Origin of the sequence: Clostridium yunnanense (assembly GCF_016595795.1) — a bacterium.
Classification (GTDB): domain Bacteria; phylum Bacillota; class Clostridia; order Clostridiales; family Clostridiaceae; genus Clostridium_AR; species Clostridium_AR yunnanense.
This window is the reverse complement of the sequence record NZ_JAENHN010000040.1, coordinates 1-52,969: the sequence shown is the minus strand read 5'-3', so window position 1 is coordinate 52,969 and position 52,969 is coordinate 1. Positions and strand designations below refer to the sequence as shown.

Sequence of the window (52,969 nt, the reverse complement as noted above, 5' to 3'; positions counted from 1 at the left end):
CTCAATTTAAAGTTTAATCATAGCTTACTTACTTAGTAAGTCTTTTTTCAAAAGAATTGCTGGTTTAGTTTAAGTCTATATTTAGACTTTGTTTATCTTCTCTGTTTAATTTTCAAAGACCAAGTTTTTTTGTTACCGCTCATCAGCGACTTTTACATCTTAACATTTTCAAGATGTTATTGTCAACACTTTTTTAAAACTTTTTTGTATTTATAAGTTTTAGCTTTCGTGTTTTCTGCTGCGTGTTTCAGCGACGAGATTTATAATACCATGCTCATATACTTAATAAGTTTGCTAAATGTTGGGTAAATAACCTTTAATCACTATTACATAACTTTTCCTCAATAATCCTCTTTTTTTCTTATACTGATACACTTGGTGATGTTTATGTATCAAAAATCAACTTATCCTTGTTTATTATGGATTACGCTGCAATATTATATACATCAAATCAATAAATTAATTGGATTTTTTAAAAATACAGGTCATACTAATATAAGAAACTTTAGCCTTATATGAAAACTTAACATATTTTATTGAGGATATTATAATAAAAACTTATCCTAATCACCTGTAATTATTGAATTTAGCCAATATTAAAGATTTTATACTTTCTTTTACCGCAAATGTGTAACTTTTGCATGTATTCTTTTAGCTTATCAAGATACTCCTCAATAATTTCAATAGATATCTACAATGGTGTTTTTTTTCTTGATCTATGTACAAATTGAACATTTTCTTCATATTTCAGAGCATACAATCTGTCGTGGCTTAGCTTGATTTTCCCTAAGTCGGTAATAAGCCTAATATAAATTTGTTAAATCCATCACTCTTGTGAATGCTGGATTTATTTTTTTACGCAAGAGGAAGCTGTACACTAACTAGTTAGTGTACAGCTCCCTTATTATTGTTTATGAACTTATATCACAGTATAAATAGAATCTTAGGTGCTTTATATTTATTTTCGTATAAGTTTATTCTTTCTCTTATAGATAATCCAGTTCTAGCTAATAAAACAAAGCTATGTTTCTATTAGCTATTAATTGTAATAGGATTATCAAATATAGATTCTACTTGGAACTGGTTTATCTATAGATGTACCACTTCGAACCTCAATCTATTTTTAAAACTCTCACGGATTCTGGTGAGAGAATTTAAAAATAATAAGTTTTATTACGAAGTGGTTCATCTATATAGTTAACTACTCCATAGTAGCAGATACTATATTACTATATAAAGTGTACACATTTCCTTGGTTATCCTTATATATTAGATATGCCCTTGCATACCAAGTATCACCTAAAGCTACATTGGTTTTATTCATCATATACTGTCCACCAGTATTTTGATAGCTTGATTTTGCTCTTACAACTCCTAAAGTATTAAAATCTAAACTCGATGGTGCTGTCTGAGATTTTAGCAACACAAGTCCACATTCTACCATAGTATATCCTGTAGGGATATTAACCTGGCTTATAAAGGATATCTTTTTTGTGTCTTTGTTTACAATAGCTTTATCTTCAGTTAATGTAGGTAACATCTTAATAGGTGTTTCTGAGTATACTGCAGTAATCGTTGTATTTCCTGTTACTGCAAATGAATAAGTAGGTTCATAACTCACTATTAAACCATTTACCATCCAATATGAGAAGCTCTTTCCTTCAGGTGCTTGGTTAGCATTTACTGTTACCTTAGAATCAAAACTATAGTCCAAGATACCACTAGATATAGTTCCATTTTCCACATTAATTCTATATTTTACATTTCTTAATTTGTATAATGGTTTTATAGTTAAATCAGACTTAACATTTGTATAGCTAGTATCCCAGCCTATAAAATCATTATCTGGTTTAGATGGACTTAGTGGCGGAACCGCACTATCTCCTTCTGTTACTTGTTGAACTGAAAGTATTTGTCCACTTTCGTTCGTAAACTTAACTGTGTATACATTAGGCATTTTCTGCTTAAAGTTTGCTATTATATCTCTATTTGAAGTTATATTGAAACTATAAACATTATTCGTACTTATAATAGTGCCAGTATACTTTTCTTCCCAACTTACAAATTCATATCCGTTATTTGGTATAGCAGAAAGCTTAACAGAATCTCCATAAGTATAACTATCCATATTTCCATCTACATTGCCATTTACTGAAGAAATATTAACCTTATATCCTGTTTTTTTGCTCCACTTGCCATAAAGAGTCATATCCTTAACTATTGGTGAATTGATATCAAACTTATCTGCATATCCTTCATCCAAGTACCAACCTTCAAAATTACATCCCTCTTTATCGATGTTAGTTATCTCTTCTAGCTTATCGCCTTGTGGAACTTTCTGTGTTGATATTTCCGTATCTCTGCTTGACATAAACTTAACATTAAAGGTTGGGAGTTCCGTAAAATATGCATATAAGGTATTATTCTTAGTTACCTTGAAACTGTATGTAGGGTTTGTAACAACTTTCATCTCATTTATATCAAACCAACTATCAAAAGCATATCCTCTATTAGGAACAGCTGTTAACTGTGCAGTATCACCATAACTATATACCTCATTATTCCCAGTTATAGTGCCAAACATTGCATAAGCTTCAACTTTAAAACCTGTTTTCTTATTCCACTTACCATAAAGAGTTATATCTTGTGTTATCGGAGTATTAAAGTCAAATGGAGTAGTCAAAGCTTCATCTGAGTACCAATTATCAAAATCATATCCTTCTTTGTATACACCAAATGGTTTATTTGCCCTTTGATCTACTTCTATATTTTGAACTGGTACATCTGTATCTCCGTTAGACACAAAGGTTACTTTATGCTTAGGCAAAGAAATTACCTGAAATAATATTTTATACTCTCTTACAGTACCATCAGGTGCAGTTATATTTATATTAACAGTCTCTGACTGTCCACTAAAGAATACCCCTTGCTTTGAATTATAACCATAGGTTTCATAACCGTTTATCTTCATAACTGAATGAAAATCTTCTAAATATGGTGTATACTCTAAATAATAAATTGAACTAGGTACATTAACTGTATATTCACTTATCTCTCTATTAAAGTTCGGAGATAAATTATAGTTATCTACCACTATGTTTCTTAAATAAGCATTATCAGATTCCTTCCTTGTTATTTCGATAGTATAATTTTTCTTAGTTCCATTTTCTGAAGTAACTTCAATATTTACATTATTTGTCCCTACCTTTAAATCAGCATAGTAATCTACATACTCATTTTTATCCTTACCATCTATCTTTATATTGCTCTTGTCGTCTGATACTGTAGGATAAACAGCAATACCTACGATATTATAGGGCACAGTTGCTTTATAACTTGTGTTTTCTGGTGTGAATTCTGGCGACAAACTAATATTATTACCTAAAGCAAGACTTTTAAGATCTGCATTAGTTGATCTTGTATCTGTTAATTCTACAACATAATATTTATTACCTATTGCAAAGGTATCGATCCCGCCAGGACCTGAAGCATAATAACCTAGTGTATCACCACTATATATACCACCATCTCGCTGTATTCTCTCTTCCAATGGCCAGTAGGATTCATATTGAAATGAATTTTTATAACCTATGCCACCTTTATTTTGATCATTATTCATATACTTATCTATCTTATCAACTTTATCACCGGTATATTTAAAATCAATACGCTGCCTTGATGTAGCATGCATCACTTCTGGCTGAACACCTGTAATAGTAAAGGTGTTATCTATATAATTTTGAGCTTTATCACTAGCACGAACGGTTACCGTAGCTGTTTGTCCAACACTTAGTGTCTTTCCTTCTTTAAACTTTAGATTTCCTAACCCTTTACTTCCATCAACTGTAGTAGCCTCAAATAAATCTGATGAATCTTCAACAATACTAAAAGATTCTGTATCATATGGATCATCAGCTGACAGATTCGCTATTCTAACTCCTTCATAACCTGCTGGCGCGTTAGTATTGGAAATTCTAAGATTTGTAGGTGCTTTATTTATTACTTCTATTGTAACCTTTACTGGTTCTGTATAAGGTATAAAATTTCTATAATAATAATCTATAATTCCCCATCTTACATTAAAACTGTAGGTACCTGTCTTAAGTCCTTTAAACCTCACTTCCCCATTATGTATTCGGTTCTCCGTAAAATAATCACCTGCTCTAATATCAATACTACTGTTGGTTAAAGCTAATTCGCCTCCACTCTCAGGTAAAGATTCAAAACAGACTGCATCAAATCTTTCATATCCTAAATCAGCTGATGTTAGCATTATCTCCTGATCCTGAAGAACTGTTTTTGAAGTAACAGTAGCTGCATGCACCACTTTTTCTGGAATTGATATAACTATAGTATTAAAAATAAATAAAAAACATATTAATCTTGAAATTAACCTAATTTTATTGTCTTTCAAATCTTCCCCTCCTAGTTTCCCATTAAACCGTTATCATTAAGTATAAATTAGTTATCTACTATAACTTGTAAAAGACTAAAATATAATATCTAATTTTTCAAATCGACTCCTTTCAATAAGTAATCTGAAGTGTATCATATCTAGTAAATATTATGATAATTTTTCCAATATAACCTATATTACGACATTTTATTACATGTTACAAACTTTATATTCATTGCACTTTGCCATCTATAACAAAATCCACTATAAAATCTTATTTTATCGACCCAATTTAAACTAGTATTAATATCCGAAAAACAATATCTCAAGTTATTTTTTATCTCCATCTAATATGGTGTCAATTAAATCTAACTCCTCCATAAAAAACTAGTCTACACCACAATATCTTATATTAATAGGAATTAATTTTTATAATGAGCTTTACACTTATAAATCCAGTAAGAATTATGCAAAAAGAGCTGTGCACTAATTATTTAGTGCAACAGCCCCATTTAAACAATACCGATATATTCTAATGTCCTAATCTTGCAATATATCCTCTTAAAGATTCATTAGCTTTCTTAAATTTCAACTTTTCTTGCTCTGTCATATTTATTTGTACTATATCTTTTACACCTTCAGCATTAATAATGGCTGGTACTCCAGATGCAACATTGTATTCACCATATTCACCATCTAATATTGCTGATACCGGTATTATACTGTGTTCATCAAATAATATTGATTTTATTATCCCTACCGCAGCAGAAGATATACCATAATAGGTACTTCCACCTTTTCTATTAAAAACTGCCCAACCTTCTTGGGAAACTCTATATTCAATTTCATCTAAATTTAATTTGCCATAAGTATCCGGATGATCTTCCATTATTTTTAGGAATGGTTTACCGCCAACATAAACATGTGACCATGGTATCATTTGAGCATCTCCGTGCTCTCCCATAGCATATCCTTGCACTGATCTTGGATCTACATCCAAGTATTCAGAAATCATCGTCTTAAGTCTAGCACTATCTACAGAAGTACCTGTTCCCATAACTTTGTTTCTTGGTAATCCTGATATCTTCCAAACATGATAAGTTATAATATCTACAGGATTAGATACTATTATGAAAAACCCATCAAATCCAGACTTCATTATTGGTTCAACAATGCTATTACATATCTTAGCACTAATCTCTAGGGTATCTATTCTACTTTGTCCTATCTTAGGTGGCGCCCCTGCTGTTATTATTACTACATCTGCATCCCCACATTGATCATATCCTCCTTGATATATTTTTGTTCTTTTAGGAAGATATTCAACTGCATGAGTTAAATCCATCGCTTCACCTAGCGCTTTTTCTTCATTTAGGTCTATCATTAGTACTTCTTCGCATACACCTTGGTTTACTAAACTAAATGCACAACTTGAACCTACAAGACCTGTTCCTACAATAGCTACTTTCCTTGGTTTGATTGCCATTTTAAAGCCCCCTTAACAATTTTTACATTTCAATATAAATTATATCTTTTCCGTAAAATACACTTCAACTATTTTATTTTTACCAACTAGTAAATATAATATGAGATTATCACAATCAAACATCCTTTTTTTCATATTCTTTATTAATACTGCCCTTAAGTTATATGTAAGATATTATTTTTATTTATTTTATGAAAATTTGATATAATAATATAAATATACTTATTTAATAAGTTCATATTTCAACCTATTTTAAAATTTGTATTTATTAAAAATCATTAGTATATTTAGACTCATAATAATTTTATATAAAATGAGGTGAAAACTTAATGTCTGTTAATTTTAAAAATGAATGGGATAGTTTATTAAAGAACGAATTCGAAAAGGAATACTACCTTAAATTGAGAAAATTTTTAGTTTCCGAATATGAAAAGAAAACAATCTTTCCAGATAAATATGATATCTTTAATGCTTTGCATTATACTTCCTATAGTGATGTTAAGGTAGTTATACTTGGCCAAGACCCTTATCACGGACCTAATCAAGCTCATGGATTAAGCTTTTCTGTGAAACCTGGAGTAAAAATCCCTCCATCACTTCTAAATATGTACAAAGAATTAAAAGATGATCTAGGTTGCTACATACCTAATAATGGATACTTAAAAAAATGGGCGGATCAAGGAGTTTTGCTCTTAAATACATCTCTTACTGTAGTGGCTAGTGAAGCAAACTCTCATAAGAGTATTGGTTGGGAGATTTTCACTGATAAAATAATATCTTTATTAAATGAAAGAAAGGATCCTATAGTATTTATACTTTGGGGAAACAATGCTATATCAAAGGAAAAGCTAATAACAAATGGTTGGCACTACATAATCAAGTCAGTACATCCAAGTCCATTATCTGCTTCAAGAGGCTTTTTTGGCAGTAAACCTTTTTCTAAGACAAATAAGTTTCTTGAGTCTACAGGTAAAACTCCTATCGATTGGCAGATAGAGAACATATAAACTACATTGAAATATCTAGATTAAATCAATATAAAAACTTTATACTTTCCTTTACAGAAATAAAAGGACTGAATTATATCAAACAATTCAGTCCTTCTTAACTTAAAACTAAGTTTATTCTCATATTATACATTTCTAATTTACTATTCATTCTCTTTTCATAACATCCCACGTCTTTATCCTATAGAGTTCCTTATTAAACTATTAAGTATGCACGTCGTTAAATTATCTTTTGATAGATGTCTGTTTACCTTCTATAAAAGCTTTTTTTCTCACTCGTAAATAAAACGAGTAAGTCAATGAAACTAATATTCCGACAACACCGCCGGCTGCAAATCCTAAAGTTACATAATTTAATAGTGCACCCGCTACTATACCAACACCTGCACCAATAGCTATCCCTTTTGCAAGCAAATCATTTTCTTTATCAGTTAAACTTAGTTTATCTAACATAACAGCAACTCCTTAATAAATTATAGGTTATAATGAAAAGTTTTATATCTTACTTCTAATTATAATACCAATTTATTAAGAAATTCTTTCAAAAAACTTAAAGTAATATTAAGATTTAGTTAAAATAATGTATTTGTAGAAAAATAGACAGGTGAATAAGTTTTATTTCTTACTATATAATCATAAAAAGCTTCTAATCATATTGAAATACCTAGGTTTAATGGACATAAAAATTTTATATCTTTCTATACAAAAAAACCTTTAATAACTTTAGTTATTAAAGGTTTGGTGGCTCGAGCAGGAATCGAACCAGCGACACGAGGATTTTCAGTCCTCTGCTCTACCGACTGAGCTATCGAGCCATAACTCACATTTATAAATTATACACATCTGCTCATATTTTGTCAATAACATAAAAAATATAATAAAAACTAAATATTGATCTATATAATAAACCAGCCATCATAGAAGTTGTTTCTATGATGGCCATTAGTTTATTACTCTTACCATTTCTATTGTTTGAATTATTACATATAATCTATTTTTTAAATCTTTTATTTTTTAACAGTTGCGAGGTATTTAAAGTTGAAGATTTGTTCTCATCTATCTTCTCTTTATTATCTTCTAGAACTTTCTTGACCTCACTAGCTTTTGGAGGATTTAAGTCAATGAATTCATTATTATAAGTTTCAGGTTTGTTTGCTCCATCAATATTACTCCTATTATTCTTATGAGTGCTTTTATTTACACTCATCTCCTTTAGATCAGTATCTTTATCACTACCAGCAACTACTGAACCTAAGTTTTTTAACTTGTTAGTTTTGTTAAACTTAATCCTATTTGAAGTTAAAGCTTTAAATAACTTATCTATAAACAACTTAATCTTAGATAAATTCAAATTCAACCTTCTTAAAGCAATATCAAACATCAAAATTATTAGTGCTAGTGCTAGTAAAAATACACTTAAATCTCTTTGGCCTTTTTTCTTTATAATTTCAGTACTAAAAACTTCTTCGGAGGTTTTTATTATCTTCCCTCCATTTTCAGTAATGATTTTATCAGTTTTATTGCCCTCTTCTCTTATCTTATATTCTGGAGAATACTGCCTAGCGTATCCTGAGTTTACCGAACTTAAGGTTTCTCCACTTTTGCTTTGCTTTGCGCTTATCATATATACTCCATCTTCTTTTGTCTGAAAGTTTCCGGTGTATTCTCCTGGAGCTGTAGGATATAACTTTATATCTTTACTTTCACCTTGAGGATTAACAATAGTTGCAGTGGTATCAACTTCGCCTTGATTCTTCTTATCTTTTAAGACAACCTTTGCTCCATTGCCATCATTACTCACTTCCATAGATACATCTTCATCATTATAATTCTCTATAGAAAAATTAATTATGTTCTGCCATAACTTTAAGTTTTTTCCCCATCCTATATAGTTTGCACTCCACTTACCTGATATATCTGAATTCCAAGCTACCGCTTTTCCAAGTCCATACTGCCAAACTGTCAAAATCGGATCATCTTCATCACTCTTCAATATCATTCTCGCAGTTTCTTTTTGAGATGAACCTATGTACCCTAAAAGAGATGGTAGCCCTCCATCAGCTACTCCACTTATGATACTGTGCTCAGTACTTATCTTAGGTGTAAATTCTCTATTATTTAGGTACATTCTTGCAGCCATAAAGGTTTCTTTTGAAAATATTCTAGGTATATTAGTGTACTCATCAGTAACATAGGATCTACCTCCACAAAAGTCTGCAATACCTTTAAGAAGATTCTTATCTGCATCTCTTCCTACTGCTACTGTTGAAACAGTTATATTATCCTTATTTATATCCTTTAACAAATTGTCATATCCTGTTCTTTCTGCTTGCCCATCTGTCAAAAGAATTATATGTTTTATTTTTGCATCGCTTTCTTTTAATGATTTATAACCAGCCTCAAGTGCTGGAAGTATACTAGTGCCTCCTCCAGCACGTATACTTCCTATATCATCCTCTATCTTTTTAGAATCATTTATAACTCCTCTTTTTACCGCCCAACTATATTCTCCATCGAAGGTAAGAACTCCAATCTCATCTTTTCCTGTTCTTAAGGAATCAAGACTTCTAATAGCAGCTTCCTTTGCCATGTCAACCTTGCTTACTCCAGCCAGTCCTTCTGTCATACTTCCTGATTTATCAATTATCAGCATCATGGCCATTTTAGGAATTTCTTTTTTCCCTCTCATGTCCATATACACTGGCAATACCTTTTCAAGAGAGGTCTTAGAATATCCCCCTAAAGCAAAAGAGTTATCTCCACCAGTAGCTATAAAGCCCCCTCCAAAGTCTTTTACATAACTTTCTAAGGAATTCATAAACCCTTCATTGAGATCATCAGCTGATACATTACAGGTTATTATACTCTTGTAAGTTGTCATCTCCTGAAGACTTCTTGGAGCTGACTTTGCATTTACTACAGTGAAATCTAGTGAAGATGCTGTAAGCATCTTAGTAAGTTCACCAGCCTCATTTTCACCACCATCTATTATAAGAATCTTAGGTTTTGAAGTAATCATGGTAAAGGCTGATGCTTCGTTATTTTTTAGCTCCTTGTCTTTATCTGCTTCTACCGTTACTTTATATCCCTTGAAGCCTCCAGTAGTGGCTTTATCCCTAAATACATATTTATTTATACCCTTAGTTAAATGAACGCTTTGCTCTCCAACCTTTTCTCTACCATTAAATAACGATAATTTTGCATTAGTATCTGTAGTGCTTTGTATATTAACTGACAGATTAAATTCTTCATCTAATACTAGTTTTTCAGGCACAGAGATACTTTGAACAGCTATTTCTTCTGATTTATCTTTCTCTTTTTTGTAGTATTCAAGTTCTATCCCCTGCTGCTTTATAGATGGCATTATTTTATTTAAATCACCTTGATTTTCATCTCCATCTGAAAGTAATACAATTCTTTTATTCGAATTACTTGGAAATAAGGCGATGGCTGATGCTAAAGCACTTTCAATATCTGTATAATTTTTATCCACATTACCATCAATTCTTGAAAAATTCGATTCCTTAGAAATAAAACTTTCTACTTGAGTATTTCCTCCAAAAGAAAGCACTCCAATCTGGTCCTTAGATGATTTTTCTTTTACGGCATCTTTCACAAATGTTTCAAAAGAAACTTTATCTGCATTTACCGAGTCAGAATTATCAATTAAAAATATAGTTGTATTATTATTTAATTTCCAGTAAAAGCTAGTGCCACATATAGATAACATTATTAAAGTAATAACAATACTTCTTAAAATCACAGCCCATTTTCTTTTTGATTTATTTATTCTAACTGCATACTTTGATAAAAATATTATAATTCCTATTAGAATTGGAATAAATAGTAGAAGATATGGTCTTATAAAACTAAACCCCATAACTGTCCTCCTCTTCCTTTATATTGATCAAAACACTATCTTCCGTGGATTCGTACATAAGCAAACCATTCTATAAGTAACACTAAAAGCGCAAGTGCTAGCAGAATATTAGTCAAATTAATGCCACTTTTGGAAAGTTCACCTCCACCCTTCTGTGGGTTTTTAGAAGCAATATTTTTAGAAGTATCACTTTCAGAGGTTGGAAAATTCACGGCTATGAGCTTAGTCTGCTCATTCTTATCTATCTTCTGATGAATCTCATATATACCAGTTTTATACGCTTCATCAAAAGGCTTCAGAGGATATTTCGTTCCAAGATCAATATTGTCACTATATGGAGGCTTCATCCATATCTTATTTGCTTCTGGTTGTGGTATTACTTCTATATTTTCACCAGTATAATACTGGGTTCCAGATACAGTATCCCTGTTTAGCATGTAAGACATTAAGTTATTTATAAATATAGGGAATTCTGGAGTTAACGGCATATCACTGTTATGCAGATCAAATGCTATTGCACCAACCTTTTGCCCTTTAACTTCCCCGCAAAACGCTGCATTGTTATTTCCAACCTTTATTATAGTGGATCCCCAAGAAGGAACTTCTATATTCTTCACCTTGGAAACTACAAAGCTACTCTTATCCATATACTTGGTCACTACATGGGATACTACATTTCCTTTTCCTCCGTCTCTTTCCGATGAGACATTGAAATAATCATTGTTTTTCTCTGGATTAATTATCAATATATTTCCCTTTTTAGGTAAGGACTCTGGAAGTTTACCATCAAAAATATATAAATCATAATCCCCCTCTATAGACTCTCCAGGATTAGTTTTAAATAATTCTATATCTTTTATTGTTGATATAGCCTTTTCAAGAAACACATTCTGGTTAGAAGACATTAGAACCTTGGAGCCATCTTTTTGTTTCACTATAGAATAAATAACATTGTCCTCATCTAGTGCATCCTTTTGTGATAGCTCACACTTTAGGAATCTGTCTTTAGTCTGAACCTTATCAAAGTAAATAGTCTTTGTTTCCCCACTTTTTATATCAACATTCTTTATATCTAAAAGCTTCTCTTCACCATATAACAAGATTTCAGAATTAGTTTCATTACCATGATTAGTAACCCTCACCATAACCTTTAAATAATCATTATCTTTACTTTGAGATATATAATCCAAACTTACATTTTCTTTCGGTATTGATAGACTGACAACTTCACCATTTATCTCTTTTAAATTAACATCAGAATCGGTATAATACACTACCTTGTAGCTATTATAGCTATTGCATATTGACTTTATAAGTGAGTATGTATCATTTATATCACCTGCACTATTAGTAGGTTTAATAGTTTTAATCTTATTTATAACTTCTTTTCTATCAGTAGAAGCACTAAGCTCAACCTTGCTGTTCTTTGACGCAGAAACCAATGTAATTCTGCTATCTGAAGATAATCCTTTAACCATATCTTCTGCTTTTTTTTCAGCTTCCTCAAGTCTAGTATTTTTTTCACCTAAAGCACTCATACTTCCACTATTGTCGATAACTATAATCACATTCTCAAAATTCTTACTTCCTATATTTACAAAAGGACTTGCAAGTGCAAAAATAGCTAACAGTAAAGTTAAAAGCTGAAGAAAAAATAATAGATTATTCCTAAACTTCTCAAAGGGTGTAGAAGCTTCTGTTTCAGCTAAGACTTGTTGCCATAAAAAAAGACTTGATATCTCTTTTTCTTCATATTTTTGCTTTAATATATACATTAAAATTAATATAGGTATAAGAAGAAGAAACCATAAAGACATTTGTGAATAAAGCTTCATATGATTCCCTCCTTACTAAGTTTTTCAAACACTACCTTTTGTAGATCTTCCTCAGAAGATACTTGAACAAGGCTTCCCCCATATCTTTTTAACTGTTCTTTTATTCCATTAGTCAATGATTTTAGTTTCAACTCATATGCCTTCATGAGTTTTGGAGTAATAGTTATATTTATCTCCTCCATGGTTTCACTATCAACAAGTCTCACTTGTCCATCAATCTTAGGATTAAGTTCTTCCTCTGTGAGGATTTGAATAAATATTATTTGCTGTTTATTAAAAGCAAAATACTTTACTAAACTCTCAATTGAGCCTTTAGTAAAGAAATCAGATATCACCACAGCTACTGCTCTAGGTTTAAGTGGTTTCTTTTTTATAGCTTCCCAAAGATTCGTACTCCCACTAAAATCAGCATTTTCTATAAAACTCAGTGCTTGCTGAAAAGATCCTTTTCCCATAAAAGAAGTAGATGGTATTAAGCTATTACCAGATATCTTGTTAATACATACTCTATCTAAATTATTTATAGCTAAGTATGTAAATACAGCAGAGAGTCTTTGAGCCATTTTGGCCTTGCTCTCTTCTCCAAAATCCATAGACTTACTGCAATCAATAAAAATATTTATATACGCTTCTCTCTCTTCCATAAACAACTTTAAAAAAAGCTTTTCAAATCTTCCATAAGCATTCCAGTCTACTCTTCTAAAATCATCTCCTGGAGTATACTCTCTGAAATCAGAAAATTCTACAGAACTTCCCTTTGCTTTAGATCGTCTTCCTCCAGCTGCTCCATTATTTATGGTCATTCTAGCTTTAAGAGATATATTTTCAAGGTTTTTAAAGAAATCACCATTAAATACCTTATCACTCATCTAAACACGCCCTTATTTTAATTGACTTTCTAATATTTCTGAAATTATATTTTCAGCTGTAATACCATCAGCTACTGCATCAAAATTCATGAAAAAACGATGTCTAAGTGCTGGATAAGCAACGTATTTTATATCTTCAAAGGATATATTAAATCGACCTTCCATAATAGCTCTTACTCTAGATGTTGAGATTATCGCTTGTGCAGCTCTAGGGCTGGCACCATATCTTATATACTTTTTTGATATTTCAGGAGAGTTTTCATAGTCTGGATGGGTGGAAAGAACTATCTTTAAAGCATATTCTTCTACTGCTTTAGAAATTGGCACTTCTTTTAAAAGTTTTCTCACTTCTAATATTTCTTCACCAGCCATCATCTTTCCTAGCTCCTCAGCCTCATTATTTATAGTAACTCCTATTATGCTTTTAAGTTCTTCTAAATTTGGGAAAGGAACATTTAACTTAAACAAAAATCTATCTAATTGTGCTTCTGGAAGAGGATAAGTTCCTTCATTTTCTATAGGATTTTGAGTTGCTAAAACCATAAAAGGTTCAGAAAGAGTATAGGTGGAGCTTCCTACTGTAACTGTATGCTCCTGCATTGCCTCAAGAAGTGCAGACTGAGTTTTTGGTGTTGCTCTATTTATTTCATCCGCCAACACTAAGTTAGAGAAAATTGGCCCTTTTTGAAATTGAAAAGCACTATTTCCTTTGCTATCTTTAATAATAATATTTGTACCAACCACATCAGCAGGCATTAGGTCAGGTGTAAATTGTATTCTTGAAAATGGTAAATCTAAAACCTTTGATAGAGTTTTTACTAGCTGAGTTTTTCCAAGACCAGGCGATCCTTCAAGAAGCACGTTTCCACCAGTAAATATAGCTATTAAAACTTGTCTAACTATATCTTTTTGCCCTATTATAGCTTTGCCAATTTCATTTTCCACTTTCTCTATCTTTTGTATTATACTTTTTACGCTTTCTTCATTTATACTCATGTTATTCTCCTTATTATTTTATCTCTACAAATGCCTTAATTTACTTTAACGGTTTTAAAGATGAAAAGATATCTACTGTTGTAATGATGAAAAATACCCCTTTATTATCTCTGTCATACCGTCAGGGACCTCATAGTTTTCCATATTTTCCATAGCTTCTTTACTGTATTCACCTACAACTTGATCATAAGGTTTTAGTTCTCCTAGAGTAGCATTAGATTTATCTGTTATTTCGCTCTCACTATTTCCACTGGTTCCAGACTTACCACTTAAAGAAGATGTTTTCCCATCTCCTCCAAGTCTGCTTGGAGTAAATACTTTTTCATATTCCTTCTCTTTCGAAGTACCTGGAGGCTTATTTCCTACTCCTCCACCAGAATAAGGATTTACATCATTAGATCCGTTAGAAGTTCCACTTCCAGCTCCACTTCCTCCGCCACCTGTTCCATTTCCTCCTGATCCTGATCCACTTCCAGAACCACTTCCATCTCCGCTACCGTTTCCACTACCACTGCCGTTTCCAGAGCCACTTCCTTGACCTTGAGAATTTTGATCCTTAGCTTCAGCTAGCTGTTGATCTTCATTTCCTAAATCTTTCTGAAGTGAAGCTAGTGCTTGATTTTTATTTCTTTGCGATGAAGCCTTAGCTAGGGAGTTACTAACCGAACTTACAGCTTTATTTATTGCGGCTTCATCACCTGATGATAGTGAATCTGAAAGTTCACCTAAGCTACTTTTAAGATCGCTACTGCTTAAAGATGCTGATGTACTTGAAAGACTATTTTTAAGTGCCTCTTTTTGCTTACTATCCATGTTCTTCATATCATTTTTAAGCTTATCTAATTGGCTTTGAAGTTTTTTATCATCATTATTCTTTATGGCATCTGCTAGATCTTTTGTAGCATCATTCTTTTTAAGTCCTTCTGCTAGTTTATTTAAATCCTTGTCTAACGCTTTGTTCTTATCTATATCTAGTTTTTTTGCCAGCTTTTCTTTAGCTTTATCTATTTCCTTATCATTTTTTGCTAGTTTTATATCCTTCTTTAATTCCTCTGTCTTCGCTATAAGTTCCTTCTTCTCTTGCTCCGTCAGCTTCTTATTTTCACTTATCTCCTTCTTAGCATTTTCTATCTTTTTCACTTCTTCTTTCTTTTCTACATTAAGTGCATGAAGTCTATTTGCCTCATCCTTTAATGTATCTGGTATAAAAAATGTAAGAGAAAATATCACCATAGCTCCTATAAGCGTTCTAAGTATCCCTTTTGAAGGTATTAGTCTTATATGTTTAGCGTAATCTAAGTTATTAAATTTCACTAAAGCATCTTCAGCTTGAACCCTTTTGTATATATTTTCTTCATCCATAAGTTCAAGAGCTGTTGATACCCTCTGATTTAGTCCAAAGGAATCAACTATCTCACTAACCTTTTTCAACTTTGGCATGAATACAATAGTGGAAACTACAGAAGCTACTAATGCTACGGAATATATGGAAGGAAGCCATATGAAATAAACTCCATATATAGGTATAAGCCTTGAAACTAATGCTACCACAATTATTAGTATAGTAGAGATAGCAAGAGCACTAGAAAAGTTCCTTAGAAACTTTTGCACATAAATTCTTTTTTTCACCTTTTTTAGTCTAGCTATTATCTCTTTATATGGACTATCCAACATGGCACCTCCTATAATTTTTATTAAAGTACTTATTTATCCTTATCTTCACTAATATCATCCTTATGAAGCTCATCATACTTTTTATCTATAGAAAACTTTCTTCTTGCTGGATTTAGTTTATATGAGCATGCTGTAAGTAATAATACTGATAGCACTAAATCTATAACTATATTGATAACCCACATATTATTGCTGCCTCCCGATATATAGAATCCAGGAAAGATCGATTGTCCGCTTACTCCAAACTGATTTATTAAAAGTGCAATAAACGATGCTGCTGGGTTCAAGTACATAAGCCAAAAGGTTTCATTATATGCTTTATTTAACATAGAGGGATGAATCACTATCTGAACGTAGAACACAGTTATGAGTAATGTTCCTATGAACAAGAATACAATAAATGCATAGGATAATACGTTTGCTGCGGTGCTCTTCTTTATAAAGGTTGAAAAGAAAAGCCCTATACTTCCTAAAGTTATTGCTAGTACAATATAAAATAAGAAGGTCTGTAGTAATTCAGTTATACCAATTCCTCCAAACAGAAAAATTATTGAGAATATTGGTATTGAACTTAATATAAGAAGTATTATATGACTTAAGGATGCAAATAGTTTTCCTAAGATTATAGATCTATGTTTTAAAGTAGTAGATAGAAGTATATCTAAGGTTTGCCTCTCTCTCTCTCCAGATATTGCGCCTGCAGTCAATGCTGGAGCAATTAAGCTTATAAGTCCAAACTGAGCAGCTGCCATAAACCCGTATGTTATAAATATTTGCTCTGCATTCATAACTCCTTGCCCCATAATCATTTTGAGAAACAGTATTGTTAATAGTGTTAATACCAGATTGTATACACCTATTAATATAGGTGCTCTCCATCCTCTCATTTTGACCTTTAATTCTTTAAGTAATACTGGATTTATTCTAAAACTGCTTTTATTAATATTCATCTTCATCATTACTCCTCCAAAGTAGCAGTTACTTTCATAAAAATATCCTCAAGGTTTCCATCAAGCTGATTGAAAGATACAACAGGAATCTTACTATTTATTAATCTCACTAGTAATTCATTCATATACCTTTCATCGCCTTTAAAAGAAGCTTCTATTATATTATCTCCAACAGGGTTTATATTATCTAAATCTGGATACTCCTTAAGTATTCTTAAAGTCTCTTCAGCTTTTTCTAAAACCTTAATTTTTATGGTTTGAGTATGGTATATCTTTTTCATTATTTCATCAACAGTACCACTTACAACCACTTGTCCTCTTTCAATTATGCCAATAGAGGTACAAAGTTCAGCCAACTCCGGAAGTATATGAGAACTCACTAATATTGTTTTTCCCATTCCCTTTAAGGTTCTAAGTATCTCCTTCATCTCTATTCTCGCTCTAGGATCCATACCCGAAGCTGGTTCATCTAATACTAAAAGTTCTGGGTTATGCACTAAACTTCTAGCTAAGCAAAGTCTTTGCTTCATACCTCTGGATAAATTGTCTACATAAAAATCTTTCTTATCTACAAGATCTACTAGTTCCAATAAGTCCATACAGATCTTCTTGCTCTCAGTCCCAGTTATGTTGTATATGGATGCATAAAATTCCAGGTACTCTGTAACCTTAAGATCATCATATACACCAAAGAAGTCAGGCATATATCCTATTTTACTCTTTAAAAGTCTTGTATCCTTTAGTGCATTTATTCCATCTACCATAACTTTTCCTGAAGTTGCATCTAATAGACCACATATTATCCTCATAGTAGTTGTTTTTCCAGCACCATTAGGTCCTACAAACCCAAATATCTCTCCTTTGGAAATCTCAAGATTTAGACCTCTTACAGCTTGAAACTTTCCATATGTTTTGTAAAGATCTTTTATCTCTAGCATTATTTCACCTTCCCTTTTACAGATATCTCTGGTACTTGAACTGGTTCTCCATTATTGCCTATAGTTAATTTAATCTTCAGCTCGTTATCTCCATTCAAATATTTCTTTATTTCATCACTATTAAAACTGTCTCCAGTTTTGCTCACATACTTATCTTGCTTATAATCATATATCTCTAAAGTTGCATTATAACTTCCTACCTTACCATTGATTGACTCTAGATATAATTTTAATTCTGACACAATTATATTTTTATCTATATTATATATAATCTCTGGAGTTCCCGTATTATAGAACACATCCCCATATGGGTCATAGTTTACATTAGAAGCATTTAATATTCTGTGCTCTACAAATCCTTGCGGATACTGCATTGTATCTCCACTCCTAAAGTTAAGCACTATCGGCATTCTTATTATTGTTCTATCTTTAACTACAGAGTCTTTGCCGTTTACTATAAGAGGCTTTGATATCGTATCTTTAGTTATAGCTACAACTGATATGTCTTTAACTCTAGTTGGTTGCATTGATTGAGAATATGACATTCTAAGTAAATCAGCATTAAACCTATCTTCTTCACTAGCATTAGCAGTGTTTAAATTATAAATTTTTTTGTCATAAGTTAGCTGATTTACATCCCCAACATAATCACCAGATTTCTTATCTACATTTACACTTTGTCCCTTTTTAACAGGACCAAGTATATAATAAGTTTTAGGTGTTATCACATAGCAATATTCAAAGTCATATAAAGTTGAATTCTTAATACTTCCTTTTATGTTATCTCCATCTAGGGATATATTGCTTTCTATCTTTCCTAGATTAATAGTAGTAGAAGGTATACTCAAAGTTCTACTTGCAAGTACACTTTTATTCTTAAATTCTAGGCTACCTTTATCCTCTCTTATTACTGTATCAACTTCATTTCTTTTAGCGTTCTCAGCATCACCATTATAATTTGGATTATCAAGCGATTCTAGTCTTTTACCTTCTTTACTTGATACTTCAACATTCATTTTCTTCGGTGTGAATATCCCGACATAAGTGTTCTTAGTAGCGACTCCTTTGGAATCTAAACTTATTATGTTAGCATTATTTGTTACTACTTCACTTAATCTTGTTCCGCTTCCTAAAAAGTAGATTACAACACCAAAAACTATAGCCATACATGGCACCGTTATCCACATAAGTTCTCTTTTATCTAATTTTTTAAGTATAAAATAAGTTATAGGTGCTACTAAAACTATATAAATTATAAGTACCGCTAGATATATATTTATATTTGCCTTTTTATCCATCAAGCTACTTACTAATCCACTTACAGAGAAATATCCGTTCCTGTAGCTGTTATCAAACTTATCACTAACAACAAAATTAGGATTTATCATACCAAAAATCTTCTCTCCGAAAGCGCTATTATTAGCCCAACCCACAAAAGGTTTAAGTCCAAAATCAAAGCCTGCAATAGCTACGTATCCAGAACCTATCTTGAGGGTTTGAAGTAATTTTGTATTTCCTTCTTGTATATTTGTGCTACTTCCATCTATCTGTATATTTAAATTCTCTACTGAAACTGAGTTATTATTATCACCATTAGTTGCTACATTATATATCTTTGAGGTATTCACATTTATAATTTCACCAGGTTTACCTTTTATGAAATCATCTTTAAATATACTTAGGGTCTTATTATAATTAGTACCAGTACCAACTAACAGTGTTCCACCTAACTTCACCCAACTTTTTAGACTTTCATAAGCTTCTTTGGATAGTTTAGAACTATCAAAGTTATTGATTATTATTACATCAAAAGATTGGAGCACTCGAAGATAGTCCGGAAACTCCTTTTCATCAAGTTTTATTAATTCCGTTGATACAGTAACGCCTTTAGGTGCAGGAAACTTATTGAGATATGTTAAACTATCAAAATCATCACTTAAAATTCCTACAAACTTTACGGTTTGATTATTAGCGCTACCAACCTTTATCTCCTCACTATATACTTCCTCACTACCATCTTTTATTGATATCTCATATTTTAAGAATGCTTGTTTTACAGGAACATTTATTGTAACAACCTTTTCTGTTCCTTTTTGAATACTCAGATTCTTCATATAACTATCATACTTATTCTCTGATGTAGGAACTTTCACTTCAACAGTTCCTTGTATATCTTTATAATCATTTTTTATTGATATAGTTACAGGTGTGAAATAACCAACCTTATACTTATCATTAAAGCCTACTTTAGTTTTTACAGATATATCTTTCTTAGTATCTGCCTTAACAACTTCACCTTTGAAAAGAATCAAAGGCATCATTAACGCAATCGCTAGGATAAGAATAGATATCTTACTTACTCTTTTTTTCATAATCCCCCTACTTTCTTATAATATATAAATATTATTGCAATATAAGTTAAAATTTACCACCATTATATCATAGTATTACATTACCTTTTATTACAACTTCCTTACAAATTTCTTAAGATTCATATATTATTTATTAAGAGTTAACTACTAAACAATAAAAATTTCTAAAACTATTCAAGTAACTAGGTTTGGTTAACTCAAATATTTTTTACTTCATATACAGTAAAAAAGTCTATTACTAGCTTTTATAAATGCTGTAATAGACTTCTTAAAATATCTTTTAAATTATGTAGCTATTTTATATATAATTTTTCAATATTACACTAATTAACATAAACTGTAGTGCCACCAGGTATATTATTAAATATCCATTTAGAATTTTCCAAGCTTAACCTTACACATCCATGTGATACAGGTTTACCTAAAGTATAGTCTGTAATATTTTCATTCTTGTCCATGGGCCAAGAGTGGAAAAGGTAATTGCCAAAGAATTGAACCCAGTTTTTTGCTCCTTCATTTATGCTTGCATTATAGAACCAGTCACCTCTTGCAGAAACCTTAAATATTCCCTTTGGAGTTTCACTTCCTTCTGCACCAGTAGAACAATCTAGTTCTTTTATAATCTTCCAATCACCCTTACTACCTACAAATACATTTGTTTTCTGGTTTTGAAGATCCACCCAAACTAAAAACTTAGATCTACTTGAATAGTTCTTCACAACATTTTCTTTATCAGGATTAGGTTTATATCCATTAAGATATGCAGCAATAGCAGGACTAACAGTTTTCTTTGCTTTTTCTTCTGCTTCCTTTCTATTCGCTTCTAACTGCTTCTTTTCTTCTTGTTCCTTTAACTGTGCAGCTTCAATAAGCTTTTTATTGCTATCTAAAAAATCCTTAGGCAAGTATTCTTTATTTTCTTCTAAAAGCTTCAATCCCTCATCATATTTAGAATCAGTTATATATTGATTTAAATCATCTGAAACCGAATCTTCTACGGCACCTTTAAGCTCCAATAGCTTATTTTTAAGTATCTTATCCTCAATTTGCTTTTCTAAACTTGCTATTGACGGTAAAACATAGTTATAATTCTTTTTTGCAAACTGTTCCTCTATATTCTTAAATTCGCTTCTTTGCTTTTCAATTGTTTCTAAACTTTTAATTTCACTATTATCTGCTTTATAGGAGCCTGTCTTTTCTAAATCATTAATTTTAGTACTAAGCAATTTATAGTCGATACGTTGATTTAAATAATCATCTTTTAAAGCACTAAACGCTTCCTTTGATTTTTGAGCTTGTACATTTTTATTATAATAAAAAAGCGATCCTGTTATTACACATACAGCCAAAGCAGCAGTTGTTAAAATTCTGTTCAAATGCAAGGCTTCTTCCCCCTGAAATATATTTTATCTTTCAATATATAATGAAACTCAGCTAAACTGAATCATATTTTTATTTTTTATAGATTAAACTCCAATAACACCCTTACGATTCCTAAATAAATATAATTTGAATCTCACCAAAGTATCCCTTCGGTAAACATATCCAATATACAAAAGGTAATTTTCACAAACATTATGTAACCCATACACTCTAATTAATAATAACAGATAAATTAATAATACTTCAATACTTGTGATATAATTTTAAGGAGGTGATTTTCATGAATTTAGATAAGCTAAAAGAAATCATAGATAATTCTAATAACATTGTATTTTTTGGTGGTGCTGGCATGAGTACTGAATCCGGTATACCTGATTTCAGAAGTTCTAATGGACTTTTCAACGAGAAATTAAACATGACTTTCACGCCTGAACAACTAGTATCCCATACCTTTTTTATAAGATATCCTGAAGACTTTTACAGTTTCTATAAGGATAAATTAATATACCCTAATGCGAAACCTAATGCTGGACACTTAGCCTTAGCAAAGCTAGAAGAGATGGGCAAACTTAAGGCGATTGTCACTCAAAATATAGATGGGCTTCATCAAGCCGCTGGTTCTAAAAATGTTTTCGAGCTTCATGGATCAGTATTAAGAAATTATTGTACTAAATGCCATGCTTTTTATGATGAAAAGTTTATCTTACAATCAGAAGGTATTCCAACCTGCACTAAATGTGGAGGAAAAGTTAAACCAGATGTAGTTTTATACGAAGAAGGTCTAGATGAGGATATCATCAATGGAGCAGTTAAAGCTATAGCAGCGGCAGATACTCTAATAATAGGCGGAACTTCTCTTGTTGTTTATCCAGCTGCTGGACTTATAAACTATTTTAGTGGTAAAAACTTAGTATTAATAAATAAGAGTACTACTTCCGCAGATAGCAAAGCTAATTTAGTCATTCATGACTCAATAGGAAAAGTTTTAAGTTTAGTTGTATAGAGCTTCAATACGAAAACTTAACCTATTCATAGTGAAGGATAATATATCTATGTCTTTTATACATGCATAGCGTAAAAATTTACTTAAGATCTTAAGTAATTTAATTAATATTTTGTAACTGTATTAATAGTATTATAGATTTTCCACATTTTTCAGAAAAAATATTAATATACTCTAATGATATTTCTTTTGTGGGAGTGGAATCTTTGAAACTGATAATAATATTCTTATTAATTTTAGTTATTGCCTGCATGTATTTATATTTCGATAGAAAACTTGGTTTTTCTAGGCAACAGTATTTACTACTTTCCAATCAACATAAGTCACTAAGGGAAAAGTATAATTCTCTAAACTCCAGTCTTACTAATATTTCAATAAGATACTTAAGTACTACAACCTCTAACGGTGTTACTCTTGAAGGAGTTTTTTTGATGCTTTCGCCTTTAGAAAAAGGTCCTATTATAAATAAGATAACGCAAAAACTTCAAGTTAGAATTCTTGAGGAAGCTGAAGTAAATAATCAAATATGGTATTTCGTATCTTTACCATTAAATACTGACTTCAACTCTAAGGGCTGGCTTCGAAAATCTGATTTTTCACTAATTTTCAGCAGTTCGCAAGATGTGATGAATAGATAAAATAGGCTTAATTATTAGAACTTTTTTTATAAAACAGTTACTTATAAAGAAAACACCTACCGCTAAGTAGGTGTTTTCTTTCCCGTTATGCAACTGCATGGGTAATAAAGTGCTTTAATATAATAACATATATTAAAACTTTTGAACAGTATTATAAAGAATTTGTTAAAGAATAAAAAAAGTTTAATGGCCTTTATGCTTATCGAGCTTTTTCCTCTGCCTTATATTAAACTTTCTTTCCTCTTCTTGAAGCTTTTGCTCTTTGGTTTTCTCTTTACGTTCTTGCTTTAATTGGTCATGCTGCAATTTCATTGCTATTTGAGCTTTTGTTCCAATTTCTTTTGCACTAATCTCTTTTTTTATACTTCTTTGAAGCCTTTTAGGATTTTTTTTCTTTAGTGCAAGCTCTGTTTTCTCTAATCTTACTGAACCACTGAAATTTAATCTGTAAAAATTCATCAATATAAATTCATGAACTTCTTCATCTCTTGGTTCAGCACCAAAGGTAACCTTGCACACCTTAAGCTCATAACCATCCATGGCTTCAAAAATACCAACCCAGAATGGCTCGTTAAAAAGAATTGTCAATTTAATTATAGAGTCCATAATTAAATCCTCCTGTAATTTATTATTAAAGAGAACGGACAACCCCAGGAGGGCAGGTTACTGCTACGCATAAATATCTAATAACAATATACGTAGGCTCTGACTACCAACAGAAACTGTGTTTTTATCTCTCAATTATTATTATATACAAATATCCATAGTCTATCTATTCTTTAAAAAGCTTATCATAAACTATATTTAAGAACTTATCATCATCCATATCCTTGAAGTTATTTCTAGTATCAATCATCTTATTCTTTGATACTAATATAAAACACTTTGACTCATTGTACTCATAAACCTTTACATCATTAGGTAGCTTTGATTTGTATTCTCTTACATTAAACTTAATTTTATTAAGCATTTTCACTAGTCTGTCAGCATTAAAATCAACTATCATAGGGTATTTACTTTCAAAAATTGTATAGCTTAAATTGTGCTCTTTATCTTCACTAAAATACACTGATTTCTTAGCTAAAATGCTCTCATTAAAACTAGTATATGGATTCGCATTAGCAGCCTCTTTATATCCAAAGTCACTCAATGACAACTCAGTAATATTGTCTGACTTATTAATATGCCTATTTATGATTGTTCTACCAATCGCCCCACCTATGACTGTCATAACAAAAAAAGTTGAAATCAAAAGTCCCAAAACAGTTATAGCTATATTGACCTTCTTTGAATATCTTTTTTTATTTATAAAAAGTCTAATTATAAGCGCTACTATTATTGGTATAGAAATCATTATTAACATAGTAATAACGGATATTTCACTGGTATCATAAATCATACCTACAAACATTATTAAGACACATGCAAGAGGCAATGACCTTTTTATGCGTATTTGCCTATAGTTATTATACTTCATAGACTTGCTTATTTTTAAATTATGATTAGTTTTAACTGCCCAGATTACAAAACTTACTACTTCTATACTAAATATTATTATTAGAGATATAAATGTAACTATAGTCAAAACGTTCAAATTACTGGAAAGAGTATAATCAGTACTACTTGCAAACAATTGCATATATATAAAGAAAAGCCACATTCCAATTAAAGCTACTTGCCCTAATGCATTATACAGTGATGCTTTAAATACTGATTTAAATTTCTCTTTTTCATCAGTGTGTATCTCCAAAGTATTTTGAGAATCTTCCGTATAAAATATCTGAACCGTCCCTTTCTGCCCTACAAACTTCCAGCCCGCTGCCTCACAGTAATCTCTATACTCTAAAACCTCATTACTATCTTTGCAATCATATTCAGAGACTTTGTGGAGTACATCAACTGTATACCTAACAGTGTTTGATTTATATCTTTTAAAAATCAATATCGGACCTTTCATAGACTTTAGTATCCATCCGTTTCTTGCCATATCATTGAGATATTCTTCTGCAGCTTCACACTCGTAAGGAAAAAAGTTAAAAACCTTTATCTTTGTATTTATTTCCATTATACCTTATCCCCCATATAAATTTCTCCGTCACTCACCATAGTAATTAATCTCCTATATTCCTCCAACAATATTTCTTTTCCTTTGTCAGTTATTATATAACTTCTCTTTCTTCCCTGTACTTCCGTTTCTCTAATCATATTCTCTTTTTCAAATTTACCCAAAAGAGTATATAAGGTTCCTGGTCCAACTCTCACTCTTTCCTTTGATATTTCCTCTACAGCCTGCATTATATCTACACCACATCTTTCTTCTAGAAGTGATATCAATATATAATACATTGGTTCCGTTAAATTTTGAAATTGTTCTCTTGCCATTTTAATCACCTACCTAATATCGTGTATCGATATTTATACTTTAATTATATTATCGTGTATCGATATTGTCAATATTATAATTACAATTTATTGTTAATAACTCTATTTAAAATTAAAGTTGTGTTTAACTTGAACACTTCCGAAAAAAAGAAGAGACAGTATACTTACACTATCTCTTCCAATTCTTAATCCTCCAAGTTTTTTAAAATCAATGAATCCTCATTTATATTATCAAGTCCACCAGGTATTCTTCCAGTGTTAAGATCCTTAGTAGTTCCGCCCATACTTTTTATTAAGTTTCTTGCATTCTCTTCGTTGTTGCCATCTACTTCAACTACTACCTTACAGTTTATATTTGCTATTTCATGAAACCCTCCCATACCACTGACCATTGGACTTGCTGCTGCTAAAGGTGAATTACCACCATCTTCACCTAAAACTGCTGATGATAAAGTCGGCAATTCATCTGACCCTACCATTCCTCTCTGTGAGTATGCATCATTATTATGCTCATTTATATCAACAAAAGCTCCCTTAAATCCTTCTCCTCTAAGCTTTTCAACAGTTTCTTTTGCTGTTTTTATGCTATCAAAATATGCCTCTATCTTCATCTAACCACTTCCTTCTAAAATTTTCAAAACATAAACATTCTGCAATTATAGATGTAGTCTTTCCCACGGAATTGGTACATCTTTCGTATCAGTTTTATTATGTCAAAGTGGTGAAAATTTATCCTTTTTATATTTCTGTATAAATTAAAAAACAATTTACTGCTTGATTGCTTATATTACCAGCAATGTTTTTTACACTTTTAATCATGTCAGATATATTTAATATAATCATTAAAATCACAATGGCCTTAACACGTTCCTATATAAATATATATTTAAAACCCAATATTTTTCTAACGACTTTTTTGATTATATATAACCCGTTTATTAGCACTTTACATAATCATACACCTCGTACTTATTTTTGTTGCTATTCTATTCTGTATATGAAAGTATTATATTGCCAGTACAAGTTTATGAGGACTACTAAAAAAGCACTAAGATCTGCAGATACTATTGCTACTTTTATACTGTTACTTACAAAGCTTCAATTACATCAACAGCCTTTTTTACTCCCCCTAAATTTAATAATTCTATCCCTGACTTTTTAGCATTATTTGCATACGTAGGATTATGAATAAAATCATTAACTATATTTTTAATTATTACATCATTAAATTCATCTACCTCCAGCGATGCCCCTGCCTTCAAATTTACTACTGAGCTTGCATTATATTTACGTTCAAACACATTGCCTGGATAAATAATTTGTGGAACTCCATATATCAAACCTGTCATGATGCTATTTTGCCCACCATGATTTATATAAGCTATAGCTTCAGGCATCAGCTTACTAAAATCAAATCTTTCATCAACAATTATATTATTCTTTTTGTATGGTTTTACTTGTCGAGTTGCAATATATACTTCAAAGTTTGTATTTTCAAAAGCTTTAGTTAGGTTATCTATCATTGTTGCAATATTAATTGTTCCAAAACCCATATATGCTATAATTTTGTTCTTTGGAGCTTCCGTAAATTTTATATTTGGTTTAAAAAATGGACCTGTGAAAACTATATTATTACCTTCAATAGGTTCTAACTCATATGAACTTAACACTACTTTTAAGTCAGCCCAATCGAATATATCAAGGACCGAATCAATCGGTTGTAAATCATTTTCCTTCAAGAAGTTCTTAACGCTTGCACTGTATTCAGTATTTGAGGCAAATGACTTTTGAACAGGATAGCTATACCCTGTAACCACCTTAATTCCCTCCAATTTTGCAGCAACTATTGCAGAAATCCTAAATTCCGCATATACAACATCAGGCTGAAAGTCTTGAATAGCCTTTCTTATACAAGATACATCTTCATAAAAGTACTTCTTACTGATTGCTCCAATAAAATGCAGTACATGTTCGAAGCTATTTACTTTTTTATCTTCTTGAATCCTAAATAATTGTCCTAGTTTAAGCATTTTCTCTCCAATAAACCTAGGTGTACCAAATGGTGATGGAATAGGAGCATAATAATTTTTTATGTTTTCTATCTTTCTATAATTAACATCTTCCGGCGAACAAAATGCAACGCTATGGTTTCTCCTAACTAATTCATTGCATAGAGCTACAGCTCTTGAAAATGGTCCACTTGTTTCCGACATTACAGACATAGGCGCAATTAAAACTTTCATAATCCACTCAATCCTTTACATATTATTTATATCTAAGTTGTTATTAATCCTGTATAGATATGTAAATAGCTGCTTTACTTCTTCATTCCTAAATCCTCGTAAGGCTTTCTCGTTGCATTTAACTGCTTCAATACAAATTCTTTCAGCTAATTCCCGCCCATGATCTGATATCCTAACTCTATTAGCTCTTCTGTCATTTTCACATTGATTTCTATAAATTAAACCTTTTTTAATTAATCTATCAATTACCGCTCCAGCCGTTGCCCTATCCCCTGATAATTTTTTTGCCACCTCTGCTTGCGTTAAATTATCTTCTTCCTCTAATACCTTTAGTACAATCCATTGTGATGTAGTTATACCATACTTTTTTATTTCTTCTTCTAACACCTTCTTCATATTTCTAGCTGTTAAATTAATTAAATATCCAAAAGATTCATTTATCCTCATATAGACCTCACTCTTTTCATCATAATAATATGTGTACATATAATATGTACGCTTATCATTTCCCTTTTATTACGCATTTTCACAAATGCAGTTACTTAATTTAATATTAATCAGCTAAACTTTCATTTTTACGTTAAATAAGAAACAGCAGTACTACCTACTGGTATTACCGCTGTTTCAAGATTATTTCCTATAAAAAACAAAAACTTCATAACTTACTTTATGTGATAGGCTAACCATCTAAAAAATCTTCCGATATTTTTAAAGGAAATCATATTACACAATAATTCTGTTAGCTTTCCGAACTTTCTATAGAAGAAATTAAAAGCTAGAAATGGAATCCATTGCTCTTTAGCTTTTGGTAGTCTTTTCATTATATTTTTAAAAGTATACACTTCTTTATATATCCATAGATAGCCATTATATAATTCTTCTGCTGTCATATTCTTTGGTTTATATACTACGTGTGCAGTATTGTAATTTGATAAATTAAAATCTACAATTCTATTTTGCTCTATTAATGATGAGTATAACCTTGTGCCAGGATATGGGGTAAGGATATGTGACGTTACTGTTTCTATCTTATTTTTAACGATCCATTCTAATGTATTCTTAAATACAGAGGAATCATCTTCATCTAATCCAAAAACAAAACTTGCATTTATCATTATTCCTCTTTTATGAATTTCATCTACAAGTTTCTCATATGTGCTTACACTATTTTGAACCTTATGAACACTATCTATTGACTTACTATTTATACTTTCAAAACCTATAAATAGACTTTGGCAACCTGACTCTTTCATTTTATCTAATAAATCAGGCATGTCCACTATATTAGAGGTAACCGCTGCATTCCATTTTAGTTTAAGAGGCTTTATTTCCTTTAATAATTTTTCTGTCCATTTGGGGCTTCCAATAAAATTGTCATCAATAAACATTATATGTTTTGTTTTTAATGCATTTATATCTTTAATTACATCCTCTATAGGCCTATTAATATAGGTCTTAAGCATATCTTTACAGCTATTATAACAAAAATCACATTTAAAAGGACAACCTCTACTTGTACTAACTATATTAGTATATAAGTACTTTTTATTATCTATAATGCTATAGTCAGGTGAAACTATTTCATCTCCAGAAATACCTTCCATATCATAATATATCTTTTTAAGTGAATTATTTTCTTTATCCTTAAGGATCTTACCCCAAATCCTCTCAGCCATTCCCACGCTTATTGCATCAAAACTATTAAGAGCCCCCTCTGGGTCTGCTGTGATATGTATACCTCCTGCAATTACTGTTACTCCACGATCTTGGAACTCCTTTGATATTTCCACAGCTCTGTTCATAACATCTACAGTGACAGTTATTGCTACCAAATCTACAGGTTCATCAAAATCTATATCTTCAACATTTTCATTTTCAATAATAACTTCATGCTCTTTTGGTGTCAGATTTGCTATTGTTAATAAAGCTAATGAAGGAGACATTCTTGTTTTTAGCTTTGTATCCATAGGTCTTGGCAGCATTGCAGGTTGAATTAATTTAATTTTCATACTATATAACACCTCAAATAAACTTACTCGTCATTTAACTAATTTATCTTCAGTATTTAACTTCTCATTTTCATGTATCAGCTCTGTATTCTACAATATCTCCTGGTTGACAGTTCAAACCTTTGCATATAGCTTCTAAAGTTGAAAATCTAATAGCCTTTCCTTTTCCATTCTTTAATATAGATAAGTTTGCCATGGTTATTCCAACCTTCTCTGTAAGTTCTGTCACACTCATTTTCCTTCTAGCAAGCATCACATCAATGTTAATTATAATAGCCATTTCATTCACCTTATACCGTCAAATCATTTTCTGATTTTATGTCTATGGCTTCTTTTAAAAGCTTTTGAAGAACAGCAGCAAAGACTGCAATAGTACAAGAAGCAAAGATAATAATCAGTGGAAATGCTAACAACCCAGGGGCATCATCTGCATCTGCTATTGGGTATAAAGGGAGTAAGAGTCCCGCATATATGATGCTGATTGTTATTCCACTATATTTTATATTCTTTAAAGCATTTACAGATAACTCCGAGAAAGCTTTGTTTTTGTCAATATAACTTAAAAGTTTTAAAGCTTGATACAAAGCAAAGAAAAAGCATATCGCGGTTACATACACACTGATTATAATAGGAAATGGTAAGTAGTTTATAAATCCAGGTAACCAAAATATGCACAGAGCAAGAACTGGCATCGCAATAAAAATAACAGCTATCCTTAAGATAATCGTTGACCATTGTTTCATAAAAAGCACCTCGTTTTTAGTTTATATGTATACAATAACATATATTTTATCGTTTATCAATAATATTTTATTCTTTATCATTGAATATTATAGAGTCCTCTCTTCAGAAATTAATGTTAAATATATTTTCTTTTAAATGGGTAGATTAATTATATATTTTTAAATTACACTTATCTTATACAGATATGCACTCAATTATAAAATTTAATTGATGCATCTTTAATAGAAAAGTTAATTTGATTAGTCTTAGAAGAGGTGCCCTATGTTTTTAGAAAAGAAGTTAGCGAAAAAGAGATTAACTGAAGCTTACAATAATGCTAAAATTGAGTACTTTGATAATAATTCTAAGTATATATTTTTTAGCGACTGTCATAGAGGAGATTGTACTCCATCAGATGAATTTGCAAAAAATCAGAACATCTTTCTATTCGCATTAGAATTCTATTTCAATAATGGATATACTTATGTAGAAGTTGGAGATGGAGATGAGCTTTGGGAACACTCTAATTTTAAACACATAAGATTAGCCCATGATGAGGTATACACTCTATTTAAAAAATTCTTTGATTTAAATAGGTTGATCATGTTATATGGCAATCATAATATACAATTAAAATATAAAGATTTTGTAGAAAAAAACTATTATAAGTTTTACGATGATTATAACGAAGAAGAAATAGAATTGTTTCCCGGACTTACTCCACACGAGGCAGTAGTGTTTAAACATAAAACTACAGGACAAGAAATACTAACTGTACATGGTCATCAAGGAGACAGAATGAATGATACTTTATGGCGCTTTAATATGCTTACAGTAAGATACTTTTGGAAATTTCTCCACTCAGTAGGCTTTATAAATCCTGCGAGTCCTGTAAAAAATGCGGAAAAGATTCACAAAATTGAACGTATTTACAGTAGTTGGATTAAATCAAATAAAATTATGCTAATTTGTGGGCATACTCATAGACCACACTTTCCTAAAATCAACGAATTGCCTTACTTTAATGATGGCTCCTGCGTTAGAGCAAGTGGAATACAAGGTATTGAGATAGAAAATGGAGAAATAGCATTGATTGAATGGAAGATAAGAACTGATTCATCTGGTGATCTCCATATAAGAAGAAAAGTATTAAGAGGACCTGAACCTATAGAAACTTTTGATTTAAGAAATAACGAGACAAATTAAGCAAGTGATATTCAAAAACAGCAATAATATACTCTGATATTATTGCTGTCCCTATGTTATTATCTATATTATTTTGTGGATTCGTTATATTATACGATTTTTGTTGTCCACTCCTCACAGTTCCATACATGGGTAACTACATCTCTATAGAATTCTGGCTCATGGCATACTATTAATATACTGCCTTTATATGCTTTAAGTGCTCTCTTAAGTTCATCTTTAGCCTCTACATCTAAGTGGTTAGTAGGCTCATCTAGGATTAATAGATTTGTTTCTTTATTTATAAGCTTACATAATCTTACCTTAGCTTGCTCTCCTCCACTAAGTACAACAATCTTACTTTCAATATGCTTTGTTGTAAGACCACACTTAGCAAGAGCTGCTCTTACTTCATATTGAGTAAAGGCAGGGAAATCCCCCCATACTTCATCTATACAACTGTTATAGTTTGCATCTTTTATCTCTTGTTCAAAGTATCCCATTTGTAGATAGTCACCTAGTTCAACTTCTCCGCCTAAGGATTTAAGTTCTCCCATAAGACTCTTTAAAAGTGTAGACTTACCAAGCCCATTTGCTCCTACTAAAGCTATTTTCTGACCTCTTTCCATTCTCAAGTTAAGAGGTATTGACAATGGTTCATCATATCCAATAACTAAATCTCTAGTCTCAAATATAAGCTTCCCTGAAGTTCTTCCGCTTCTAAAGTTAAACTCTGGCTTTGGCTTTTCAGCAGTAAGTTCTATCTTTTCTATCTTATCTAGCTTCTTTTGTCTAGCTTTTGCCATTCCAGTGGTAGCTACTCTAGCCTTGTTTCTAGCTATAAAATCTTCAAGTTTTGCTATTTCTTGTTGTTGTCTTTCATAAGCAGATTCTAACTGCTTCTTATTAGCTTCATGTACCCTCTTAAAGTTATCATAATCCCCAACATATCTATTAAGCTGTCTATTTTCAACATGATAGATTAAGTTTATAACACTGTTTAAGAAAGGAATATCATGTGATATTAATATAAATGCATTTTCGTAGTTTTGTAGGAATCTTTTAAGCCATTCTATATGAGCTTCATCTAAATAGTTAGTAGGCTCGTCTAAAAGAAGTATATCTGGAGTTTCTAAAAGAAGTTTAGATAATAAAACCTTAGTTCTTTGTCCTCCACTTAAATCCATAACATCTTTGTCTAAACCTACATCCTTTAATCCAAGTCCAGCAGCAACTTCATCAATCTTAGCATCAATAACGTAGAATCCATTATGATCAAGCATATCTTGGATTGTTCCTATATCATTCATCATTTTATCTAATTCTTCTGGTGTAGCATCAGCCATTTTATCATACATATCTAACATTTCTTTTTCTAAGTCGAAAAGGTATTGAAATGCTCCTCTAAGTACATCTCTTATTGAGTTTCCTTTTTCAAGATGAGCGTGCTGGTCCATATATCCAACTCTAACTCTATTGCTCCACTCAACCTTACCTTCATCAGGCATAAGTTTTCCTGTTATTATGTTCATAAATGTAGATTTACCTTCACCATTAGCACCAATAAAGCCTATGTGCTCTCCCTTTAAAAGTCTAAAGGATACATCTTCAAATATAGCTCTATCACCGAAGCCATGACTAAGGTTTTTCACTGTAAGTATACTCATTATATTTCTCCTCTTCTTCTTATAATAAACTTTCTTCCTAAACCTGCATGAATACTATATATTTATATAATTTTATAATCATATATTTTTTGTTTGTTATTTTTAAGAATACTGTTTAAATTAAGTGGTTATACAGGAGATGCTATTTGAGCGAGCTATTAGAATTAAATGATTTTTTCAGATGGAATGACGCTCCCAAACTGTACTGTTCGAACGTAGTGAGTTTACAGTTTTAGCCATGGAATATGACAAAATCATATTAATTCTTTGCGTAAGCTCATTGAAGCATCGGATGACTAACCGCTTAATTTCAACATAGTACTTTAAATGCTCATAAATTTTTATTAATAACATCAATATTTTAAGGTATTCTATAGACTATTGTCAAAAGAAATTCTTAGTATATTTTTTAAGTTATCACATATATCCAAAAATTCACCCTAGCCTATGTCTTTTACTAACGCTCAGCATATATTTGATATTAGTCTATATTTAATTTTACTTTACTGATTTAACTTCTAACCAAGCTTCATCATAAAGCCTCAATTTTTCTCCTAAGTCTTTATAGTTCTCACATTTATCTAATACTTCTTTTGGTAAATATGCATTTTTATTATTCTTTACATTATTGGGCTGCGCTTCTCTTGCTTCTTTTTGAGGGGTTGTGTATCCTACCTCTGAAGCATTTTTAAGCGCAGGATCTTTCTCACATAAAAAATTTATAAATAGTTCCGCTTCCTTTTTATGTTTTGCCCCTTTTGGGACCACTAGAGAGTCCACCCAGAAGTTTGCTCCTTCCTTAGGAACTATATATTTTAAATATGGATACTGCTCTTGTAGATTTAGTCCTTCTCCAGACCAAATTACAGCTAAACTACCTTCTCCTGCTATCATCCTATCTTTTACTTCATCCTGCACATAAGCTCTAACCAGTGACTTCTGCTTTATAAGTTCCTTCTTTGCTTCATTTAATTGATTTCTATCAGTAGAGTTTAGCGAGTACCCCAACCTCTTTAGCGATATTCCTATAGCATCTCTTTGAGCATCTAACATAAATATTTCACCTTTATATTTGGGATCCCATAGTATATCCCATGAATCTACTGGATCTTTAACTAAATTTGAATTATATAATATTCCTATTGTTCCAGACATATATGGTACAGAAAATTTATTACCATGATCGAACTCTCTATTTAAGTAATCTGAGTCTATTCTATTAAAATTAGGTATATTATCAAAATCAAGTTTCTCTAACATATTCTCCTTAATCATTTTTTCAACCATATAGTCTGATGGAACTAATACATCGTAGTTTGTCTTTCCTGACTTTACAGCTTCATACATAAACTCATTTGTATCATAAGTATTATAATTTATTTTAACTTCATACTTATCTTCAAATTCCTTTAGCAAGTTTTCATCTATATTTTCTCCCCAGTTAAAAACATCTAGGACCTTTTTTTCTTTTTTAGCACTACAAGCAGTAATAGCAGACAATATTAATATAATAAGTAAAATAGAAATTAATTTATATTTATTTTTCAACTTTGTACACCTCTTTCCCTGTATTGATAAACATTATCATTGCTTCTAAATATACTACCATACTTTTTCAATTAATCAAAATCATTTTCCATAAATGTTAAGAACAGATTTAGCTTTTATAAAATAAATAAAAACTTTTTCATAAAAACAAAAGCCCTACATAATAAGGCAAATATAACTCCCTATATGCACGACTTTTGTCTAAAAATATTTATAAATGTCCATTTTATATTACATAACTTGAAACTATGCAAAAAATATCATATATATTAAATAGATTATTACTGTAGCTATAAACGGTATATTTATTATATTGTCCTTTTCTAAAGCTACAGCACCTGGTCCATTAATAGTTTCTCTTCCATAGTTAGTTAGTAGATCATAACTATCAACTACTCCTCTTTTTTCTGCAGCCTCTTTTAGTTTATTAATTAAAATTGCAACCAAGGCTGCAAAAATCAACGCTACAAACCCCCAAGTAAGAACCATATTTATCTTTTCACTTGTAGGCAAACTTCTTAAAGAATACTCTTGTTTATTAGCTACAAGCTTAGTGAATGGTGAAAGTATCGCCTGTAGACTTACTTGAAATCCGTTTACTATAAAGTGACATACCATAGATACAAATATACTATTAGTTACTCTTACCATATAAGCAAAAAGTGCCCCTAACGCTGCTGCATAAAGAAACTGCTGCCCATTTAAGTGGAAGATACCAAATAGTAAACCTATCATCAAGGAAGCTTTTATCTTACTCTTATGATTATATCCTGATAAAACTATACCTCTCATTGTTATCTCTTCAGTAATAGCAGGTGTAACCGCTACAACCAAAAGCATCATCCAGTATGGAAGGTCTCTCATTACATCCATTGCCTTTGCAACATCATTATCAAAGAAGAATGATGTTATTAACGAAAATAAAGTCATTATAGGTTGTGCTAAAAGTGCTATTAAAATTGCATAAACTATTTCCTTGAAACTTACTTTATTAAATCTGAAGGTTTGCTTTACTGAAGCTTTAGTTACTATAACATATATTACGGCAGGCAATATGAAAAATATGGCATGCACTGTCATCAGAAGCTCTCCATAATTCAAACCTAAAAGTGCAAGCGGCTTTCTTACTATAAATGGACCTACCATTGACACAATCAATACTATTAAAAAATATAAATTTGATTTAAATACTGGTTTCATAAATCTCTCCTTACTCTTTTACTCATAAATACCTTAACATATGTTTTTATTTATGTATTTATTTTTCTGCTAATGTATATTTTTTTCCTTTTAGGAGACAATTATTATTGTAGATAACTTTTATATTAAATTGCCTCTCCCCCATTTTATTTAATATAGAAAATTCCTCTTTTAGTGATGGTTTCCTCACTTTAAGAGGAATTTTTATTTGCTGATAAATCTGCATTTAATATTAGTCTATGCTTAAAAGATTGTTAAAGTTAAGTGTTTATAAAGTGATTCACCGGATGCATAATTACTTAATTTCATCCAAGAGGCTAATTATTAAATCTTTTTATAAATTCTCTTCTAAGCCAATCTAATGCATTCATAGTAGCTCTTTGTCTAATGCTTTCTCTACTTCCTTGGAAGTTAAATTTTTTAACCAATGTGCTTCCATCAATATGAATCCCCATATAAACGAGTCCCACTGGCTTATCAGTTGAACCACCACCAGGTCCTGCAATTCCGGTAGTAGATATCCCAATTCTTGTACCAGCATTCTTAGCTATACCTTCAGCCATTTCTCCAGCGGTTTCTTCACTTACAGCACCATACTTTTCTAAAGTATCTGCTTTTACTCCTAGCCTTTTCATTTTACTATCGTTTGAATAAGTTACTGCCCCTTCCATAAACACTTCTGATATTCCAGGATAATTTATAAGCGTAGCTGCAATGAGTCCCCCAGTACAAGACTCTGCTGTGGCTATAGTAAGTTTATTGCTTACAAGTATTTTAGCCACCACCTCTTCTAAAGTTACATCATCTTCACCATATATATTATCATTAAGCCTTTCTCTTATTTTATCTTCAACTGGCTTAATTAACCTTTTAGCTTCTTCTTCATCTTTTGCTTTAGCTGTTATTCTAAGGGTTACATCTCTTTCCTTAGCATAAGGAGCAACAGTAGGATTACTTTGATCACTTATTATATCTGAAATCTCTTCTGCCATAACTCCTTCACCAATACCAAAAATTCTAAGCACCTTTGATACCAGCATTGTATCAGAATACTGCTGCAGATAAGGAAAAACATGATTAATAAACATAGGCTTCATTTCTTTAGGCGGTCCAGGCAACACTACTATTATTTTTTCATCTTTTTTTAATATAGCCCCTGGTGCTGTTCCATTAGGATTAGGTAATACCACTGCATCTTTTGGGAAATATGCCTGTTTAGCATTGCTTCCTTCCATGACTCTTCCGCTCTTACTAAAATAGCTTTCTATGTGCTTCCAGGATTCCTCATGAACAACGAGTTCTTGATCAAAAAACTTAGCAGCCGTCTCTTTTGTTAAGTCATCAGGCGTTGGACCTAGTCCCCCTGTAGTAACTATTAAGTCACATTTTTCAAAAGCATTTTTAAAAGCTTTAAGCATTCTTTCTTCATTATCTCCAACTACTGTTTGGTTATAAACCTCTATACCTATAGAAGCTAGTTCTTTAGCTAAAAATTGAGCATTTGTATTTACTATGTCTCCTAATAATATTTCAGTTCCTACAGAAATTATTTCTGCCCTCATGTTCTTTCCCTTCTTTCTTGCTGTATACTTCCACTTTATATAAGCTCATTAATATATAATTATCCGTTATATTTTGGATGAATATAATTATTCAATCTCTTTTCCACATCTTCTATAGATTCATTAATTCTATTGCAGTAATCTATAACTTGATCCTTAGAAAGCTTAAATGAATCAAAATACTTAGCATGCTTAGATCCAAAATACAATCCACATACTGATGCAACTGGATTCATCATATAACTTTCAGTAAGTGTCACACCTGTTCTTTCAGTAACTTTTAAAAGCTTAAATACTTTCTCCATTTGTTTCTGATCCTTCAGTGAAGGATATCCAAAAGCTGGCCTTATCCCTCTGTATTTAGCTTGGAACAATTGCTTTTTAGTAATATCTTCATTCTTATCATACGCCCAGTATGTCTTTCTTATGTCTTCATGAAGTTTTTCAGCTGCAGCTTCTGCCAATCTATCACATAAAAGCTTAAGCATTATTGCCTTATACTCTTCACCAGCTTCTTTAAGTTCCTTTTCATAGTCATATATCTCATTTCCAGCAGTAACTAAGAAACTCCCTATATAGTCAGTCTTTCCACTTTCCTTAGGAGCTATGAAATCAGATAAGCACATATGCCTTCCTTCTTTCACCTTTTTCTGCTGACGAAGGAAATTAAATACTTCTATTTCACAATCACCATCATATAACAAAACATCATCTTCTATAGAGTTGGATTTAAATATTCCGAATACCCCTTTTGGTGATATTCTATTATTACTCTCTAATTCATCAAGCATATTATTTGCTTCTTCAAATAACTTTTTCGCTTCCTCACCATAGATTTTATCATCTAATATCTCAGGATAAGTCTTCTTCATCTCCCAAGCAATGAAGAAAAATGTCCAATCTATATAGTCTCTAAGCTCTTTTATCGAGTATTTTACTTCCTTTACTCCAATAAATTTAGGAATATCAATGTCTTCTTTATCCCATTGAACTTTAAATTTATTCATTCTTGCTTCTTCAATTGATATATTATCCGCCGTAACCATCTGCTTATAGTTTTCTCTTATATCTTTATACTCATTACTTATATTCTCCAAATAGGATAATTTATCCTTCATGAGGTTTTTCATTATTTCTACTGTTTTAGATGCATCTCCACCATAAATTACACCTTTACTATACTTTGGTGCTATTTTTAAAGCAGTATGAATCTTTGAAGTAGTTGCTCCACCTATTAATAATGGTATATCGAAGCCTTGTCTTTCCATTTCTTCAGCAACATACGCCATTTCTTCAAGGGAAGGAGTAATAAGTCCACTAAGTCCTATAACGTCAACCTTTTCTTCCCTTGCTACTCTAAGAATCTCTTCGCAAGGCACCATGACACCTAAATCTATTATCTCAAAATTATTGCAAGCCAATACCACACCTACAATGTTTTTTCCTATATCATGAACATCGCCTTTTACGGTTGCCAAAAGTACCTTTCCAGCTTTACTACTTTCACCTGAATTATCTTCTTTTATGAATGGAAGGAGTATCTCTACAGCTTTCTTCATAACTCTAGCTGATTTAACTACCTGTGGAAGAAACATCTTTCCATCACCAAATAAATCTCCAACGACCTTCATTCCATCCATAAGTGGACCTTCGATAACATTAAGTGCTCTTGATGTTTTAATTCTTGCTTCTTGTAGATCTTCCTCCAAGTGTTCACTTATGCCTTTTACTATAGAATAACTTAATCTTTTTTCTACTTCATCAGTTCTCCATAGCTTTACTTTTTCATCTTGCTTTTCTTCACTATTTCTATACTTATCTGCAATCTCTAATAAATCTTCTTTAGCTCCACTTCTCTTATTAAGAACTACAGCCTCTACTAACTCTAAAACATCTTTAGGTATATCATCATATATTCTTATCATTCCAGGATTGACTATTCCCATGTCCATTCCTGATTTTATCGCATGATATAAGAATACTGCATGCATACTTTCTCTAATAAAGTTATTACCTCTAAACGAAAAACTTAAATTGGATACTCCTCCAGACACTTTTGCATTAGGAAGGTTTTCTTTAATCCACTTGGTAGCATTTATAAAATCAACAGCATAATTGTCATGCTCATCTATGCCAGTTGCTATAGCTAATATGTTAGGATCAAATATTATATCTTCAGATGGGAATCCAACCTTTTCTGTTAATATGTCATAAGCTCTCTTACATATCTCAATCTTTCTTTCGTAACCATCCGCTTGCCCCTTTTCATCAAAAGCCATTATGACAGCAGCTGCTCCAAAACTTTTTATTATGGAAGCTCTTTTAATAAACTCTTCTTCTCCTTCTTTTAAGGAAATAGAGTTTACAATGCACTTTCCTCCAATAGACTTTAATCCTTCGATGATAACTTCCCACCTAGAAGAATCAATCATTATAGGTTTGCATGCTATTTCTGGTTCAGAAGCCAAAAGTCTTAGAAAATATGACATTTCTTCCTTTCCATCTAACATACCATCATCAAAGTTTATATCTAAAACCTGTGCACCATTTTCAACTTGTTCTCTTGCTATTGCCAGTGCCTCCTCATATTTCTTTTCTCTTATTAATCTTGCAAACTTGGCCGAACCAGCCACATTTAGTCTTTCTCCTATATTTATAAAGTTATTTTCAGCTCTTGCTTCTAACAACTCTAAACCTGCATAAGTACTGATTTTCTTTTGTTCATTTAAAGTTCTTGGCATATAGTTTTCTGCTAATTCTTTTATGGCTTTTATATGCTCTGGTGTTGTGCCACAACATCCTCCAACTATATTTAAGCATTTGTCTTCAAATAATTCCTTTAGATAGCTACAGGTTACTTCTGGAGTTTCATCATACTCACCTAAAATATTAGGAAGACCTGCATTTGGATATAAAGATATATATAAATCATGCTCTTTTGATAACTCTTTTACAAAAGGTACAAGATCCTTAGCGCCAAAAGAACAATTAAGTCCTATAGATATAACATAGTCACTTCTCATTGATTTAACAAATGCTCCTAAAGTTTGACCAGACAGAAGTCTTCCACCTTTATCGTTTATAGTTCCAGATAACATTATTGGAAGTACCTTATCCTTTTCTTTAAATACTTCCTCTGCAGCTATTAAGGCAGCTCTTGCATTTAAATGATCAAAAATAGTTTCTATAAGTAGTACATCTACTCCTCCATCTAATAACCCAGATACTTGTATCTTATATGAATTTACAACCTCATCAAAGGTAACACTTCTATAAGCTGGATTTTCCACGTCTGGAGACATAGATAAAGTCTTGTTTGTTGGTCCCATTGATCCAGCTACATACCTTGGTTTATCTTTTGTAGATAAATTATCTGCTACAGCTCTTGCAAGCTTAGCTCCAGTATAGTTAAGCTCATAAACCATATCCTGAAGACCATAATCTTCTTGAGAAATAATATTGCTATTAAAGGTATTAGTCTCTATTATGTCTGCCCCTGCTTCTAAGTACGCTTTATGTATGCTTGTTATTATTTCAGGTCTTGTAAGTACAAGCACATCATTATTTCCTTTTTGCTCTTTATGTGAGTGTATTTGACTTCCTCTAAAGTCCTCTTCTTTAAGCTTATAATTCTGTATCATAGTTCCCATTGCCCCATCAAGAACTAGAATCCCTTCCTCTAAGCTTTTAATAAATCTGTTATCTGCGAATAAGTGCCCCCTCATTGCTACCTCCAAAATGTTTGTTTTACACTTAATGTGTATACCGATATGCCTATCTGTACGTAAATTATAATCATTTAAAAATCATAATTATTATGACTGTTAAAAATATAATACTACACCTAAAGTTTGGCTATCTATATTTATTATACTATAATACTAACTCATCATGTAGTGACTAAAGGATTCATGTATCGAAACTTAATTTATACTTGTTCGATAATCCCGGCTTCTGGGGATTGTCGGGCACGTATAAATTAATAGTTGAGTTATGAATCCTTAAGAGTTCCTATTTCGAAACTTAACTCACTAATATTACATGTATTTATAATTTTCATATATAATAAAGCTGCTCACCGTAAAATAAAGTTACGGTGAGCAGTATTAAAAAAACTCTTTCTCTCAAAGCTTACATATTAAATTATACAGTCTTTATTTGTGAGAAGGGGTACAAATAAAAACTGATACGATTATCAGTTAAGTATAAAAACTTTTGAAAGTATATTTAAAGTAAGCTATGTATGAGAAAAAGAATTTATTGCCCAGAACCTTGTTTTATAGACAATCTTTTAGCATTCCTATTGCTATTTTTAGGTTCTTCGTCTGATAAGGTTGTATCCCAATTCGATTTAAGTTTTCTAGTTAACTTGTTATCAATTTGACTATCCTTTGGCATAGTTCATCACTCCTTCTTTTGTTTTCTGGAACTTTGTCCCTCTCTTCACTCTTTAATTTATGTACTTTCTATTTCAAATATTCATAGTATTTTTAACTTACTTTTTGTGTATTTTTACAAACAATTATATTACTATAAAAAAATCACTTAAGCCACCTTCTTTAATAATCTTTTTGTGAATCTGCCTTTTCCAATATATATGCGAGAAATTTGGTAACCAAATAAATATTATTTTTTACTGTACTCTTTAAAGTAAAAAAGAGTCCAAAGCTTCATAAGCTTCAAACTCTTTTAATCATTAGGTTGTTTCTAATAGTATATAAAACTAAGATGAATAACCACTTAATTTCATATAATACTACCTAAATATATCAAATTATTTGCTTTCCATAATAGCTAGACCTACTGCACCTATAACACCTGCATCTGTTCCTAAACCTGCAGGAACTATCTTACATGCTTCAGACATATTCTTAAAGCATCTCTTATTTACTACTTCTTGAACTTTATCAAAAACTATTTTTCCTGCTTTTGATACTCCTCCACCTATTATAATCATTTCAGGATCAAATATAGCTACAGCATTAGCTATACCTATTCCAAGATAATTTAATGCATTATCTATTATATCTTGTGATACTGCATCACCAGCAGCTGCTTCGGCAAAAACTTCAGCTGAAGTTACAGTTTTATAATTTCTAAGTGATGTTTCTACTTTGCTTTCTAAAGCTTCTTTTGCTCTCTTTCCTATAGCTGTACCAGATGATGTAGCTTCAAGACATCCTATATTTCCACAATTACATCTAGGTCCATCTGGTGCCACAGTAGCATGTCCTATCTCAAGCGCATTACTTGTATTACCTCTGTAGATTTTTCCATTAAGTACTGCTCCGCCACCTACTCCAGTACTAACTGTGAAGTAGACCATATTTTCAGTGCCTTTTGCTGCACCAAACATAAATTCACCTATAGCAGCAACGTTAGCATCATTATCTAAGTATACTGGAACCTGGAACTTTTCTCTAATAGGTGATACCAAATCAAAATTCTTAAAAGGAAGGTTTGGAGTAGTTATTATTATTCCAGTCTTAGCATTTAGTGGACCAGGTGATCCGATTCCGATAGCCTTAACTTGAACAACATCTACCTTTCCATTTTCTATAACATCTTCTACAGTTTTAATTATTCTACCTAATACTGCAGCTTCTCCCTCATGTGCATCAGTTGCAATTATTGATTGGCTTACAACGTTTCCATTAAAATCAGACAAGGCAGTACTAATTTTTGTCCCACCTAAATCTATACCTATAACATAGTTACTCATTATTTTCCCCCCATATCCTAAAATAAAACCTAATTTACTTAAAATTTTACAACAATATTATAACATATATACAATTAATATTATTGTATATTTTATCACCTTATAATATTTATACAATATTCCTAAATTTTTATTATATTATTGTATATATTGAAAATATTATTTCCTATTTGACTTGATAAAATTAAATTTATTCATTCTTATAGGCATTTATATAATATCTCCCCTGATTATCATACCCTTGATCTTTTATGTAAAAGTCACTATCTGACAACATTTTACATATAACTTGTATACTCTCGTTTCCACAGTTATCTACTGTTATTGTAAAGTTATCTTTGTTATCTACCACACCAATATAATCATAAATATTACTATAATCGCTAAGTCCAATGCTTCCTCTAATATCCATTCTATAATCTGACATTTGTAACCCCCTAGATATAAGTTTTTACTATTAGTATAGATAAAAATGTGATTTATATTCCTTAGTTTGATTAATTTTTATTTTAATAAATTTAATACAATGAAAAACTATGCTAACTATATGGATTTACCACTTTTGACCAGGATTGAAATTCTATATTTTACATTTTCATATCCAATAAAAAAGACTGAGTAAATACTTAATATTAACTCAATCTTTTTTTAAACATTGCTTAAATTTTATATCTTTTAAATATTACAAAGCTTCACTTCGTAATTCTCTTAACTTTTTAGCCTTCTCTATTATCCTATCTGCTTCTAACGCTGGCACCTCTTCATATCTTTCAAAATTACATCTAAAACTTCCCCTAGCCTGAGATATTGAGCGAAGATCAGTAGCATACTTGAAAAGCTCTGACATAGGAACTTCAGCTGTGACTTTTTCCATTCCATCTACAGGCTCCATCCCAAGTACTTTTCCTCTTTTTTTATTTATATCTCCTATAACATCTCCCATATAATCACTAGGAACTATAACTTCTAAATGCATTATTGGCTCAAGCAAGATTGGCTTTGCTATCTCAACACCCTTTTTATATGCTAAAGATGCTGCAATCTTAAATGCCATTTCTGATGAATCTACTGGGTGATAAGAACCATCATGTAAAGTTGCCCTCAATCTTATAACTGGATATCCAGCTAAAACTCCATGCTGTATACAGTCTTTAAGACCCTTTTCTACAGCTGGTATATAATTTCTAGGAACAACTCCTCCTACTACTTGATCTACAAATTGAAGCTCATCATAGCCATCATTTCTAGGTTCAAATTTAATCTTTACATCGCCGTATTGACCATGTCCACCAGATTGCTTTTTATGCTTGCCTTGTACATCAGCTACACCTTTTATAGTTTCTCTATATGGTACCTTCGGGTTTTGAAGAATAACCTCTGCACCAAACTTGTTTTTCAATTTAGAAGCAATAACATCAAGATGTGTCTCACCAACACCTGAAATTATAGTTTCTGCATTTTCTACATCTCTAGATACCCTGAACGTAGGATCTTCCTCTAATAACTTTGTAAGTGCCGATGATATTTTATCCTCATCTCCCTTGCTCTTTGGAAGTACAGCCATAGATATAACTGGTTCTGGGAATTCCATAGACTCATATATCACCTTATTATTACTATCACAAATTGTATCACCTGTTGCTGTATACTGAAGCTTCGCTACAGCACCTATATCTCCAGCTGTAATTTCTTTTGTAGGTATCTGATTTTTTCCTCTTAGGAAATATAAATTTCCCATCTTTTCATTTTTTTCTTTAGATGAGTTATATACTATAGAGTCAGCCACAGCCTTTCCTGTCAATACTCTAAATATAGATAACTTTCCTACAAAAGGATCCGCTACAGTTTTAAAAACAAAAGCCGAAAAAGGCTTTTCTTCATCTATCTGAACAAAATTACTGTTATCGTTTAACTTTTTGTATGCATTTCTAACCATCTTTTCTGGAGAAGGAAAACAACCAATTATATCTTCAATAAGCGCTCCCATACCAATTACCTCTAAAGAGCTACCACACATAACCGGAGCTATTTCTCCAGTACAGCATCCATTAATTAACCCTCTATATATCTCCTCATCAGTTAATTCTCCCTCACTAAAATATTTATCTAAAAGCTCTTCATCAGTTTCAGCTACAGCTTCCATAATCATCTGTTTACACTCTTCAACTTTATCTAAATATTCCTCTGGAACTTCTTTTAATTCAACTTTGTTAGTTTTTTTATCATGAACCTTAACTTTTCTTTTTATTACATCAATTACGCCTGTAAATTCGCTTTCTTTTCCAATTGGGTATTGTATTGGTACTACAGTTATACCAAACTTATTTTTTAGATCGGATAAAACTTTATCATAATCTGAGTTTTCTCTATCTAACTTGTTTATAAAAAATGATCTAGGTAATTTCATCCTATTGCAATATTCCCATGCTTTTTCCGTACCAACCTGGATCCCTGCGGCACCACAAACAACTATCATAGAAACATCTATAGCTCTAATCCCTTGTATTTCTTCACCTACAAAGTCAAAATATCCGGGAATATCTACAAGATTTATCTTTTTATCATTCCATTCAAATGGTATAACAGAAGCAGATAAAGAGATTCCCCTCTTTTTTTCTTCAACATCATAGTCACTTGTAGTTGTGCCTTCTTCTATCTTTCCTAATCTATCGATGGTTTTAGTATAATATAATAAAGCTTCTGCTAGGGCTGTTTTCCCTGATGAACTATGTCCAATTATACCTACATTTCTTAGATTATCAGTTTTATACTCTTTCATACATTTTATCTTAACTCTATAATCTATAAAGTTAAGATATTCACCTACCTTCCATTAAAATTTAGACTTTAGCTGTATATAAAGCTGTAGTTGATTAATCTCTTCTTAAGCTTTATTCTGCAAGATATATTCTAAATTTTTAATATCTTACCGAAACTAAAGAAATTCATATCAACTAGCTAAAGATTCCAAAAGCTAAGAATATTTTCTTTTTGAACAGAATGTATTAATGGTAAATATAAACGATTTAGTATTAATGTCTTGAAAGTTAAATTGATAGATTTAAATTTATAGATTTAAATTTATAGATGTTGTGTATTATATGGCGGGATAATCCTATAAAGTATTCAACTTTTATATCACTTGTAAAAATTCTCTAAGGGGATTATTTTTTTCGCATGTGCCTTTTCTTAAACCTATGTGAAGAATTTTGCAGGCAACCTATTCTTTAACTTATATTATGGCTTAAATCTATTCGCATAATTATCCACATATATAATTTAGTTATAAATTGCTAAAGAATAAAATAGAATTAGTTACTACTAAATGTATTCATAACCTTTTTATATTATTATATTAAATAATATTCTCTTCTCTAAATTATTATCCTTCTTATTTTTGAAATCTCTGAAAACCTTTTCTATATCTAATTATTGGATTTAATTCATAAACTATACCTTATATTAAAAATTTTCCTCTGCTAAATAACATTAAATATATTAATTGTTAATTTTTTGTGTATTTATGTACTTTTTACATAATATTTGGTAAAATAGTCGTAATTAGCAATAATAACCAAATAATTATATAAATAATGCAATCTATTTTTACTTAATAAAGGCAAACCTATCGAAAGGTAGGGACGCAAAGCTATGGATCTAAGAATTTAATTTATGATTGCCAAGCTGCTAAGTTTATTCGATTAAAAATGGACAAGTTTAAATTTGTCCATTTTTATTTTTAATATTATTTTTAATAAAAAACTTTTAATGGTATGGAGGAGATCTTATGGTAAAAAATGTAGTAATAAAAGGATTAGGAAGTTATCACCCTGAAAAGACGCTATATAATGATTATTATATAGAACATTATAAAAAATATGGCACAGAAGATCATGCAATAGGTCTGATGGAGAAGATGGGAAGAGATAGAAGAACTATTGCTTCTCCAGGTGAGACAAGTATTACAATGGCAGTAGAAGCTGCAAAAACAGCCTTAAGTAACTGCCATCTTACTCCACTAGATATCGATGCAATAATATCAGCATCAGATACACCTGAATTTCTTACCCCATGTTGTGCACTAATTATTAAGAATAAGCTAAAAGCAGAAAACGCTACTAATGTTTTTGATATAAATAATGATTGCATAGGTATGCTTACAGCAATCGACATTGCTTCAAGATTTTTAAAAACGGACGATAAATATAAAAGAGTTCTTGTATTAGGTTCAATGAACATGGTACCATTTTCTAGAGAAGATGATTTAGTTGTTTATCAAGGTATATCAGATGGCGCTGCAGCTATTATACTTGAAGTTATAGAAGAGGAGGAAGAAAGGGGATTTTTAGGTTCTAAGGTATTTACTGATGATAGTTATAACGAAAATATACGATTTCCTAATTGTGGTTTATCCAAAATAACTGATGAAGAAACTTCAAATTATGATCGAAGATTAAAATGGGATCCTTTTGATTTTGGTTTTCTTTCTGATGAATGGAATAAACTTATACGTTCTTTATTAAGAGATTTTAATCTTAATCCAGAAGAAGTTTCTCATTATTTTATATCACAATTTTCTAAATATGATTTATATCAAACTATTGAAAAGCTCGGTGTAGATAAATCTAAGGCTATATTTATTGGTGATAAGTATGGCTATACTGGTTGTGCAAGCCCAATTATGGCGCTAGATGATAAATTATCTATTGAAGGTTTTAAATCAGGAGATATTCTAATATTTTGTTCTGTTGCAGCTGGTTACACTATGTCTTCTCTAATCTATAAATGGTAATTAATTTTTAGAAATAGGGGGATAAGAATGGAAGCCTTATCAAGTAGTATAATTGACTTTCAGAAAAAAACATTAAAATTCGTATTAATAATATATTCTGTTAGTGCATTAATGGCAGGAACAGTATTTATAGGCATGAAGGCAATAAATTTATATCCTGAAATAAGTTGGAGCTCACTGTATATTTTAATGGCTCTAACCTTATTTGAGGTTATACTTTTCAGGCTAGGATATAAATGGTCCATGAAAGATACTCAATCATGGAAAAGAGGTTTAACTTTTCTAAAGGCTAGCTTAGTGATCATATGTTATATAAACTATATTTATTTGACTTGGATGGTTCCATCTAAAGAATTATGGATAGTAGTATTTTATTTCATACTATTAAGTGCACTTTTATTTGACCACAAGCTAACTCTTATTTCAGTTGGAGTTAGTATATTATCACAAGTATATATATTCTTTAGTAATTCAAACTTACTACCTGAAAACCAAGTTTTTTTAAGAGAACTAATTATTAGAATAATTGTGATAACCCTTACTTCTTTTGCGATATATATCTTTACATACTTTTCCTCATTATTACTTAAAGACATAAGTAATAATGAAAAAGATATAAAGAAAAAAAATGAACATATCTTCAATTTATTCTCTCAAATAAGTGAGTTCTCAGAGATGTTACTAAATTCAAGCACCACCTTATCAACAGCTGTTGATCAAGAAGCACGATCTCTTCAGTACATAGCCTCTTTAAGTAATGATATTAATAATGATGCAAACCACATGCTAAATAACTCTCAACAGAATGAAGCCATCTTATCTAACTTACTTGACATAAATAAAAGTGTTTCTAGTAAGGTCGATAATACTAAGGCATTTTCCAATGAGATTATTTCATTATCCAATGAGAATAACAAATCTCTAAGAGAAGCTCTAAATATAATAAACCATATAAGCATAAGAATAAAAAATACCTTTGAAGCTTCTAAAGTACTTGAAGAAAAATCAGCTGAAATAGATAGTATTATAGGAATAATAAGCGATATATCAGAGCAAACAAATCTTCTTGCTTTAAATGCCTCTATAGAAGCTGCTAGAGCCGGTGAACTAGGTAAAGGCTTTGCTGTAGTTGCCGAAGAAGTTAGAAAGTTAGCTGAAGACAGTAGAACTTCTCTAACTGACATAGGATCAATATTAAGTGAATTTAAAGAAAAGATAAGAGAAGTGGAAGGATTAATGACTGAAAATAATGATCAAATTTCCACCGGTAATTCTATATTGACTAATGCTGTTGATAATGTCTCTACGATGGTTGATAAGCTGAAGATATCTAATACTAATATAACAACTATCAGTGAGTTGGCATCATCAATGATTAATGAAACAGAAAATGTTGTCTCTTTTAATTCAAAAATATCTGAGCTTACAGAAGAAACGATAAATAAATTCAAAGAAGTGTCAGATTCAGTAAATCAAAATGCTGCTGTTGGAGAAGAAATAGCTGCAAGTTCAGAATACCTAAGAGATTTAGCTAAGGAAATGAACACCTTAACTAATAAGAACTAAGACTTATAATTATAAATTAGTTATAATAAGCAATAGGCCGTCCCTATAAGTATTGAACTTATTAAGGACAGCCTATTTTTATTTATAGAAGCTTTATGCAACCTTTTCTTCCTCTTCCTCATCCCAAGCTGGCTGTGGCCCTCTTAGGTAAGATAATAAGGCTGCTACTAAACTAAATATGAATGATATGGTAAATGCTAATCTGAGTCCACCTATAAACTTTCCAATGGCTATTCCTTCAGCTCCCACTTGAGTCCCAACAAATAAAGCCTGCATAGCTTCTGGCGACACACTTGATGCTATTATAGCCATAGAAAGAGCTATACTTAAAACAGTCCCCGCATTATTTAGCATAGTTCTTACTCCAGCAGCTACACCTCTTTTATCTGCTGGGACAGAGCCCATTATAGCATTTGTATTTGGAGAAAAGAATAGCCCCGAACCTAACCCCATTATAAGCATTGATGTTATTAATAATGACATAGACGAATCTTCTTTTATAAACATAAATCCTAGTAGTCCCACTGCAGAAGTCGCAAGTCCTATTGAACTTAATGCTCTTGATCCATATTTATCAGATAATACTCCACTTATAGGCGATACGATCATCATTGATATTGCTAGCGGAGTCAATAACATACCTGCTATTATTGGATCAATTCCTTTTATCCCTTGGAAATAGAATACTAATAAGAACGTTACTGCTCCTCTAGCTATACCATTAAAAAAGTTGCTAGCATATGCAAACGCTAATATTCTATTCTTAAATAATCTCATATCCAACATTGGGTATTTAATTTTACTTTCTATATTAATAAATAATGCAATTAGTATAACTGATGCTACAATTAGCATTATCACATTTGGATTAAACCATCCTGAGAAGCTCCCCATGGTTAATGCAATAAGCAATGACAGCATACCTAATGTAAATACTATAGTTCCTTTAAAATCAAACTTTTGCTTCTCTGGTAAGTTAGCTACTTCTTTCAATTGAACTGCTGCCCAAATGGTTCCTACAATACCTATTGGTACATTTATATAAAATATACTTCTCCATCCAAAGTTAACTAAAACTCCACCTAATATAGGCCCTATAACACTAGCAACACTTATTATCATGGTGTTAATTCCAAGAGCCTTTCCTAACTCCTTCTTTGGAAATGCATCTGTTACTATAGCTGTACTATTAGCTACCATTAGAGAACCGCCTCCCCCTTGTATTAATCTAAATATAAGTAGTGTTATACCATTATGAGCTAATCCACATAAAAGAGAAGCTACTGTAAATACAGCGAATCCACTAACATACAACTTTTTTCTACCAACCATGTCAGCTACTCTTCCTATGGAAGGAACTAGTATTGTTAAAACTAGCATATATCCCATAAGAACCCAAGTAACTATTCCCATCCCTGCATTTATATCTTTCATTATCACAGGTAATGCTATCATTAAAGTACTACCACTCATAACTGATAACAATGCACCAATTGTAGTACAAGATAACGCTATCCATTTGTAATTATTTTTATTCATTTACTATTCCTCTTTCTCATTTATGGATGTACCACTTCGTAATAAAACTTATATTTTTAAATTCTTTCACTAGAAGCCGTGAGAGTTTTAAAAATATATTCGGTTCAAAGTGGTACATCTATAGTAGTGTCATTAGTCTATTTAAACTATTGTTACAATTATCTTTTACTTTTCTCAATACTTTTTCTCTCTCATCAATAGTTTCTATTAATATCCTTAATTTTTCTAAAGCTTCATTGATATGCTCTTTATCAGTAATATCTTTAGACCATATCCTATCTAAAACCTTCCTCAAACCTAATATCTGCTTTACCTCTGGTATCGTTAATCCTAACTTAGCTCTAAGTTCCTTTATTTCATTTATGATATTTATATCATCATCGCTGTACATTCTATAACCAGAATCTGTCCTTGTCGTAGGTGCAAATAACTCCATATCTTCATAGTATCTTATCGTCCTCTTAGTCAAACCCGTAACCTTAGAAACTTCATCTATTTGATAATACTTTTGCTCCATATTTTCGCCTCCGTTTATTATTTTAATCAACTATAACATTAACGTCAATGTTATAGTTGGTATATATGCTCCAATAAACCGTTTACTTCATATACTTCTTTCATATACTAATAAATTACTCTAATATACACATTTAGATTTTTATAAAAATTAATACCCTCTACCCTTATTAGTGAAAAATAAATAAAACTTTTAGTTACATGTTTTACTATCTATGATTGAAATATATAATTATTTATCCACACAATAAGTAGTTTTACATTGAATTATCCACATATCATGGACATTTCACTTAAAATTTGTGGATATAAATATGAAATATCTTATAAACTACTATATATTTTTAACTTATGTTATGTTTTAATCCTATTACATATAGTTATTAATAAATTGATTAAATTTAAATTTTTAAACAATAAAAAAACGCCAGGTATACTGGCGTTATGTACAAATGGCTCCGCGAAGAGGGCTCGAACCTCCAACCTATCGGTTAACAGCCGAGTGCTCCACCATTGAGCTATCGCGGAATATTGTATCTCATAGAGATACAACCTAGCGACCACTTACTCTCCCACACAGTCGCCCATGCAGTACCATCAGCCGTCTAAGTCTTAACCGTCGTGTTCGGAATGGGTACGGGTGTAACCCTTAGACGCATCATCACTAGATATTGAAAGATTATTCTTTCAAAATTGCACTTAAGTTTACTTTGTAATAATTTGTTTTGGTCAAGCCCTCGACCTATTAGTATCGGTCAGCTCAACATGTTACCATGCTTACACCTCCGACCTATCAACCTCGTGTTCTTCGAGGGGTCTTACTAGCTTACGCTATGGGAAATCTAATCTTGAGGTGGGCTTCACGCTTAGATGCTTTCAGCGTTTATC

38 protein-coding genes, 2 tRNA genes, 2 rRNA genes and 1 riboswitch are annotated in these 52,969 nt (G+C 31.3%); of the genes, 6 read left to right on the top strand and 36 right to left on the bottom strand.

Annotation, left to right across the window (positions count from 1 at the left end):
• Positions 1-1,201: 1,201 nt before the first annotated feature.
• Together JHL18_RS14425 and JHL18_RS14420 are read right to left on the bottom strand one after the other, a co-directional pair.
• A complete protein-coding gene (locus tag JHL18_RS14425; protein WP_200270387.1) occupies positions 1,202-4,414 on the bottom strand; it encodes an InlB B-repeat-containing protein in 3,213 nt (1,070 codons plus the stop codon).
• Between the two features lie 514 nt (positions 4,415-4,928).
• Positions 4,929-5,882 carry an L-lactate dehydrogenase gene (locus JHL18_RS14420; protein WP_200270385.1) on the bottom strand — a complete coding sequence of 318 codons (954 nt, stop codon included), beginning with the start codon at positions 5,880-5,882 and terminating at the stop codon, positions 4,929-4,931.
• Between the two features lie 329 nt (positions 5,883-6,211).
• Between JHL18_RS14420 and JHL18_RS14415 the strand changes: the two genes are divergently transcribed.
• Positions 6,212-6,889 (top strand): uracil-DNA glycosylase, encoded by a 678-nt coding sequence (locus tag JHL18_RS14415; protein WP_200270383.1) that lies wholly within the window; start codon positions 6,212-6,214, stop codon positions 6,887-6,889.
• A gap of 225 nt (positions 6,890-7,114) precedes the next feature.
• On the opposite strand, the gene JHL18_RS14410 is transcribed toward JHL18_RS14415, so the two are convergent.
• The 11 genes from JHL18_RS14410 to JHL18_RS14360 all read right to left on the bottom strand — a co-directional run bounded on the left by JHL18_RS14410 (position 7,115) and on the right by JHL18_RS14360 (position 21,785).
• On the bottom strand, positions 7,115-7,342 hold the full coding sequence (locus tag JHL18_RS14410) for a hypothetical protein (RefSeq protein WP_200270381.1): 228 nt from the start codon (positions 7,340-7,342) through the stop codon (positions 7,115-7,117).
• A gap of 286 nt (positions 7,343-7,628) precedes the next feature.
• A tRNA-Phe gene (locus tag JHL18_RS14405) sits at positions 7,629-7,704 on the bottom strand.
• A gap of 176 nt (positions 7,705-7,880) precedes the next feature.
• The gene (locus JHL18_RS14400) at positions 7,881-10,769 is read right to left on the bottom strand and encodes a VWA domain-containing protein (RefSeq protein ID WP_200270379.1); all 2,889 of its coding nucleotides are present in this window, start codon (positions 10,767-10,769) and stop codon (positions 7,881-7,883) included.
• A 35-nt stretch (positions 10,770-10,804) separates the two neighbouring features.
• Complete coding sequence (locus JHL18_RS14395; RefSeq protein WP_200270377.1) at positions 10,805-12,604, bottom strand: vWA domain-containing protein; 1,800 nt, start codon at positions 12,602-12,604, stop codon at positions 10,805-10,807.
• Positions 12,601-13,473: a DUF58 domain-containing protein gene (locus JHL18_RS14390; RefSeq protein WP_200270375.1), complete on the bottom strand. Its 873-nt coding sequence runs from the start codon at positions 13,471-13,473 to the stop codon at positions 12,601-12,603. Before JHL18_RS14390 ends, JHL18_RS14395 begins: the two co-directional genes overlap by 4 nt.
• 12 nt (positions 13,474-13,485) lie before the next feature.
• Positions 13,486-14,469, bottom strand: a complete 984-nt coding sequence (locus tag JHL18_RS14385; RefSeq protein WP_200270373.1) for an AAA family ATPase — start codon at positions 14,467-14,469, stop codon at positions 13,486-13,488.
• A gap of 72 nt (positions 14,470-14,541) precedes the next feature.
• A complete protein-coding gene (locus JHL18_RS14380; protein WP_200270371.1) occupies positions 14,542-16,140 on the bottom strand; it encodes a hypothetical protein in 1,599 nt (532 codons plus the stop codon).
• 32 nt (positions 16,141-16,172) lie between these two features.
• Complete coding sequence (locus JHL18_RS14375) at positions 16,173-17,099, bottom strand: ABC transporter permease (protein ID WP_200270369.1); 927 nt, start codon at positions 17,097-17,099, stop codon at positions 16,173-16,175.
• Between the two features lie 2 nt (positions 17,100-17,101).
• Positions 17,102-18,031 carry an ABC transporter ATP-binding protein gene (locus tag JHL18_RS14370; RefSeq protein ID WP_200270367.1) on the bottom strand — a complete coding sequence of 310 codons (930 nt, stop codon included), beginning with the start codon at positions 18,029-18,031 and terminating at the stop codon, positions 17,102-17,104.
• On the bottom strand, positions 18,031-20,403 hold the full coding sequence (locus tag JHL18_RS14365) for a hypothetical protein (protein WP_200270365.1): 2,373 nt from the start codon (positions 20,401-20,403) through the stop codon (positions 18,031-18,033). Before JHL18_RS14365 ends, JHL18_RS14370 begins: the two co-directional genes overlap by 1 nt.
• A gap of 323 nt (positions 20,404-20,726) precedes the next feature.
• Complete coding sequence (locus JHL18_RS14360) at positions 20,727-21,785, bottom strand: L,D-transpeptidase (protein WP_200270363.1); 1,059 nt, start codon at positions 21,783-21,785, stop codon at positions 20,727-20,729.
• Positions 21,786-22,066: 281 nt separating this feature from the next.
• On the opposite strand from JHL18_RS14360, the gene JHL18_RS14355 reads away from it, so the two are divergent.
• The gene (locus JHL18_RS14355; RefSeq protein WP_207753029.1) at positions 22,067-22,789 is read left to right on the top strand and encodes an NAD-dependent protein deacylase; all 723 of its coding nucleotides are present in this window, start codon (positions 22,067-22,069) and stop codon (positions 22,787-22,789) included.
• Between the two features lie 206 nt (positions 22,790-22,995).
• Positions 22,996-23,427, top strand: a complete 432-nt coding sequence (locus tag JHL18_RS14350; RefSeq protein ID WP_200270361.1) for a hypothetical protein — start codon at positions 22,996-22,998, stop codon at positions 23,425-23,427.
• Between the two features lie 183 nt (positions 23,428-23,610).
• Here JHL18_RS14350 and JHL18_RS14345 read toward each other — a convergent pair whose 3' ends face one another.
• The 9 genes from JHL18_RS14345 to JHL18_RS14305 all read right to left on the bottom strand — a co-directional run bounded on the left by JHL18_RS14345 (position 23,611) and on the right by JHL18_RS14305 (position 30,804).
• Positions 23,611-24,033 (bottom strand): YjdF family protein, encoded by a 423-nt coding sequence (locus tag JHL18_RS14345; RefSeq protein WP_200270359.1) that lies wholly within the window; start codon positions 24,031-24,033, stop codon positions 23,611-23,613.
• Between the two features lie 166 nt (positions 24,034-24,199).
• On the bottom strand, positions 24,200-25,492 hold the full coding sequence (locus JHL18_RS14340; protein ID WP_200270357.1) for a DUF2812 domain-containing protein: 1,293 nt from the start codon (positions 25,490-25,492) through the stop codon (positions 24,200-24,202).
• Entirely contained in the window at positions 25,492-25,809 is a 318-nt protein-coding gene (locus JHL18_RS14335; RefSeq protein ID WP_200270355.1) for a PadR family transcriptional regulator, read from the bottom strand. The genes JHL18_RS14340 and JHL18_RS14335 overlap by 1 nt, the downstream gene beginning before the upstream one ends.
• A 185-nt stretch (positions 25,810-25,994) precedes the next feature.
• On the bottom strand, positions 25,995-26,420 hold the full coding sequence (locus JHL18_RS14330; protein ID WP_200270352.1) for a hypothetical protein: 426 nt from the start codon (positions 26,418-26,420) through the stop codon (positions 25,995-25,997).
• A 477-nt stretch (positions 26,421-26,897) separates the two neighbouring features.
• Positions 26,898-28,052 (bottom strand): glycosyltransferase, encoded by a 1,155-nt coding sequence (locus tag JHL18_RS14325; RefSeq protein ID WP_200270350.1) that lies wholly within the window; start codon positions 28,050-28,052, stop codon positions 26,898-26,900.
• A 15-nt stretch (positions 28,053-28,067) separates the two neighbouring features.
• Complete coding sequence (locus JHL18_RS14320) at positions 28,068-28,499, bottom strand: MarR family winged helix-turn-helix transcriptional regulator (RefSeq protein WP_200270348.1); 432 nt, start codon at positions 28,497-28,499, stop codon at positions 28,068-28,070.
• 215 nt (positions 28,500-28,714) lie between these two features.
• The gene (locus JHL18_RS14315; RefSeq protein WP_200270346.1) at positions 28,715-30,061 is read right to left on the bottom strand and encodes a B12-binding domain-containing radical SAM protein; all 1,347 of its coding nucleotides are present in this window, start codon (positions 30,059-30,061) and stop codon (positions 28,715-28,717) included.
• Positions 30,062-30,131: 70 nt separating this feature from the next.
• Positions 30,132-30,341, bottom strand: a complete 210-nt coding sequence (locus JHL18_RS14310; protein WP_200270344.1) for a helix-turn-helix domain-containing protein — start codon at positions 30,339-30,341, stop codon at positions 30,132-30,134.
• Positions 30,342-30,351: 10 nt separating this feature from the next.
• A complete protein-coding gene (locus JHL18_RS14305; RefSeq protein ID WP_200270342.1) occupies positions 30,352-30,804 on the bottom strand; it encodes a DUF2975 domain-containing protein in 453 nt (150 codons plus the stop codon).
• 262 nt (positions 30,805-31,066) lie between these two features.
• On the opposite strand from JHL18_RS14305, the gene JHL18_RS14300 reads away from it, so the two are divergent.
• On the top strand, positions 31,067-31,990 hold the full coding sequence (locus JHL18_RS14300; RefSeq protein ID WP_200270341.1) for a metallophosphoesterase: 924 nt from the start codon (positions 31,067-31,069) through the stop codon (positions 31,988-31,990).
• Positions 31,991-32,079: 89 nt separating this feature from the next.
• On the opposite strand, the gene JHL18_RS14295 is transcribed toward JHL18_RS14300, so the two are convergent.
• From JHL18_RS14295 to fusA, 9 genes are all read right to left on the bottom strand, one after another.
• Positions 32,080-33,636 (bottom strand): ABC-F family ATP-binding cassette domain-containing protein, encoded by a 1,557-nt coding sequence (locus JHL18_RS14295; protein ID WP_200270339.1) that lies wholly within the window; start codon positions 33,634-33,636, stop codon positions 32,080-32,082.
• 498 nt (positions 33,637-34,134) lie between these two features.
• The gene (locus JHL18_RS14290) at positions 34,135-35,184 is read right to left on the bottom strand and encodes an ABC transporter substrate-binding protein (RefSeq protein ID WP_200270337.1); all 1,050 of its coding nucleotides are present in this window, start codon (positions 35,182-35,184) and stop codon (positions 34,135-34,137) included.
• Between the two features lie 246 nt (positions 35,185-35,430).
• Entirely contained in the window at positions 35,431-36,384 is a 954-nt protein-coding gene (locus tag JHL18_RS14285) for a CPBP family intramembrane glutamic endopeptidase (protein WP_200270335.1), read from the bottom strand.
• Between the two features lie 317 nt (positions 36,385-36,701).
• Entirely contained in the window at positions 36,702-37,946 is a 1,245-nt protein-coding gene (locus JHL18_RS14280) for a competence/damage-inducible protein A (protein ID WP_200270333.1), read from the bottom strand.
• A 59-nt stretch (positions 37,947-38,005) separates the two neighbouring features.
• On the bottom strand, positions 38,006-41,671 hold the full coding sequence (gene metH, locus JHL18_RS14275) for a methionine synthase (RefSeq protein ID WP_200270332.1): 3,666 nt from the start codon (positions 41,669-41,671) through the stop codon (positions 38,006-38,008).
• A 532-nt stretch (positions 41,672-42,203) separates the two neighbouring features.
• Positions 42,204-42,344 carry a hypothetical protein gene (locus JHL18_RS14270; protein ID WP_200270329.1) on the bottom strand — a complete coding sequence of 47 codons (141 nt, stop codon included), beginning with the start codon at positions 42,342-42,344 and terminating at the stop codon, positions 42,204-42,206.
• A gap of 376 nt (positions 42,345-42,720) precedes the next feature.
• Entirely contained in the window at positions 42,721-43,668 is a 948-nt protein-coding gene (locus JHL18_RS14265) for an ROK family protein (protein ID WP_200270327.1), read from the bottom strand.
• A gap of 190 nt (positions 43,669-43,858) precedes the next feature.
• Entirely contained in the window at positions 43,859-44,095 is a 237-nt protein-coding gene (locus JHL18_RS14260) for a hypothetical protein (protein ID WP_200270325.1), read from the bottom strand.
• 255 nt (positions 44,096-44,350) lie between these two features.
• Positions 44,351-46,447 (bottom strand): elongation factor G, encoded by a 2,097-nt coding sequence (gene fusA, locus JHL18_RS14255; RefSeq protein ID WP_200270323.1) that lies wholly within the window; start codon positions 46,445-46,447, stop codon positions 44,351-44,353.
• An 829-nt stretch (positions 46,448-47,276) separates the two neighbouring features.
• Positions 47,277-47,360: riboswitch (cyclic di-GMP riboswitch) on the top strand.
• Between the two features lie 95 nt (positions 47,361-47,455).
• Here fusA and JHL18_RS14250 point away from each other — a divergent pair.
• Together JHL18_RS14250 and JHL18_RS14245 are read left to right on the top strand one after the other, a co-directional pair.
• Positions 47,456-48,460 (top strand): ketoacyl-ACP synthase III, encoded by a 1,005-nt coding sequence (locus JHL18_RS14250; RefSeq protein ID WP_200270321.1) that lies wholly within the window; start codon positions 47,456-47,458, stop codon positions 48,458-48,460.
• Between the two features lie 27 nt (positions 48,461-48,487).
• Positions 48,488-50,026, top strand: a complete 1,539-nt coding sequence (locus JHL18_RS14245) for a methyl-accepting chemotaxis protein (RefSeq protein ID WP_200270319.1) — start codon at positions 48,488-48,490, stop codon at positions 50,024-50,026.
• Positions 50,027-50,119: 93 nt separating this feature from the next.
• Here JHL18_RS14245 and JHL18_RS14240 read toward each other — a convergent pair whose 3' ends face one another.
• The 5 genes from JHL18_RS14240 to JHL18_RS14220 form a co-directional block, all read right to left on the bottom strand.
• Entirely contained in the window at positions 50,120-51,565 is a 1,446-nt protein-coding gene (locus JHL18_RS14240; protein WP_200270318.1) for an MFS transporter, read from the bottom strand.
• 118 nt (positions 51,566-51,683) lie between these two features.
• Entirely contained in the window at positions 51,684-52,082 is a 399-nt protein-coding gene (locus JHL18_RS14235; RefSeq protein WP_200270316.1) for a helix-turn-helix domain-containing protein, read from the bottom strand.
• A gap of 452 nt (positions 52,083-52,534) precedes the next feature.
• Positions 52,535-52,609: transfer RNA gene (locus JHL18_RS14230), tRNA-Asn, on the bottom strand.
• Between the two features lie 23 nt (positions 52,610-52,632).
• Positions 52,633-52,750: ribosomal RNA gene (gene rrf / locus JHL18_RS14225) — 5S ribosomal RNA — on the bottom strand.
• Positions 52,751-52,806: 56 nt separating this feature from the next.
• Positions 52,807-52,969, bottom strand: a 23S ribosomal RNA gene (locus JHL18_RS14220); the annotation flags it as partial.

Bases quoted from the DNA above. Each gene is read 5' to 3' on its own strand.
- JHL18_RS14420 (WP_200270385.1), bottom strand. From the start codon at position 5,882: ATGGCAATCAAACCAAGGAAAGTAGCTATTGTAGGAACAGGTCTTGTA.
- JHL18_RS14415 (WP_200270383.1), top strand. From the start codon at position 6,212: ATGTCTGTTAATTTTAAAAATGAATGGGATAGTTTATTAAAGAACGAA.
- JHL18_RS14410 (WP_200270381.1), bottom strand. From the start codon at position 7,342: ATGTTAGATAAACTAAGTTTAACTGATAAAGAAAATGATTTGCTTGCA.
- JHL18_RS14400 (WP_200270379.1), bottom strand. From the start codon at position 10,769: ATGGGGTTTAGTTTTATAAGACCATATCTTCTACTATTTATTCCAATT.
- JHL18_RS14395 (WP_200270377.1), bottom strand. From the start codon at position 12,604: ATGAAGCTTTATTCACAAATGTCTTTATGGTTTCTTCTTCTTATACCT.
- JHL18_RS14390 (WP_200270375.1), bottom strand. From the start codon at position 13,473: ATGAGTGATAAGGTATTTAATGGTGATTTCTTTAAAAACCTTGAAAAT.
- JHL18_RS14385 (WP_200270373.1), bottom strand. From the start codon at position 14,469: ATGAGTATAAATGAAGAAAGCGTAAAAAGTATAATACAAAAGATAGAG.
- JHL18_RS14375 (WP_200270369.1), bottom strand. From the start codon at position 17,099: ATGAAGATGAATATTAATAAAAGCAGTTTTAGAATAAATCCAGTATTA.
- JHL18_RS14370 (WP_200270367.1), bottom strand. From the start codon at position 18,031: ATGCTAGAGATAAAAGATCTTTACAAAACATATGGAAAGTTTCAAGCT.
- JHL18_RS14365 (WP_200270365.1), bottom strand. From the start codon at position 20,403: ATGAAAAAAAGAGTAAGTAAGATATCTATTCTTATCCTAGCGATTGCG.
- JHL18_RS14355 (WP_207753029.1), top strand. From the start codon at position 22,067: ATGAATTTAGATAAGCTAAAAGAAATCATAGATAATTCTAATAACATT.
- JHL18_RS14345 (WP_200270359.1), bottom strand. From the start codon at position 24,033: ATGGACTCTATAATTAAATTGACAATTCTTTTTAACGAGCCATTCTGG.
- JHL18_RS14340 (WP_200270357.1), bottom strand. From the start codon at position 25,492: ATGGAAATAAATACAAAGATAAAGGTTTTTAACTTTTTTCCTTACGAG.
- JHL18_RS14335 (WP_200270355.1), bottom strand. From the start codon at position 25,809: ATGGCAAGAGAACAATTTCAAAATTTAACGGAACCAATGTATTATATA.
- JHL18_RS14330 (WP_200270352.1), bottom strand. From the start codon at position 26,420: ATGAAGATAGAGGCATATTTTGATAGCATAAAAACAGCAAAAGAAACT.
- JHL18_RS14325 (WP_200270350.1), bottom strand. From the start codon at position 28,052: ATGAAAGTTTTAATTGCGCCTATGTCTGTAATGTCGGAAACAAGTGGA.
- JHL18_RS14320 (WP_200270348.1), bottom strand. From the start codon at position 28,499: ATGAGGATAAATGAATCTTTTGGATATTTAATTAATTTAACAGCTAGA.
- JHL18_RS14315 (WP_200270346.1), bottom strand. From the start codon at position 30,061: ATGAAAATTAAATTAATTCAACCTGCAATGCTGCCAAGACCTATGGAT.
- JHL18_RS14310 (WP_200270344.1), bottom strand. From the start codon at position 30,341: ATGGCTATTATAATTAACATTGATGTGATGCTTGCTAGAAGGAAAATG.
- JHL18_RS14305 (WP_200270342.1), bottom strand. From the start codon at position 30,804: ATGAAACAATGGTCAACGATTATCTTAAGGATAGCTGTTATTTTTATT.
- JHL18_RS14300 (WP_200270341.1), top strand. From the start codon at position 31,067: ATGTTTTTAGAAAAGAAGTTAGCGAAAAAGAGATTAACTGAAGCTTAC.
- JHL18_RS14295 (WP_200270339.1), bottom strand. From the start codon at position 33,636: ATGAGTATACTTACAGTGAAAAACCTTAGTCATGGCTTCGGTGATAGA.
- JHL18_RS14285 (WP_200270335.1), bottom strand. From the start codon at position 36,384: ATGAAACCAGTATTTAAATCAAATTTATATTTTTTAATAGTATTGATT.
- JHL18_RS14280 (WP_200270333.1), bottom strand. From the start codon at position 37,946: ATGAGGGCAGAAATAATTTCTGTAGGAACTGAAATATTATTAGGAGAC.
- metH (WP_200270332.1), bottom strand. From the start codon at position 41,671: ATGAGGGGGCACTTATTCGCAGATAACAGATTTATTAAAAGCTTAGAG.
- JHL18_RS14270 (WP_200270329.1), bottom strand. From the start codon at position 42,344: ATGCCAAAGGATAGTCAAATTGATAACAAGTTAACTAGAAAACTTAAA.
- JHL18_RS14265 (WP_200270327.1), bottom strand. From the start codon at position 43,668: ATGAGTAACTATGTTATAGGTATAGATTTAGGTGGGACAAAAATTAGT.
- JHL18_RS14260 (WP_200270325.1), bottom strand. From the start codon at position 44,095: ATGTCAGATTATAGAATGGATATTAGAGGAAGCATTGGACTTAGCGAT.
- fusA (WP_200270323.1), bottom strand. From the start codon at position 46,447: ATGAAAGAGTATAAAACTGATAATCTAAGAAATGTAGGTATAATTGGA.
- JHL18_RS14250 (WP_200270321.1), top strand. From the start codon at position 47,456: ATGGTAAAAAATGTAGTAATAAAAGGATTAGGAAGTTATCACCCTGAA.
- JHL18_RS14245 (WP_200270319.1), top strand. From the start codon at position 48,488: ATGGAAGCCTTATCAAGTAGTATAATTGACTTTCAGAAAAAAACATTA.
- JHL18_RS14240 (WP_200270318.1), bottom strand. From the start codon at position 51,565: ATGAATAAAAATAATTACAAATGGATAGCGTTATCTTGTACTACAATT.
- JHL18_RS14235 (WP_200270316.1), bottom strand. From the start codon at position 52,082: ATGGAGCAAAAGTATTATCAAATAGATGAAGTTTCTAAGGTTACGGGT.